The organism is Streptomyces sp. NPDC003011 (assembly GCF_053591515.1).
The window spans coordinates 1-54917 of the sequence record NZ_JBSFTY010000040.1 but is presented as its reverse complement, the minus strand read 5'-3'; the positions used below and the strand labels follow the sequence as shown (position 1 = coordinate 54917).

Below are 54917 nucleotides of genomic sequence, written 5' to 3'. Positions count from 1 at the left end.
AGCGAGGACAGCCAGGACCACCGCCACGATCGCCCGGGTCAGCCAGGCGGACTTCTGGACACCGCCGTAGTTCACCGCGGTCAGCGCCACCACGGCCGCGACGGCGACGGCGTGTGCCTGCCCGGGCCAGACGTACGCGCCCACGGTCAGCGCCATCGCCGCACACGAAGCGGTCTTCCCGACCACGAACGACCAGCCCGCGAGATAACCCCAGAACGCGCCGAGCCGCTCGCGCCCGTACACGTAGGTGCCGCCGGAGGCCGGGTACAGGGCGGCCAGTCGCGCCGACGACATGGCATTGCAGTAGGCGACCACGGCGGCGACCGCGAGCCCGAGCAGCAACCCGGAGCCGGCCGCGTGCGCCGCGGGACCCAGGGCTGCGAAGATCCCGGCACCGATCATCGATCCCAGTCCGATGACGACCGCGTCGCCCACTCCCAGAGTGCGCCGCAGTCCGGCATCGATACGTGTCATGCGCCGCACCCTACTGATCGCTGCAACCACCGGGGGCAGCCGTGTCGTCCAGTTCATCAACAGGGCACGAACACTCACGCGACAAGCAGGACGTAAGAACGTTCGCGCCCGACACACACGTACCACGCACACACGAACAGACGCACCACGCACCACGCACCACGCACGAGCCCAGCCTGTCTCGACCCGCATCACAGCACCGGGACAGCGCGGGCACAGCACGGAAGGGCAGGTTCACGGCATGAGCATCATCAGCTGGATCATCCTCGGCCTGTTGGCCGGAGCCATCGCCAAGTTCCTGCTGCCGGGCCGTGACCCGGGCGGCTTCGTCGGCACGACCCTCATCGGTGTCGCGGGCGCGTTCATCGGTGGCTGGATATCGGCCCGCTGGCTGGACCACCCGATCAGCAAGGACTTCTACGACGGCGCCACGTGGGCCGCGGCGATCGGCGGCTCACTCGCCCTTCTGGTCGCCTACCGCCTCCTGTTCGGCGACTCACGCGACTGAGCGCCCGACGAGCGAGCGCACCCCGAACCGCAGCCGGCAGGCGAGAAGGGTGGACCCCGGCCGGGAAACCGCCGGGTGTCCACCCTTCCTCGCACGGGAGCTGCGCCGCGTCCGCCGGACTACCGGTAGTTCACGAACTGCAGCGCGAAGTCGAAGTCCTTGCCCTTCAGGAGAGCGATGATGGCCTGCAGGTCGTCGCGGCTCTTCGAGCTGACCCGCAGCTCGTCACCCTGTACCTGGGCCTTCACGCCCTTCGGGCCCTCGTCCCGGATGATCTTCGCCACCTTCTTCGCGTTCTCCTGGGAGATGCCCTCCTCGATCGACGCGAAGATCTTGTACTCCTTGCCGGACAGCTGGGGCTCGCCCGCGTCCAGCGCCTTCAGCGAGATCCCGCGCTTGATCAGCTTGGACTGGAAGACGTCGAGGACAGCCTTGACCCGGTCCTCGGAATTCGCCTCCATCAGGATCTTGTCACCGGACCACGAGATCGCGGCACCCACGCCCTTGAAGTCGTAGCGCTGCGAGATCTCCTTGGCGGCCTGGTTGAGGGCGTTGTCGACCTCCTGCCGCTCGACCTTCGAGACGATGTCGAAACTGGAGTCGGCCATGTCCTGTGGCTCCTTGTATCGGGGTGCGTATCGGGGTGCGTACGGGTGCGTATCGGCGTACGTGGGGGCGGGCGCCGAGCCCGGCAGTCCCGGGCCGCATCCGGACAAGCCTAGCCACCCACCGGGGCCCGAGCGCAGATCAATCGGGTGGCGAAGCACCCCACCGCATCGGGTATTGTTTACGTCGTTGCCACGGAGCGCCGCGGAAAAGCGGTGCGAGGGGCAGCAACCCCGGCGGTGTGCCCGAGCGGCCAAAGGGAGCAGACTGTAAATCTGCCGGCTCAGCCTTCCCAGGTTCGAATCCTGGCGCCGCCACACTGGGGAAGACCCCCTCCCTCTGCGGAAACGCAGAGGGAGGGGGTCTCTTCGTTTGGGCGGCCGTCGTCGGGATCGTCTCGTGAGGAGACGGGTGTATGCCGTCGCCGAAGGTCTGGTCGACGGAGGTCTCCAGGGGATGAGATCCGTCGGCCCGGACCGGCCCCTTCGCTCAAGGGGCGGTCCGGGCCGCGGGTCAGGTGGCCCGGCAACTTCTCGGAAGCGTGGCCCAGTTCGACGGCCTGGTCGTCGATGGCCTGGTCGCCGGTGCCGGTGCCGGTGCCCGTGCCGGCCAGGGGCACCATGGCGGCCCGGGGCTGGTAGCCCGTCGCGGTGATCGCGCAAGCGCCGCTGTCCACGTCGGAGAAGGCGTACGTGCCGTCGAGGCCGGTCCTGGTCGTCGCGAACACGTTGCCCTCGGCGTCCACCACCTAGCTCGACCGCCACCCGTGTGACCCCGGTACCGCCGATCCCGACAGGCAGGGTCAGCGGCAGTAGGGCCGGATCGCGTGACCGCCCGGTGAAGGGACGGAGGTGAAGTGAGCCGCGCGGCGGGCGACACGGAGGGGACCGGAAGCCCGCGGCGGGCGACACGGAGGGGAGCGGAAGCCCGCGGCGGGCGGGGCACACTGGCCCCATGTCCACGCGCCGCAGACACTGCCCCGAATGCCGTCGCGAGATCGCCGTCGTCGCCGGACGCTTCGCCCGGCACGACCCGGCCGGCGCACGCGAGAGCGGCCGGCTCGTCTCGTGCCCCGGCTCCCGACGCCAGGCGGAACTCGGTGCCGCACAGCCCGCGTTGGACGGGTACGAGGTCCCCGGATTCCCGGGGCAGCTTCCCCTGTTCTAGGAGGGCGCCCAAGGTCCCGACAACGGACGACACGCTTCTCTCGACGGCACGCGTCTCTCGTGCCGCAGCCCCCTCGGCGACCCGGCCTTCCCCCGGACGGCACACACTCCTCAGGCGGCCGGCTGCGCGCGTAACCCGGCCTCTTCGGCGGCCCGGCCCCTTCGGAGCACGGCCGGACGCGCTGCGGCTCGACGGGGACGGCGAGGCGGTCGCGCCGACCGCACGACGAGGGGCGCGGGACAGAGGACGAGGGACAGAGGACGAGGGACAGAGGACGCGGGACGCGCGACGCGGAGGGGAACACTGGGGCTCAACCGTTCAGCACCGCGCTCAGTACGCGCGCACCTCGGCACGGCCGTGCGGCCGGACCCCGTCCAGCACGTCCGGCCGGTCCACATCCGGCGCCAGGCACCGCGGGACGAACGCGCCCCGTCCATCGGTGGAGAGGACCTCGTACAGCCGTCGTAACAGCGCCTCCCGCGCCGTCGGCACCCCCTCGGCGGCCAACGTCAGTTCCCGGCCACCGACTTGACCGCCACGGACACCGGCGTCGATCCGCCGACCAGTTCCAGGACCAGACCGGCCGTCGCCGACGTGTCCAGCAACTCCGCCAGTACGGCGGCCACGTCGTCGCGCGGGACGACGCCGCGTCCCGTGTGCGCCTCCAGCCGTACGAGACCGGTGCCGGCGTCGTTCGTCAGGGAACCGGGACGCAGGATCGTCCAGTCCAGGCCGTCCAGACCGCTCACGTACGCGTCGGCCTCGCCCTTGGCGCGCAGGTACACGTCGAAGATCTCATCACCCTGGTGCGCCGGATCCGCGCCCATGGACGACACGACCACATAGCGCCGTACGCCCGCCCGGACCGCCGCGTCCGCGAACAGCACCGCCGCGCCCCGGTCCACCGTGTCCTTGCGGGCCACCCCGCTGCCCGGACCCGCGCCCGCCGCGAAGACCACCGCGTCCGCGCCCCGCAGCCGCTCCGCGACCTCCTCGACCGAGGCCGACTCCAGGTCCAGCAGCACCGGTTCGGCACCGGCCTGCCGTAGATCGTCGCCCTGTTCGGCACGGCGGATGATCCCCGCGACCTCGTCTCCGCGCCCGGCGAGCAACCGCTCCAGCCGCAGCGCGATCTGACCATGACCACCAGCGATGACAATGCGCATGTTTCCGACCGTACGCCCGGACGACCGCATCCGCCGCACAACCCCGGCTACACCCCAGGGGTGCACACACAAGGCACACACGCAGGGCGGCACGTCACACCCATGGACAGCACACCTACCGACACCGCCCACCCCGATCCCACGCCGCCACCGACACCCCCGCCCCTACGACAACTTCCCCCGCCCCTGCCGCGGCAGACCCAGTTCTGTCGCCGCGGCGGAGTCGCAGTACTCCCGTACCGCGCTCGTCCGCGCCACCACGCGCCCCCGATGGATCACGATCCGGCTGTACGCCAGGGACAGCGCCCCTGCGAGCCGGTCACCGCGTACCGCGAGCAACTCGGCCGGGAAGCCCGCCTCCACCCGCACCTCCGTAAGGCCCAGCACCGCGCGCGCGGACGTGCTCACCGCGTCGTACGCGTCCTCGGGCCGCAGACCGTGGCGGGACGCCAGCAGGTAGGCGGCCTCTAGGGGATCGCCACGCCCCACCGGATTCGACACGTCCCTCAGGGCACCGCTCCCGGCAGCCACCTGCACCCCGGCCGCACGCAGCAGCCGTACCGGAGCCGTGCCCCGACGTTCGACGGCCCCGCAGCCGCCCTGCGGCAGGCTGACGACCGCCACACCGGCCGCCGCGAGCTGGTCGGCGGTGCGGGAGGCCACCTCGGCGGGCAACCGGTCCAGGCCGCCGCACGGCGTGAGCGTCACCCCGGGGCGCAGCCCGCCGGCCATCGCGGCGAGCCGGGCCAGCCGGGCCGGGTCGGTGGCGTCGGTGTGCAGGTCGACCGGGCAGCCGTGTTCGGAGGCCACCTCCAGGGCCGCCTCCGCATAACCCGTCGGGTCGGGATCCAGATCCGGACAGCCGCCCACCACGGAGGCGCCCATCTTCACCGCGTCCCGCAGCACCGCGAGCCCGTCGGCGCCGGCCACCCCGGTCAGCACCCTGGGCATCGCCACCGTCGTCACCTCGGTCAGCCCGCGCAGCGCGCGCCCCGCTCGGAGGACTGCGGTCAGGGCGCCGAGCCCCTGTACGTCACCCACACGCACGTGTGCCCGCACTGCGGTCGCCCCGTGCCCGAGCTGGAGCAGAGCCGCCTCCGTGGCCCGGCGCTGGACGTTCTGGACGTCGCATGAGGCCGGCCCCTCGCCGTCGGCCGACAGCGCGGTGTCGCCGTGGGCGTGCGGTTCGGCCGGGGCCGGCAGGAGCAGATAGCCGCCGAGGTCGACGCGCGCGGCCCGCGCGCGCGGGCCGTCCGCCCTAAGACTCCCGGCCGTGCCGACCGCCTCGATGCGCTCGCCGACCAGCCGTACGTCCACGGTCCGGCCGTCGGCGAGCCGCGCCCCGCAGAGCAGCAGAGCGGCCCCCTCGGCGGGGGAGGAATCAGACGAGGCCGACGAGGATCCCGAGGACGAGCGGGGCGGCTGCGGCTGACTGTCGGGCATCGCGCTCCAAGGGCTGGGGACTGGACGTACGACGGGGACTCGAGGCTCAGGACTCAGGACTCAGGGGCGGGAACTCGGGGCTGGGCACGCAGAGTTCTTCGCTACGGACTCGCGGACCGGGGGCTACGAGGTTCGGAGGTTTTTGGGGTTCGGGGGGGCCGGGGATTCGGGTTCAGGGGTGTGCAAGCCGGGCGGACTACGCGCGAGGACGCAAGGCGCAAGATCACGCAGAGTGAGTCGAGCCTAGGGTGACGACACGGTCACGCCGGGGAGGAGCGCAATAGTCGTACCGGTGTGGTCCGCCGTGGTGGAGAGGCTCCCGGGGCTCCTGGAGCGAGCGCGGAACAGGGCGGGACGGGGGCCGCGAAACGGATTTGGGCGAACGGCTGCCGAGCGTGTAATGTCTTCATCGCTCGCCCCAATAGCTCAGTCGGTAGAGCGTCTCCATGGTAAGGAGAAGGTCTACGGTTCGATTCCGTATTGGGGCTCTGGTGTGAGAGGTTCCCGCCGCGAGGCGGGAGCCGATCGCATCACAGCGGTGTAGCTCAGTCGGTAGAGCAAGCGGCTCATAATCGCTGTGTCACCGGTTCAAGTCCGGTCACCGCTACTGACAGTAGCCGATTGTGGGGTCGGTCCTTCGATCGGCTACTCTTCATGCGTTATAAGCATTATCCGTCCCATCCGTTCGTCAAGGAGCACTCACGTGGCTGCCACCGACGTCCGCCCGAAGATCACGCTGGCCTGCGTGGAGTGCAAGGAGCGGAACTACATCACCAAGAAGAACCGGCGTAACAACCCGGACCGACTGGAGATGAAGAAGCACTGCCCGCGTTGCAATGCGCACACCGCGCACCGCGAAACGCGATAGAACAGGCTCGTACACGAGGCCGTCCCCGCAGTCTGGGGGGCGGCCTCGCGTCGTTCCCGGCCCGGTCACCGGCCGGTCAACCGCAGCAGACATCAGGAGGTGCCGGGCCATGGCGCTCGACCAGTCCTTCGTGGGGCGGACGTACCCGCCCACCGAGCCCTACGAGGTGGGCCGGGAGAAGATCCGTGAGTTCGCCGAGGCCGTGGGGGACGCCAACCCGGCGTACACGGACCCCGAGGCCGCCAAGGCCCTCGGCCACCCCGATGTGATCGCCCCGCCGACCTTCGTGTTCTCCATCACCTTCCGGGCGGCGGGACAGGTCGTCCAGGACCCGCAGCTCGGCCTGGACTACAGCCGCGTGGTGCACGGTGACCAGAAGTTCGTCTACGTCCGCCCCGTGCGCGCCGGCGACCGGCTGACCGTCACCTCGACCATCGAGACCGTCAAGTCCATGGCGGGCAACGACATCCTGGACATCCGTGGCGAGGTGCACGACGAGACCGGCGAGCACGTCGTGACCGCCTGGACCAAGCTGGTCGCCCGCGCGGCCGAGGAGGCGTGAGCATTCGATGACGGCGAAGATCGCCTACGACGATGTCGAGGTCGGCACCGAGCTGCCCGCCCGGTCCTTCCCCGTGACCCGCGACACCCTGGTCCGGTACGCGGGCGCGTCCGGGGACTTCAACCCGATCCACTGGAACGAGAAGTTCGCCAAGGAGGTCGGGCTGCCGGACGTCATCGCGCACGGCATGTTCACCATGGCCGCGGCGATCCGCGTGGTCACCGACTGGACCGGCGACCCCGGCGCGGTCGTCGAGTACGGCGTCCGCTTCACCAGGCCCGTCGTCGTCCCGAACGACGGCCAGGGCGCCACGGTCGAGGTCAGTGCCAAGGTCGCGGCCAAGCTCGACGACCAGACGGTCCGCGTGGACCTCACGGCGACCAGCGCCGGACAGAAGGTGCTGGGGATGTCCCGGGCGGTCGTACGACTGGCCTGACGGCCGGCCGGGACGACGGTGGGCGAAGAGGCCGGTGTAAGGGGCGCTCGCCATTGCGGGGCGCCCCTTACCCGATCACCCGATCCATCCCACCCCCGCCCCCGTCTCGTAGTCTTGTGCGCGTGCAGGAACTCCACGACGCCCCCCTCGCTCCGCTCACCACCTTCCGGCTGGGCGGTCCCGCCGCCCGGCTGGTCACCGCGGTGACCGACGCCGAGGTGACCGCCGCCGTCCGCGAGGCCGACGACACCGGAACCCCGCTGCTGGTCATCGGCGGCGGATCGAACCTGGTCATCGGGGACAAGGGCTTCGACGGCACCGCGCTCGTCATCGCCACCAAGGGGTTCGCCCTCGTCGGCACCCACCTGGAGCTGGCCGCCGGCGAGGTGTGGACCGACGCCGTCGCCCGAACCGTCGAGCAAGGACTCGCCGGCGTCGAGTGCCTCGCCGGCATCCCCGGTTCGGCCGGTGCGACCCCGATCCAGAACGTCGGGGCGTACGGCCAGGAAGTCTCCTCGACGATCACCGAGGTGATCGCCTACGACCGCACGGCCCACGAGACGGTCACCCTCACCAACGAGGAGTGCGCCTTCTCCTACCGGCACAGCCGCTTCAAGGCCGACCCCCACCGTTACGTCGTCCTGCGCGTCCGCTTCGCCCTGGAGGACGCGGGCGGTCTCTCGGCCCCGGTCAAGTACGCCGAGACGGCCCGCGCCCTCGGCGTGGAACCCGGCGACCGCGTCCCGGTGGCCGCCGCCCGCGAAACCGTGCTCAAGCTGCGTTCCGGCAAGGGCATGGTCCTGGACCCCGAGGACCACGACACCTGGTCCGCGGGCTCCTTCTTCACCAACCCCATCCTCACCGACGACGAGTTCGCCGCCTTCCACGCGCGCGTACGCGAACGCCTCGGCGACGGTGTACAGCCGCCCGCGTACCCGGCGGGAGAGGGCCACACCAAGACCTCCGCCGCCTGGCTGATCGACAAGGCCGGCTTCCCCAAGGGCTACGGCACCGGCCCCGCCCGCATCTCCACCAAGCACACCCTCGCCCTCACCAACCGGGGCGGGGCCACCACGGAGGACCTGCTCGCCCTGGCCCGCGAGGTCGTCACCGGCGTCCACGACGCCTTCGGCATCACGCTGGTCAACGAGCCGGTGACCGTCGGCGTCAGCCTCTGACAGAGCCGGAACAGAGCCGGAACAGAGCGGGGGCAGATCCACCCCCGCGCCTCCGCCCCCCCAGAGACCTACGCCGTCAGCCAGTCGTCCACCCCCGCCAGCAGCTTGCTCTTCGTCTCCTCCGGTGCCGCCGACGCCCGGATCGACTGGCGGGCCAGTTCCGCCAGCTCCGGGTCCGTGAAGGCGTGGTACTCCCGCGCGATCTCGTACTGGGCCGCCAGCCGGGAGCCGAAGAGGAGCGGGTCGTCGGCGCCCAGAGCCATCGGCACCCCCGCTTCGAACAGCGTCCGCAGCGGCACGTCCTCCGGCTTCTCGTAGACGCCGAGGGCCACGTTCGACGCCGGGCAGACCTCGCACGTCACCCCCCGCTCGGCCAGCCGCCGCATCAGCCGCGGGTCCTCCGCCACCCGCACACCGTGCCCCAGCCGGTGCGCGTGCAGGTCGTCCAGGCAGTCCCGTACCGACGCCGGGCCACTCAGCTCCCCGCCGTGCGGGGCCGACAGCAGCCCTCCCTCCCGTGCGATGGCGAACGCGCGGTCGAAATCCCGCGCCATGCCCCGGCGTTCGTCGTTCGACAGGCCGAAACCGACAACCCCCCGGTCCGCGTACCGCACCGCGAGGCGGGCCAGCGTGCGCGCGTCCAGGGGGTGCTTCATCCGGTTCGCCGCCACCAGGACGCGGATGCCGAGGCCGGTCTCCCGGGACGTCGACTCCACCGCGTCGAGGATGATCTCCAGGGCCGGGATCAGACCGCCCAGGACAGGCGCGTACGACGTCGGGTCCACCTGGATCTCCAGCCAGCCCGCCCCGTCCCGCACGTCCTCCTCCGCGGCCTCCCGGACCAGGCGCCGGATGTCCTCCGGCTCCCGCAGACACGAGCGGGCGGCGTCGTACAGGCGCTGGAAGCGGAACCAGCCCCGCTCGTCCGTCGCCCGCAGCTTCGGCGGCTCCCCGCTGGTCAGTGCTTCGGTGAGCGCCTCGGGCAGGCGCACGCCGTACTTGTCGGCCAGTTCCAGCACGGTGCCGGGTCGCATCGACCCCGTGAAGTGCAGGTGCAGATGGGCTTTGGGCAGCTCAGAGACATCACGTACACGCTCCATTCCAGGATCCTGCCGTACGTCCCCTCCGCACCGGTAGCGCTTTCCCCGAACGTGGTCTTGCTCGCACAAACGACAGGGACCACCCAGGAGCGTTCCTGGGTGGTCCCCGGTGGCCGTCCGGTGACGGATGTCAGTCCGTGGCCTCCGCCAGCAGCTTCTGGATCCGGCTCACGCCCTCCACCAGGTCCTCGTCACCCAGCGCGTACGACAGCCGCAGATACCCCGGGGTGCCGAAGGCCTCGCCGGGAACGACCGCGACCTCGGCCTCCTCCAGGATCAGCGCGGCCAGCTCGACCGTGTCCCGCGGACGCTTGCCGCGGATCTCCTTGCCGAGCAGGTCCTTGACGGACGGGTACGCGTAGAAGGCGCCCTCGGGCTCCGGGCAGAGCACGCCGTCGATCTCGTTGAGCATCCGCACGATCGTCTTGCGGCGGCGGTCGAAGGCCTCCCGCATCGTCGCGACCGCGTCCAGGTTGCCCGAGACCGCGGCCAGGGCAGCGACCTGCGCGACGTTCGAGACGTTCGATGTGGCGTGCGACTGCAGGTTCGTCGCCGCCTTCACGACGTCCTTCGGGCCGATGATCCAGCCGACCCGCCAGCCCGTCATCGCGTACGTCTTCGCGACACCGTTGACCACGATGCACTTGTCCCGCAGCTCCGGCACGATCGCGGGCAGCGAGGTGAACGTCGCGTCGCCGTAGACGAGATGCTCGTAGATCTCGTCCGTCATCACCCACAGGCCGTGCTCGACGGCCCAGCGGCCGATCGCCTCGGCGTCCTCGGCGCTGTAGACCGCGCCCGTGGGGTTGGAGGGAGAGACGAAGAGGACGACCTTCGTGTTCTCGGTGCGCGCGGCCTCCAGCTGCTCCACCGAGACGCGGTAGCCGGTCGTCTCGTCGGCGACGACCTCGACCGGGACACCGCCGGCCAGACGGATCGACTCCGGGTACGTCGTCCAGTACGGCGCCGGGACGATGACCTCGTCGCCCGGGTCGAGGATCGCGGCGAAGGCCTCGTAGATGGCCTGCTTGCCGCCGTTGGTGACGAGGATCTGCGAGACGTCCGGCTCGTAGCCCGAGTCGCGCAGCGTCTTCGCGGCGATCGCGGCCTTCAGCTCGGGCAGGCCGCCGGCCGGCGTGTAGCGGTGGTACTTCGGGTTCTTGCAGGCCTCGACCGCGGCCTCGACGATGTAGTCCGGGGTCGGGAAGTCGGGCTCACCGGCGCCGAAGCCGATCACCGGACGCCCGGCGGCCTTGAGTGCCTTGGCCTTGGCGTCCACGGCGAGAGTGGCGGACTCGGAGATCGCGCCGACTCGGGCGGAGACCCGGCGCTCGGTGGGAGGGGTTGCAGGGCTCATGGGCCCATCGTTTCAGACCGGAAACTTCCCCGGCACGCGGGTTTCACGGACTGAACACCTGCTGAACAACCGTCCGGATCCGTCGCCCTCGCTGGGCGATCTTCCTGAGCGGAGCCCTTACGGGCCTTTTCTGTTCGACGACGGCTCCTGAACCACGTACACTCTCACCTCGTTGGCCTTCAGCGGGCTGCGCTCGACCGGTGCACACCGAGCACTCGGTCGCATGCGGTACGTTGGGGGACGGACAAAGGGTCGTAGCTCAATTGGTAGAGCACTGGTCTCCAAAACCAGCGGTTGGGGGTTCAAGTCCCTCCGGCCCTGCTACACACACCTTCGCCAGGATGTGTGCACGCATGTACGTACAGAAATGCACCGCCGTGCGGCTCAGACCGGGCGCGGCACGGCCACGACCCGGGAACAGGTGAGGACGAATGGCGGACGCCGTGGGCTCCATCGATACGCCTGATGCCCAGGACGAGGCGCCGGAGTCCCAGAAGAGGACTCGTAAGGGCGGCAAGCGAGCCAAGAAGGGCCCGCTGAAGCGTCTCGCGCTGTTCTACCGCCAGATCGTCGCGGAGCTCCGCAAGGTCGTCTGGCCGTCGCGCGGCCAGCTGACGACGTACACGACCGTGGTGATCATCTTCGTGATCGTGATGATCGGCCTGGTGACCGTGATTGACTATGGGCTCGACCACGCCGCCAAGTACGTATTCGGCTGAGCACAGAGCGAAGGGCGCCGCGGTTACCGGCGCCCGTTTTCGCATGTTCCACCCCTATGTATCCAGGAAGAAGCAGCCACCGTGTCTGACCAGAACCTGAACGACGCCATCGAGCCACACGGGCAGGACATCGAGTCCGTGGAAGAGGAGCTCGAGATCGTCGAGGGCGCGGACGAGGACCTGGACGAGGTCGAGGCTGCCGACGCCGAGGCGGGCGAGCCCGCGGAGGAAGCCGCGCTCCACGTCGAGGACGAGGAGACGGACGCCGTCGAGGCCGCCGAGGACGAGACCGACGTCGAGGACGAGACGGACGTCGAAGCTGAGGCTGATGTCGAGGCCGAGGCTGACGCCGACGTCGAGGCCGAGGAAGAAGAGCCGGCCGAGCCCGTCGACCCCGTCGCCGCCCTGCGCGAGGAGCTGCGCACCCTGCCCGGCGAGTGGTACGTCATCCACACCTACGCCGGCTACGAGAACCGCGTGAAGACCAACCTGGAGCAGCGCGCCGTCTCGCTGAACGTCGAGGACTTCATCTTCCAGGCCGAGGTGCCGCAGGAAGAGGTCGCGCAGATCAAGAACGGCGAGCGCAAGACCGTCCGTCAGAACAAGCTCCCCGGCTACGTGCTGGTGCGCATGGACCTGACGAACGAGTCCTGGGGCGTCGTCCGCAACACCCCCGGTGTCACCGGCTTCGTCGGCAACGCCTACGACCCGTACCCGCTGACCCTGGACGAGATCGTCAAGATGCTCGCCCCGGAGGCCGAGGAGAAGGCGGCCCGCGAGGCCGCCGAGGCCGAGGGCAGGCCCGCTCCGCAGCGCAAGGTCGAGGTCCAGGTGCTGGACTTCGAGGTGGGCGACTCGGTCACCGTCACCGACGGCCCGTTCGCGACGCTGCAGGCGACCATCAACGAGATCAACGCCGACTCGAAGAAGGTCAAGGGTCTCGTGGAGATCTTCGGCCGTGAGACGCCGGTCGAGCTGTCCTTCGACCAGATCCAGAAGAACTAGTCCTTCACCGGTTTCTTCCTGGACCCACCGCGTCCGAGCAGGTCAGAGGGGCTGTCAAAAGCCCGTCTGACCTGCTCGGTTTTTAGCCGCGCATCTATACCCGTTATCGTTGTGCGGTATGCCTTCATCTGGGACGCGACCCAGGTGGGGGTAGACCCGAACCGAAAGGACCCGGAGAGCAATGCCTCCCAAGAAGAAGAAGGTCACGGGGCTCATCAAGCTCCAGATCCAGGCCGGTGCCGCCAACCCGGCTCCGCCGGTCGGCCCGGCGCTGGGTCAGCACGGCGTCAACATCATGGAGTTCTGCAAGGCCTACAACGCCGCGACCGAGTCGCAGCGTGGCTGGGTCATCCCGGTGGAGATCACGGTCTACGAGGACCGCTCCTTCACCTTCATCACCAAGACGCCGCCGGCCGCCAAGATGATCCTCAAGGCCGCGGGCGTGGAGAAGGGCTCCGGCGAGCCGCACAAGACCAAGGTCGCCAAGATCACCCAGGCGCAGGTCCGCGAGATCGCCACCACCAAGCTGCCCGACCTCAACGCCAACGACCTGGACGCCGCCGCGAAGATCATCGCCGGTACCGCGCGTTCCATGGGCGTCACGGTCGAGGGCTGAACCCCACCCTCGTAGAACATGCGGCTTTGGCCGCGCGTGGCAGGGCCTGCTCGGCCCGTACCACGACTCCTTTCAGAACACACAGGAGCAGTTGTGAGCAAGCGCAGCAAGTCTCTCCGCGCTGCGGACGCCAAGATCGACCGGGAGAAGCTCTACGCCCCGCTCGAGGCCGTCCGTCTCGCCAAGGAGACCTCCACGTCCAAGTTCGACGGCACCGTCGAGGTCGCCTTCCGTCTGGGTGTCGACCCGCGCAAGGCCGACCAGATGGTGCGTGGCACCGTGAACCTTCCGCACGGCACCGGTAAGACCGCCCGGGTCCTGGTCTTCGCGACCGGTGACCGTGCCGAGGCCGCTCGTGCCGCGGGCGCCGACATCGTCGGCGCCGACGAGCTCATCGACGAGGTGTCGAAGGGCCGTCTGGACTTCGACGCCGTCGTCGCCACCCCGGACCTCATGGGCAAGGTCGGCCGCCTGGGCCGCGTGCTCGGTCCCCGTGGTCTCATGCCGAACCCCAAGACCGGCACCGTGACTCCGGACGTCACCAAGGCTGTCACCGAGATCAAGGGTGGCAAGATCGAGTTCCGCGTCGACAAGCACTCGAACCTGCACTTCATCATCGGCAAGGCGTCCTTCGACGACACCAAGCTGGTGGAGAACTACGGCGCGGCCCTGGAGGAGATCCTCCGTCTGAAGCCGTCCGCCGCCAAGGGTCGCTACATCAAGAAGGCCGCGATCAGCACCACGATCGGCCCCGGCATTCCGATCGACCCGAACCGCACGCGCAACCTCCTCGTCGAGGAGGACCCGGCCACCGTCTGAGTCTGACGGCTCGACCGGTCGACGACGGGCCCCGCACCTTCCGAGGTGCGGGGCCCGTTCCCGTGTGCGGGCGCCGGGCCCTGGGTTAGCGTGCGGACACGGCAACGGCACAGGGGGACGTATGAGGTGCAGGAACGGGCGTGGTGTCGCGCTCGCGGTCGCGATGACCGTCGCGCTGACGGGGGCGGTCGGCTGTACGTCCCCCGAGTCCCCGCACAAGCCCGGGAAGGACCGCCGGGCGAGCACCGAGTCCCGCGCGGCCCTGCTGTCCGCCGAGCGGTCCACCGACCGCGCCGCGTCGGCCCGGGTGCGCTCCACGACCGTCATGGGTGCCCAGCTGTCCCTCAAGGCCGACGGCGCGCTCAGTTGGGGCGACGGTCTGACCGGCACCCTGACCATCACGTACACCGGCGGCACGACGGCCGAGCAGATGCGCGCGCTCGGCATCACGTCGATGGAGGCCCGCTATCTGGCCGACGCCTACTACGCGCGGATGGGCGACACGTTCGCCGAGAAGGCCGGCGGCAAGCACTGGATCAAGTACGCCTACGACGACCTCAAGGACCTCGGCGGCGGCGCCGGCGCGACCTTCGCCGACCAGCTGCGCAACACCGCGCCGAACCAGTCGGTGAGGCTGCTGCTGGACGCCGAGGACGTGCGCGAGGTCGGCGAGGAGACGGTCCACGGACGGACGGCCACGCACTACTCCGGCACGGTGCTGGTGCACGACGTCACCGACGCGCAGCAGAGGAAGCAGCTCGAACAGGCCGGGGTCACCAGCGAGACCGTCGACATCTGGGTCGACGACCGGGACCTGCTGGTCAAGAAGGTCGAGAAGGGCCGGACGGTGAGCGGCGAACTGACCCAGACCGCGTACTACACCGACTACGGCGTCGCGGTCTCCGCCACCGAGCCCCCGGCCGACGACACCCAGGACTTCACGGACCTGCTGGAGCAGCAGCGGGGTGGCTCGGCCTCCTGAGTCCCCGGAAAACCAGGGATCCGCTTCCGCCTCCTGGGATACGCTCTCCGCCTGGCTGTGAACAGTCCATGTGTTCCTTGGGGGGAATCGATGGTGTCTTCCATACGTGCTTCCGTGCGCCGCAGAGCCACAGGTGCCGGCCTTGCCGCGCTGCTCCTCGCGGCCGGTGCGGTGGGCTGCGGGACGGAGCAGTCGCCGAGCATGACACCGGCGGCGGCCGTCGCCAAGGCGGCGAAGAACACGGAGGACATCACGTCCTTCCGGTACCGCATGACCGGCCGGACCCCCGAGGAGGGGCGGATCAAGGCCGAGGCGTCGATGCGTACCAAGCCGACCGTGGCCATGACCATGAAGATGACGGCGCTCGACCAGGGTGAGGACGGCACCGCCGAGATCCGGCTCGTCGGCAAGGCCATGTACATCGGCGGGGGAGCCGCGGCGGCCGAGGAGATGGACGGCAAGAGCTGGATCAAGTTCGACATGTCCGCGCTGGGGGACAGCCTCGGCGAGGGCGCGCCGGGCGCGGGCCAGGCCGACCAGAACCCGGCGACCGAGTCCACCTTCCTCACGGGCGCCAAGGACGTGAAGAAGGCCGGCACCGACACCGTCGACGGGGTCGAGACCACCCGCTACTCCGGCGTCGTCAGCATCGACGACCTCAAGGCCGCTCTGAAGGACGAGGACAAGGCCACCCGCGAGCGGCGCCAGAAGAGCGTCGAGCAGTACGAGAAGCTCGGCGTCGACGAGCTCACCATGGACATGTGGGTCGACGGCGACGACCACACCAAGCAGTTCCGCATGCGTGGCGACGCCGACAAGGGCCCGCTCGACATGACCATCACCTTCCTGGACCTCAACAAGCCGGTGACCGTGACGGCCCCGCCCGCCAAGGACACGATGGACCTCGCCGAGATGATGCGGGAAGCCCAGAGCTGAGCCCCGTGCCGACCGGATTTGCCTGCCGGCGACCCGGTCGCGTACTCTCCTGAAGAAGCCAAAGACCGCTGGTCGTTGCCGTGCGCTCGTGAGAGGGCCCGGTGGCCGAAGGATCCGCTGATATCCGCGGACGACCCGCGCAGGTGACTGTGGAAAGTTCCCGGAGTTCGCAGCTGACGCTGCGAGATGCCGGTTGAGCTACGCCCCGTGCACCTGTGCCGGGGCGTTTCGTTTGTCCCAGCCCCTTCCGCGCGGTCGTCAACACCCGGAAGGAGGCCGACGCTCATGGCAAGGCCCGACAAGGCTGCCGCGGTGGCCGAGCTCGCGGAGCAGTTCCGCAGCTCGAACGCCGCCGTGCTGACCGAGTACCGGGGTCTCACCGTGGCGCAGCTCAAGACGCTGCGTCGTTCGCTCGGTGAGAACGCCCAGTACGCCGTGGTGAAGAACACGCTGACCAAGATTGCGGCCAACGAGGCCGGGATCTCGACGCTCGACGACCTGTTCAACGGTCCGACGGCAGTTGCCTTCGTCACCGGTGACCCGGTGGAGTCGGCGAAGGGTCTTCGTGACTTCGCCAAGGACAACCCCAACCTCGTCATCAAGGGCGGTGTCCTTGACGGCAAGGCGCTGTCCGCCGACGAGATCAAGAAGCTCGCGGACCTCGAGTCCCGCGAGGTTCTGCTCTCCAAGCTGGCGGGTGCCTTCAAGGGCAAGCAGACTCAGGCTGCTCAGGTCTTCCAGGCGCTCCCCTCGAAGCTCGTCCGCACCGTGGACGCTCTTCGCGCCAAGCAGGACGAGCAGGGCGGTGCCGAGTAATTCGGCTCGCGCGTTGACCGACGCCGCCTGAGGCGACGGTCGTAGCGGGCCGAACGTACGCCCGCCAGACATGTACATCCGGCACCTGCCGAAAAAGTGGAAGGATCGCCCATCATGGCGAAGCTCAGCCAGGAAGACCTGCTCGCGCAGTTCGAGGAGATGACCCTCATCGAGCTCTCCGAGTTCGTGAAGGCGTTCGAGGAGAAGTTCGACGTCACCGCCGCCGCCGCGGTCGCCGTCGCCGGTCCGGCCGGCCCGGCCGCCCCGGCCGAGGCCGCTGAGGAGCAGGACGAGTTCGACGTCATCCTCACCGGTGCCGGCGAGAAGAAGATCCAGGTCATCAAGGTCGTGCGTGAGCTGACCTCGCTGGGTCTCAAGGAGGCCAAGGACCTCGTGGACGGCGCTCCGAAGCCGGTCCTCGAGAAGGTCGCCAAGGAGGCCGCCGAGAAGGCCGCCGAGTCCCTCAAGGGCGCCGGCGCCTCCGTCGAGGTCAAGTGACCCCACGGAGTCCGCAAGGACTCTTCTGCTAGCTGACACGGTCCTTTCAGACGGGCTGTAACGCTGACGCACCGAAGAGCGATCATCCATCCGGGTGGTCGCTCTTCGGCGTTCCGGGGAGCCGCGTGGCGACCGCCTTGCACCGGTGTTCGCGCGGAGTAGGGTGATCTTCGTCGTGTCTCCGGGAGCCCCGGTGCGGGCGGCACGTGACGAGCGGAGCATCCGGTTCGGGCAAGGGGGGCCTTGACGAACCGCACGCAGCGCGCAATTCTCAGGACGCGGCGTCACAAGGATCCGGATCCGAGGCATGGATCGGCGACGAAGAGGGCAGTATCAACGTGCGTTGAGGGCGTGGGCTTGCTGAAGGTGGTTGAGAACAACGAGGGTCTCAAAAACCCGCAGTGGACATCAGTGTGCCGATTGGCTACACTGACCCTTTGCGCTGCCTGTTAGCTGCCCCCTGCCCGTCACCAGGGGCATGCCCCCACTCGAACACTGACGAACAGACCATTCCTGACCTGGCCTTCTGGGCCACAGAAGGAAACGGCTGTCTCTGTGTCCGGGAGAGGGACCGGTACGCGCGTAGTGAGTCCGAGCCCTCGGAAGGACCCCCTCTTGGCCGCCTCGCGCACTGCCTCGACCGCGAATACGAACAACGGCGCCAGCACCGCCCCGCTGCGCATCTCTTTTGCAAAGATCAAGGAGCCCCTCGAGGTTCCGAACCTTCTCGCGCTGCAAACCGAGAGCTTTGACTGGCTGCTCGGCAACGACGCGTGGAAGGCTCGCGTCGAGGCGGCTCTGGAGTCCGGTCAGGACGTCCCCACCAAGTCCGGTCTGGAAGAGATCTTCGAGGAGATCTCTCCGATCGAGGACTTCTCCGGGTCGATGTCGCTGACGTTCCGCGACCACCGTTTCGAGCCGCCGAAGAACAGCATCGACGAGTGCAAGGAGCGCGACTTCACGTACGCGGCTCCGCTCTTCGTGACGGCCGAGTTCACCAACAATGAGACCGGCGAGATCAAGTCCCAGACGGTCTTCATGGGTGACTTCCCGCTCATGACCAACAAGGGCACCTTCGTCATCAACGGCACCGAGCGTGTCGTGGTGTCGCAGCTGGTCCGTTCGCCGGGCGTCTACTTCGACTCCTCGATCGACAAGACGTCCGACAAGGACATCTTCTCCGCCAAGATCATCCCCTCCCGGGGTGCCTGGCTGGAGATGGAGATCGACAAGCGCGACATGGTCGGTGTCCGCATCGACCGCAAGCGCAAGCAGTCCGTGACCGTTCTGCTCAAGGCTCTCGGTTGGACCACCGAGCAGATCCTTGAGGAGTTCGGCGAGTACGAGTCCATGCGCGCCACCCTGGAGAAGGACCACACCCAGGGCCAGGACGACGCGCTGCTCGACATCTACCGCAAGCTGCGTCCGGGCGAGCCCCCCACCCGGGAGGCCGCGCAGACGCTGCTGGAGAACCTCTACTTCAACTCGAAGCGCTACGACCTCGCCAAGGTCGGCCGCTACAAGGTGAACAAGAAGCTCGGCGGGGACGAGCCGCTGGACGCCGGTGTGCTCACCACCGACGACATCATCGCCACCATCAAGTACCTGGTGAAGCTGCACGCCGGTGAGACCGAGACGGTCGGCGAGTCCGGCCGCTCGATCATGGTCGAGACCGACGACATCGACCACTTCGGCAACCGCCGTATCCGCAACGTGGGCGAGCTGATCCAGAACCAGGTCCGTACGGGTCTCGCCCGTATGGAGCGGGTCGTGCGGGAGCGCATGACCACCCAGGACGTCGAGGCGATCACGCCGCAGACCCTGATCAACATCCGGCCGGTCGTCGCCTCCATCAAGGAGTTCTTCGGCACCAGCCAGCTGTCCCAGTTCATGGACCAGAACAACCCGCTGTCGGGCCTGACGCACAAGCGTCGTCTCAACGCGCTCGGCCCGGGTGGTCTCTCCCGTGAGCGGGCCGGCTTCGAGGTCCGTGACGTGCACCCCTCGCACTACGGCCGCATGTGTCCGATCGAGACGCCGGAAGGACCGAACATCGGTCTGATCGGCTCGCTCGCCTCCTACGGGCGGATCAACCCGTTCGGTTTCATCGAGACGCCCTACCGCAAGGTCGTCGAGGGCCAGGTCACCGACGAGGTCGACTACCTGACCGCCGACGAGGAGGACCGCTTCGTCATCGCGCAGGCCAACGCGCCGCTGAACGACGAGTTCCGGTTCGAGGAGGCCCGCGTCCTGGTCCGCCGTCGTGGCGGCGAGGTCGACTACGTCCCCGGTGACGACGTCGACTACATGGACGTCTCCCCGCGCCAGATGGTGTCGGTCGCGACCGCGATGATCCCGTTCCTCGAGCACGACGACGCCAACCGTGCCCTCATGGGCGCGAACATGATGCGGCAGGCCGTGCCGCTCATCAAGTCCGAGGCCCCGCTCGTCGGCACCGGCATGGAGTACCGCTCCGCCGTCGACGCCGGCGACGTGGTCAAGGCCGAGAAGGACGGTGTGGTCCAGGAGGTCTCCGCGGACTACATCACCACCGCCAACGACGACGGCACGTACATCACGTACCGCCTGGCCAAGTTCTCGCGCTCCAACCAGGGCACCTCGGTCAACCAGAAGGTCATCGTCAACGAGGGTGACCGGATCATCGAGGGCCAGGTCCTCGCGGACGGTCCGGCCACCGAGAACGGCGAGATGGCGCTGGGCAAGAACCTGCTCGTGGCGTTCATGCCGTGGGAGGGTCACAACTACGAGGACGCGATCATCCTGTCGCAGCGCCTCGTGCAGGACGACGTCCTCTCCTCGATCCACATCGAGGAGCACGAGGTCGACGCCCGTGACACCAAGCTCGGCCCCGAGGAGATCACCCGGGACATCCCGAACGTCTCCGAGGAGGTCCTCGCCGACCTCGACGAGCGCGGCATCATCCGGATCGGTGCCGAGGTCGTCGCCGGCGACATCCTCGTCGGCAAGGTCACGCCCAAGGGTGAGACCGAGCTGACCCCGGAGGAGCGCCTGCTCCGTGCGATCTTCGGTGAGAAGGCGCGCGAAGTGCGCGACACCTCGCTGAAGGTGCCGCACGGTGAGATCGGCAAGGTCATCGGCGTCCGCGTCTTCGACCGTGAAGAGGGCGACGAGCTGCCGCCGGGCGTGAACCAGCTGGTTCGTGTCTACGTGGCGCAGAAGCGCAAGATCACCGACGGTGACAAGCTCGCCGGCCGTCACGGCAACAAGGGCGTCATCTCCAAGATCCTGCCGATCGAGGACATGCCGTTCCTGGAGGACGGCACCCCGGTCGACATCATCCTCAACCCGCTGGGTGTGCCGTCCCGAATGAACCCGGGACAGGTCCTGGAGATCCACCTCGGCTGGCTCGCCAGCCGCGGCTGGGACGTCTCCGGCCTCGGGGAGGACTGGGCGAAGCGCCTGCAGCTGATCGGTGCCGACCAGGTCGACCCGGGCACGAACGTCGCGACCCCGGTCTTCGACGGTGCCCGCGAGGACGAGCTGGCGGGTCTGCTCCAGCACACCATCCCGAACCGCGACGGCGACCGCCTGGTGCAGCCGACCGGTAAGGCGAGGATGTTCGACGGCCGCTCCGGCGAGCCGTTCCCGGAGCCGATCTCGGTCGGCTACATGTACATCCTCAAGCTCCACCACCTGGTCGACGACAAGCTGCACGCGCGGTCGACCGGTCCGTACTCGATGATCACCCAGCAGCCGCTGGGTGGTAAGGCCCAGTTCGGTGGCCAGCGCTTCGGTGAGATGGAGGTGTGGGCGCTGGAGGCTTATGGCGCCGCGTACGCCCTCCAGGAGCTGCTGACCATCAAGTCCGACGACGTCACCGGCCGCGTGAAGGTCTACGAGGCCATCGTCAAGGGCGAGAACATCCCTGAGCCCGGCATCCCCGAGTCCTTCAAGGTGCTCATCAAGGAGATGCAGTCCCTGTGCCTCAACGTGGAGGTGCTGTCCTCGGACGGCATGTCCATCGAGATGCGCGACACCGACGAGGACGTCTTCCGCGCTGCGGAAGAGCTCGGCATCGACCTGTCCCGGCGCGAGCCGAGCAGCGTCGAAGAGGTCTGACGGGAGTCCGGCGGGGCCTCTCCAGCAGAGGCCCCGCCGACCCCGCGACCCCCGTTTCAGACCACAGACTTACAACCCTGAGAGGGATTGACGCATAGTGCTCGACGTCAACTTCTTCGACGAGCTCCGGATCGGTCTGGCCACCGCTGACGACATCCGTCAGTGGAGCCACGGCGAGGTCAAGAAGCCCGAGACGATCAACTACCGCACGCTCAAGCCCGAGAAGGACGGACTCTTCTGCGAGAAGATCTTCGGTCCGACCCGGGACTGGGAGTGCTACTGCGGCAAGTACAAGCGCGTCCGCTTCAAGGGCATCATCTGCGAGCGCTGTGGCGTCGAGGTCACGCGCGCCAAGGTGCGCCGTGAGCGGATGGGCCACATCGAACTGGCCGCCCCCGTCACGCACATCTGGTACTTCAAGGGCGTTCCGTCGCGGCTGGGCTACCTGCTCGACCTCGCCCCGAAGGACCTGGAGAAGGTCATCTACTTCGCGGCGTACATGATCACGTACGTCGACGACGAGCGCCGCACCCGCGACCTGCCCTCCCTGGAGGCGCACGTCTCCGTCGAGCGGCAGCAGATCGAGAACCGCCGGGACGCCGACCTGGAGGCCCGCGCCAAGAAGCTCGAGACCGACCTGGCCGAGCTGGAGGCCGAGGGCGCCAAGGCCGACGTACGCCGGAAGGTCCGTGAGGGCGCCGAGCGGGAGATGAAGCAGCTGCGTGACCGTGCGCAGCGCGAGATCGACCGTCTCGACGAGGTGTGGACCCGGTTCAAGAACCTCAAGGTCCAGGACCTCGAAGGGGACGAGCTGCTCTACCGCGAGCTGCGCGACCGCTTCGGCACCTACTTCGACGGGTCGATGGGTGCCGCGGCGCTGCAGAAGCGCCTGGAGTCCTTCGACCTCGACGAGGAGGCCGAGCGTCTCCGCGAGATCATCCGTACCGGCAAGGGCCAGAAGAAGACCCGTGCGCTGAAGCGGCTGAAGGTCGTGTCTGCCTTCCTGCAGACCTCCAACAGCCCCAAGGGCATGGTCCTCGACTGCGTCCCGGTCATCCCGCCGGACCTTCGCCCGATGGTGCAGCTGGACGGTGGCCGCTTCGCGACCTCCGACCTGAACGACCTGTACCGCCGTGTGATCAACCGCAACAACCGCCTGAAGCGGCTTCTCGACCTCGGCGCGCCCGAGATCATCGTGAACAACGAGAAGCGCATGCTCCAGGAGGCCGTCGACGCGCTCTTCGACAACGGCCGTCGCGGCCGCCCGGTCACGGGTCCCGGCAACCGTCCGCTGAAGTCGCTGTCCGACATGCTCAAGGGCAAGCAGGGCCGCTTCCGTCAGAACCTGCTCGGCAAGCGTGTGGACTACTCCGCGCGTTCCGTGATCGTCGTCGGTCCGCAGCTGAAGCTGCACCAGTGCGGTCTGCCGAAGGCGATGGCGCTGGAGCTCTTCAAGCCGTTCGTGATGAAGCGCCTGGTGGACCTGAACCACGCGCAGAACATCAAGAGCGCCAAGCGGATGGTCGAGCGCGGCCGCACGGTCGTGTACGACGTCCTGGAAGAGGTCATCGCGGAGCACCCGGTTCTGCTGAACCGCGCGCCCACGCTGCACCGCCTCGGCATCCAGGCCTTCGAGCCGCAGCTGGTCGAGGGCAAGGCCATCCAGATCCACCCGCTCGTCTGCACCGCGTTCAACGCGGACTTCGACGGTGACCAGATGGCCGTCCACCTGCCGCTCTCCGCGGAGGCGCAGGCCGAGGCCCGCATTCTGATGCTGTCCTCGAACAACATCCTCAAGCCGGCCGACGGCCGTCCGGTGACGATGCCGACCCAGGACATGGTCCTCGGTCTGTTCTTCCTCACCACCGACGGCGAGATGCGGAACGTGAAGGGCGAGGACCGCTCCTTCTCCTCCGTGGCCGAGGCGATCATGGCGTTCGACGCCGGCGAGCTCTCGCTCCAGTCGCGCGTGGACATCCGCTTCCCGGTGGGCACCATCCCGCCGCGCGGCTGGACCCCGCCGGCGCAGGAGGAGGGCGAGCCGGAGTGGCAGCAGGGTGACAGCTTCCGGCTGAAGACCACGCTGGGCCGCGCGCTCTTCAACGAGCTGCTGCCCGAGGACTACCCGTTCGTCGACTACGAGGTCGGCAAGAAGCAGCTCTCCGAGATCGTCAACGACCTCGCCGAGCGGTACCCGAAGGTCATCGTGGCGGCGACGCTCGACAACCTGAAGGCGTCCGGCTTCTACTGGGCGACCCGTTCCGGCGTCACCGTGGCCATCTCCGACGTCGTCGTTCCCGAGGCGAAGAAGGAGATCGTCAAGGGTTACGAGGCGCAGGACGAGAAGGTCCAGAAGCAGTACGAGCGCGGTCTGATCACCAAGGACGAGCGCACGCAGGAACTCATCGCGATCTGGACCAAGGCGACCAACGAGGTCGCCGAGGCCATGAACGAGAACTTCCCGAAGACCAACCCGATCTTCATGATGGTGAACTCGGGCGCACGAGGCAACATGATGCAGATGCGTCAGATCGCCGGTATGCGTGGTCTGGTGTCGAACGCGAAGAACGAGACGATCCCGCGTCCGATCAAGGCGTCGTTCCGTGAGGGCCTGTCCGTGCTGGAGTACTTCATCTCCACGCACGGTGCCCGTAAGGGTCTGGCGGACACCGCCCTGCGTACCGCCGACTCGGGTTACCTGACCCGTCGTCTGGTGGACGTCTCGCAGGACGTCATCATCCGCGAGGAGGACTGCGGCACCGAGCGCGGTCTGAAGCTGCGGATCGCCTCGCGCGGCGCCGACGGTGTGCTGCGCAAGACGGACGACGTCGAGACCAGCGTCTACGCCCGCATGCTCGCCGAGGACGTCGTCATCGACGGCAAGGTGATCGCGCCGGCCAACGTGGACCTGGGCGACGTGCTCATCGACCAGCTCGTGCACCACGGGGTCGAGGAGGTCAAGACGCGTTCGATCCTGACCTGCGAGTCCCACGTCGGTACCTGCGCGATGTGCTACGGCCGCTCGCTGGCCACCGGCAAGCTGGTCGACATCGGTGAGGCGGTCGGCATCATCGCCGCCCAGTCCATCGGTGAGCCCGGTACCCAGCTGACGATGCGTACCTTCCACACCGGTGGTGTGGCCGGTGACGACATCACCCAGGGTCTGCCGCGTGTCGTCGAGCTCTTCGAGGCCCGTACCCCGAAGGGTGTCGCCCCGATCTCCGAGGCCTCCGGCCGCGTGCGGATCGAGGAGACCGAGAAGACCAAGAAGATCGTCATCACGCCGGACGACGGCAGCGACGAGACGGCGTTCCCGATCTCGAAGCGCGCCCGGCTCCTGGTCAGCGAGGGCGAGCACGTCGAGGTGGGCCAGAAGCTCACCGTGGGTGCCACCAACCCGCACGACGTGCTGCGCATCCTGGGTCAGCGTGCCGTCCAGGTCCACCTGGTCGGCGAGGTCCAGAAGGTCTACAACTCGCAGGGTGTGTCGATCCACGACAAGCACATCGAGATCATCATCCGGCAGATGCTCCGCCGGGTGACGATCATCGAGTCCGGCGACGCCGAGCTGCTGCCCGGCGAGCTGGTCGAGCGCTCGAAGTTCGAGCAGGAGAACCGTCGTGTGGTCCAGGAGGGCGGTCACCCGGCCTCCGGTCGTCCGCAGCTCATGGGTATCACCAAGGCCTCGCTGGCCACGGAGTCCTGGCTGTCGGCGGCGTCCTTCCAGGAGACGACCAGGGTGCTGACGGACGCGGCGATCAACGCCAAGTCCGACTCCCTGATCGGCCTCAAGGAGAACGTCATCATCGGCAAGCTCATCCCGGCCGGTACGGGTCTGTCCCGCTACCGCAACATCCGGGTGGAGCCGACCGAGGAGGCCAAGGCCGCGATGTACTCGGCCGTCGGTTACGACGACATCGACTACTCGCCGTTCGGTACGGGCTCCGGTCAGGCCGTGCCGCTGGAGGACTACGACTACGGTCCGTACAACCAGTAGGGCGTAGGCGTGTGACGTGCGGGAGGGCGGTCATCTGCGGATGGCCGCCCTTCGGCGTCAGGCGTGGCGCGACCCGCTCGGGGACGGGGTGGTGCGGCCCGCCCGGGCGCGGCGTTCCGCGGCCCGCTCAGGCCCCGGGAGGGCGGGAATCGGCCACCGCGGCCGGTTCGCGTCCGTCACCGATGGCGGGTGGTGGCGCATCATGGAGGGACTCGGGGGTTCGGGAGGTGTTCCGTGACGAATCCTGCATGGCGGCCCTGGCAGCCGGGGCAGGGACTTCCGCAGCCCTGGCAGGGCGCCGGCGGTCCGGCGATGCTCGCCTCGCACGCCGACCGGGAGCGGGCCGTGGACGTGCTCAGAGCCGGGTTCGGTGAGGGGCGGCTGGAGAAGGCGGAGTTCGACCAGCGGGTCGCCCGGGTCTACGCGGCCCGTACGGTGGGTGAGCTGGCGCTGCTGGTCGCCGACCTGCCCACGGGGCCCGTACCGCAGCCTGCTGCCGTCGTAGGGGTGCCGCAGACGTTCCTGCCCGTGCCGCGGCCGCGGACGAACGGGAAGGCCGTGGCAGCCGCCGTGTGCGGGCTGCTGTGCGTGCCGACCTTCGGGCTCACCGGGCTGCCGGCGGTCGTCCTCGGGCATGTGGCGCGTTCGGAGATCCAGCGCACCGGGGAGGGCGGGGACGGGCTCGCCATCACCGGGCTGGTCCTCGGCTGGCTGTCCACCGCAGGGTGGGCGCTCATGATCACGCTGATGGTTCTGGTGGGGCTCATGACCGGGTGACGGGGTTTCCCGGACAGTGGTTCGGTGGGTGGACCGGGGGTCTTCGGGGCGGGGCCGGCGGTGCGGGGAGCGGACCCCGGTGTGGACCCGGCCGCGGAATTGAAGATCGTCGCGGTGCGGGGGCTTGACATGTTCTGCCTGGTGAGCCGGGTGCGGCCCATTTGTTTTGACCGCAGCGAATGAGCTAGGTACGCTCAGACCTTGTGCCTGGGGTGTGCCCTGGCTCTCGTGCGTGCCTTCACACCGCATAGCGAGCCGTCACTGGCCACCGTAATCTGCGCCCTTCCCGCCTCGCGGTGGGAGTCTGCCGGATTCGACACACCCGACCGCGTGGGTCGGCGACGTTCCAGGTTAGCTTCACCATTCGGCACACAGAAACCGGAGAAGTAGTGCCTACGATCCAGCAGCTGGTCCGGAAGGGCCGGCAGGACAAGGTCGAGAAGAACAAGACGCCCGCACTCGAGGGTTCTCCTCAGCGTCGCGGCGTCTGCACGCGCGTGTTCACGACCACCCCGAAGAAGCCGAACTCGGCCCTGCGTAAGGTCGCGCGTGTGCGTCTGACCAGCGGGATCGAGGTCACCGCTTACATTCCGGGTGAGGGACACAACCTGCAGGAGCACTCCATCGTGCTCGTGCGTGGTGGCCGTGTGAAGGACCTGCCGGGTGTTCGCTACAAGATCATCCGCGGCTCCCTTGACACCCAGGGTGTGAAGAACCGCAAGCAGGCCCGCAGCCGCTACGGCGCCAAGAAGGAGAAGTAAGAATGCCTCGTAAGGGCCCCGCCCCGAAGCGCCCGGTCATCATCGACCCGGTCTACGGTTCTCCTCTTGTCACGTCGCTCATCAACAAGGTGCTGCTGAACGGCAAGCGCTCCACCGCCGAGCGCATCGTCTACGGCGCCATGGAGGGCCTGCGCGAGAAGACCGGCAACGACCCGGTCATCACGCTGAAGCGCGCTCTGGAGAACATCAAGCCGACCCTCGAAGTCAAGTCCCGCCGTGTCGGTGGCGCCACCTACCAGGTGCCGGTCGAGGTCAAGCCCGGCCGCGCCAGCACCCTGGCGCTGCGCTGGCTGGTCGGTTACTCCCGCGCCCGTCGCGAGAAGACCATGACCGAGCGTCTGCTCAACGAGCTTCTCGACGCCTCCAACGGCCTCGGTGCCGCTGTGAAGAAGCGCGAGGACACCCACAAGATGGCCGAGTCCAACAAGGCCTTCGCGCACTACCGCTGGTAGTCGTAACCCACATCGAGACCGAGAGAAGACTGAAGCCTTATGGCTACCACTTCACTTGACCTGGCCAAGGTCCGCAACATCGGGATCATGGCCCACATCGACGCGGGCAAGACGACCACCACCGAGCGGATCCTCTTCTACACCGGCGTCAGCTACAAGATCGGTGAGGTCCACGACGGCGCTGCCACCATGGACTGGATGGAGCAGGAGCAGGAGCGTGGCATCACGATCACCTCTGCTGCCACCACCTGTCACTGGCCGCTCGAGGACAACGACTACACGATCAACATCATCGACACCCCGGGTCACGTCGACTTCACGGTCGAGGTGGAGCGCTCGCTGCGCGTCCTCGACGGTGCCGTCACGGTGTTCGACGGTGTCGCCGGTGTCGAGCCGCAGTCCGAGACGGTGTGGCGTCAGGCCGACCGTTACGGCGTGCCGCGCATCTGCTTCGTGAACAAGCTGGACCGTACCGGCGCCGAGTTCCACCGCTGCGTGGACATGATCAAGGACCGGCTCGGTGCCGTGCCGATCGTCATGCAGCTGCCCATCGGTGCCGAGATGGACTTCAAGGGCGTTGTGGACCTGGTCCGCATGAAGGCGCTCGTGTGGTCCGCCGAGGCGGCGAAGGGCGAGATGTACGACGTCGTCGACATCCCCGCCACGCATGCCGAGGCTGCCGAGGAGTACCGCGGCCGGCTGGTCGAGACCGTCGCGGAGAACGACGACGAGATCATGGAGCTGTTCCTGGAGGGCCAGGAGCCCACCGAGGAGCAGCTGTACGCCGCGATCCGTCGTATCACCATCGCGTCCGGCAAGTCCGACGGCATCACGGTCACCCCGGTGTTCTGCGGTACCGCGTTCAAGAACAAGGGCGTCCAGCCCCTGCTCGACGCGGTCGTGCGCTACCTGCCGACCCCGCTCGACGTCGAGGCCATCGAGGGCCACGACGTCAAGGACCCCGAGGTCGTCGTCAAGCGCAAGCCGTCCGACGAGGAGCCGCTGTCCGCCCTCGCCTTCAAGATCATGAGCGACCCGCACCTGGGCAAGCTCACCTTCGTCCGGATCTACTCCGGCCGTCTGGAGTCCGGCACCGCGGTGCTGAACTCGGTCAAGGGCAAGAAGGAGCGCATCGGCAAGATCTACCGCATGCACGCGAACAAGCGTGAGGAGATCGAATCGGTGGGCGCCGGCGACATCGTCGCCGTCATGGGCCTCAAGCAGACCACCACCGGTGAGACGCTGAGCGACGACAAGAACCCGGTCATCCTGGAGTCCATGGACTTCCCGGCGCCGGTCATCCAGGTCGCCATCGAGCCCAAGTCCAAGGGCGACCAGGAGAAGCTGGGTGTCGCCATCCAGCGCCTGGCCGAGGAGGACCCGTCCTTCCAGGTCCACTCGGACGAGGAGACCGGCCAGACCATCATCGGCGGTATGGGCGAGCTGCACCTCGAGGTGCTGGTCGACCGTATGCGCCGTGAGTTCAAGGTCGAGGCCAACGTCGGTAAGCCGCAGGTCGCGTACCGTGAGACGATCCGCAAGACCGTCGAGCGCGTGGACTACACCCACAAGAAGCAGACCGGTGGTACCGGTCAGTTCGCCAAGGTGCAGATCGCGATCGAGCCGATCGAGGGCGGCGACGCCTCCTACGAGTTCGTGAACAAGGTCACCGGTGGCCGTATCCCGAAGGAGTACATCCCTTCGGTGGACGCCGGTGCGCAGGAGGCCATGCAGTTCGGCATCCTCGCCGGCTACGAGATGACGGGCGTCCGCGTGACGCTGCTCGACGGTGCCTACCACGAGGTCGACTCCTCCGAGCTCGCCTTCAAGATCGCCGGTTCGCAGGCGTTCAAGGAGGCCGCGCGCAAGGCCAGCCCCGTGCTGCTCGAGCCGATGATGGCCGTCGAGGTCACCACGCCCGAGGACTACATGGGTGAGGTCATCGGCGACATCAACTCCCGCCGTGGCCAGATCCAGGCCATGGAGGAGCGGGCCGGTGCCCGTGTCGTGAAGGGCCTCGTGCCTCTTTCGGAGATGTTCGGCTACGTCGGAGACCTCCGCAGCAAGACGTCGGGTCGCGCAAGCTACTCGATGCAGTTCGACTCCTACGCCGAGGTTCCGCGGAACGTCGCCGAGGAGATCATCGCGAAGGCCAAGGGCGAGTAACGCACCGCGTTCACACGCCGTAGGCTTGACTCCGGAGCCTCGCGGGGCATTCCGCCGCAACAGCGGAGGGAACGCCCCGGGGATCCGGGCCATCCAGCAAAGATCACCTGGCGCCGATGAAGTAAGGCGTACCAGAACCACTCCCAGGAGGACCCCAGTGGCGAAGGCGAAGTTCGAGCGGACTAAGCCGCACGTCAACATCGGCACCATCGGTCACATCGACCACGGTAAGACGACCCTCACGGCCGCCATTACCAAGGTGCTGCACGACGCGTACCCGGACCTGAACGAGGCCTCGGCCTTCGACCAGATCGACAAGGCTCCTGAGGAGCGCCAGCGCGGTATCACCATCTCGATCGCGCACGTCGAGTACCAGACGGAGACGCGTCACTACGCCCACGTCGACTGCCCCGGTCACGCGGACTACATCAAGAACATGATCACGGGTGCGGCGCAGATGGACGGCGCCATCCTCGTTGTCGCCGCCACGGACGGCCCGATGCCGCAGACCAAGGAGCACGTGCTCCTGGCCCGCCAGGTCGGCGTTCCGTACATCGTCGTCGCCCTGAACAAGGCCGACATGGTGGACGACGAGGAGATCCTGGAGCTCGTCGAGCTCGAGGTCCGTGAGCTGCTCTCCGAGTACGAGTTCCCGGGCGACGACCTGCCGGTCGTCAAGGTCTCGGCGCTCAAGGCGCTCGAAGGCGACAAGGAGTGGGGCCAGTCGGTCCTGGACCTGATGGCCGCCGTCGACGAGGCGATCCCGACCCCCGAGCGTGACGTCGACAAGCCGTTCCTCATGCCCGTCGAGGACGTCTTCACGATCACCGGTCGCGGTACGGTCGTCACCGGCCGTATCGAGCGTGGTGTGCTGAAGGTCAACGAGACCGTTGACATCATCGGCATCAAGCAGGACAAGACCACCACCACGGTCACCGGCATCGAGATGTTCCGCAAGCTGCTCGACGAGGGCCAGGCCGGTGAGAACGTCGGTCTGCTGCTCCGCGGCATCAAGCGCGAGGACGTCGAGCGCGGCCAGGTCATCATCAAGCCGGGCTCGGTCACCCCGCACACCGAGTTCGAGGCGCAGGCCTACATCCTGTCCAAGGACGAGGGTGGCCGCCACACGCCGTTCTTCAACAACTACCGTCCGCAGTTCTACTTCCGTACGACGGACGTGACCGGCGTCGTGACCCTCCCCGAGGGCACCGAGATGGTCATGCCGGGTGACAACACCGAGATGAAGGTGGAGCTCATCCAGCCCGTCGCCATGGAAGAGGGCCTGAAGTTCGCCATCCGTGAGGGTGGCCGGACGGTCGGCGCCGGCCAGGTCACCAAGATCAACAAGTAAGCTTGTCGGTCTGACCTGGTAGCTCCAGCGTGAGCTGAGCTCCTGAAGGGGCCCGTACGACTTCGGTCGTACGGGCCTTTTCCGTTGGGCCCCGTCCGGGCGTGGCGGGGATGCTGAGGCGGGGGTTGGACACGTCGTTCGCTCGGGTGCGCAATGCGGGGGCGGGTTGACGCGCGGGTGTGCTGATCCGCGGGCGTGCTGACGCGCGGTGTGCTGATCCGCGGGCGGGTTGAGGCGTACGCGGGTCGACCCGTCGCGCTCGGGTCGCGCGACGGGCGGGTGGACCTGGTGGGTCCACCCGCCCGTCACTTCGGTGCGCTCAGCCGTTCAGCCGCTCAGCCGCTCAGCTCCGCAACTGTTCAGCAGTGGAAGAAGACGCTCTGCCAGCCGAAGGGTGCCCTGCTCTCCTGGCTGCCGCGGAAGGTGTAGTGCACCACTCCCTGGCAGTCGCGTTGGTTGTACATCGCGGCCGTCTGGCCGGTGTAGGTGAACCGGTAGGCCGCCTTGTGGCCCGGGTCGATGTTGTTGCAGCCGCAGGCGAAGACCTCCTTGGCGCTGCCGGTGTTCTGCGGCCCCGACCAGCTGAGGAAGCTGCTCGCGAAGGCCGTGCCGGTGCCGAGGACGAGGGCTCCGGCCAGCATGGTGGCGCTTACGGCGGTACGAAGGGCTTGTCGCGTACGCATGGGACTCCTGTTCGGTGACGTGCGTTTGTTCGTGAGGGATCGGGTGTCGGGCGAGGGGGTGGGTCGCCTGCGGGTGGAGGCCCGGGTGGGGGCGTGCCGGAGGCGGGCGCGTGGGCCGAGGTGGGGCCCGCCGGCGGAAGCAGTCGGCCGGTGCCCGGTGCACGGGACCTGATGCCAGGGGAGTCACGGGCTTCACGGGCGGCCCGCGCGGCGGCCGTGCCCCGGCGCCGTCCACGCCGGCCCCACACCGTCCGCCAGGTGCTCCCGGCGGTGCGTCACCTCCCCACCGCCCCCGGGCCCGCCTCCGCCGCCGACGGCACTCCGGCGCCCGCCCGTGGCGCGCCCGGGGCCGGCTCGGCCCACCATGTGGTTTCCTTGCGGGCCCCCGCCCAGCCGAAGCTGAAGTGCGCGTGGTCGGTGTGCGGGCTCGCACCGGTGTACGGGGTCCAGCCGGCGTCCGCGTCGTGCGCGTGCCAGATCCGCCGGTCCCAGATGATGTGCATGATCCCGAACCGGCGGGCCAGGGCGTGGCGGTTGCTGTGCCGGTCGGTGGCCAGCAGCCAGTCGGTCAGGCCGGCGGCGACCCGGCCCTGGGTGTGGGCGTCCACGCCCCAGTCCCAGGCCCGGCCCTCCTTGTGCTCACTGACCCCGGGCCTGCCGCACGCCCTGCCGATGCCGAGGCTGCGGGTGCTCGGGTAGGCGCCGAGCACCAGGTCGCGGAAGGCCAGGAGGCCCGGCTTGGCGGCGGGGTCGCAGCCCCGCTGTTCCTCGTACGGGGCGTAGGGGTCGATGTGGGGACCGAAGTCCGGTGCGGTGGGGGGCATGCGGTGGCTTCCTCGGCTCGCGTCGGGCCGCCGGCGACGGTGCCGCCGGCCTCTCGGGATCCACCGTCCCGGTCCGCGCTCTCACCCCGGTCACGCCTCGGTCACCACGCCGCCGGGCAGGCCGTCCGGCCGGCCGTCGGCCGCTCGGCGGATGGTCAGGTGACCGCCCGCCGACGGGCCTCGTGCGCGATACCGACCGCCAGCGTGATGCCGTCCGCGGCGGTCGCGCCCCGCTCCCACGCCTCGGTGTACGCCTCGGCCGCCAAGTGCTCCCGTACGAGACTCGCGGTACGGGCATGGAGTGTGGCGAAGGGCCGGAGCCCGGTGATGCCGGCCCCCGTGACCTGGCGGTGGCGGTGGGCCGCCCCCAGGACGACGGTGGCCCGGTCATGGTGCCCGAGGGCGCCGAGCGTCCAGGCGAGGGTCTCCAGACTCCACGCGGGACCCCAGTTGTCGTCGACGGCGCGCTGGCGCACGAGCGTGTCGCAGAGCGGCAGGAGCGCACGGGACGGCTCCCCGTGCAACAGCTCGGTGAGAGCGGTGCCCCACTGGGCCCAGGTCTGCGCCCACTCGGCGCCGGTCGCCTCCGCCTCGGCGGCGTAGGTGGCGCACGCGGCGCGGGCCTCGGTGCGGTCCCCGAGGAAAGCGGCGGCCATGGCCCAGAACATCGTGGCCATGTGCGCGTCACCGGTGTGACCCGCTTCGATGAACTCCTCCCGCGACCGGGCGAGTTGAGGGATGCAGGCAGGGTCGCCGGACACCAGGAGCGCGTACACGCCCTCGACGTAGAGGACGGGCACGGCCTTCGGGGACGCCGATGTCGCGTGACACTCGTCGAGGAAGAGGCGGGCCGCCGGGTGGTCTCCCTGGACCATCGCGACGAACGCCTTCATGGCCGCCACCATGACCGTCGGCTCGCCGGGAGCCGGGTCGAGCAGCGCGGACAGGCTCTCGATCCAGTGCCGGGCCTCGCCCAGAGTGCTGCCGAAGAACCAGCAGCGCGTCCGTGTCAGGTCCACGGCGATGGCGGCGCCGGTGAGGGCCCGGCCGGGGTGGGTGCGGCAGAAGTCGAGCGCGGAACGCAGGTTGGGCAGTTCCCGGCGCAGCCGCTCCAGCCAGCCGATCTCGTCGGGCCCGCACCACTCGGCGGCGGCGCGGGCGGCGAGGGCCTGGTAGTAGTCGCTGTGCCGGATCCGCGGTCCGCTCGCGTCGCCCTCCGCCCGCAGACGGTCCGTACCGTACTGGCGGATGGTCTCCAGCAGCCGGTACCGCGTGCTGCCGCCGGGCCGGCCGGCCGCCCCGGCCGGTTCGACCGCCACCACGGACTTGTGGACGAGACCGTCGATGAGGTCCAGCACGTCGTCCCGCGCGATGCCCTCGCCCGCGCACACGGCCTCGGCGGCCCCCAGGTCGAAGCCGCCGACGAAGACCGACAGCCGGGCCCACAGCAGCTGTTCCCCGGGCGTGCACAGGCTGTGGCTCCAGTCCATGACGCCGCGCAGCGTGTGCCGGTAGCGGCCGGCGGTGAGCGCGGCCGTCGGCCCCGGACCGGACCCGGCCGCGGCCACCGCCGCCGCCGGGCGGGGACCGGCCAGGAGACGGAAGCGGTCCTCCAGCCGCTCCAGGACCTCCGCCACGGTCAGTGCGCCCAGCCGCACGGCGGCCAGTTCGATGGCCAGCGGGATGCCGTCCAGGCGCCGGCACAGCTCGGCGGCCGACGTGTCGTGCCGCCCGCCCGTCGGCAGCGCGGCCGCACAGGCCGCCGCCCGGTCGTGCAGGAGCCGTACGGCTTCGCACGGGGTGCCGTCCGGCCCGGCCCGGAGAGTCAGGCAGGGCACCAGCAGGAGGTGTTCTCCCGGTACGCCGAGCCGCTCGCGGCTGGTGGCGAGCACCCGGAGCTCCGGCGCGGCCCGCAGCAGCCGCAGCACCAGCGCGGCGACGGGGTCCACCAGGTGCTCGCAGTTGTCGAGGACGAGCAGCAGGCGCCGGTGGCGCAGATGGGCGGCCACCGCGTCGGTCGCGGACCGCGTGGACTGGTCGCGCAGCCCCAGCGACTCGGCGACCGCCCGTTCCACCAGCGCCGGGTCGGTGACCGCCGCGAGGTCCACGAGCCACACCCCGTCGGGGAAGGCGGACAGCGACCTCCGGGCGGTGCGCAGCGCGAGCCGGGTCTTGCCGACCCCGCCCACGCCGGTCAGGGTGACCAGCCGGGACAGCCCCAACAGCCGCTGTGCCTCGGCCAGTTCGCGCTCCCGTCCGACGAAGGACGTCGTCTCGGCCGGCAGGTTCCCGCGCCCGCCTGCGCCGGCGCCTGCGCCTGCGTCGGCGCCTGCGTCTGCGCCCGGGCTCGGTCCCGGCCCCGGTGTCCGGGGCACGGGTGCGGCGAGGTCCGGTGCCGCCGTGAGCATGCGCTGGTGCAGGGACCTGAGTTCGCCGCCCGGATCGATGCCCAGCTCCTCGGCGAGCAGCTTGCTGATCTCGCGGAAGCACTCCAGCGCCTCGCCCTGCCGGCCGCACTGGTAGAGCGCCAGCATCCGCTGCGCCCACAAACGCTCCCGCAAGGGGTGCAGCCCGGTCAGCCGGCGCAGCTCCGGCAGCGCGTCCTCGGGCCGCCGGCACCGGATCACCGCGTCGGCCCAGGCCTCCTGTGCGGCCAGCCGTTGCTCGCACAGGGCGGCGGCGACGTCCGTGAACCGCTCCGGCGGCAGGTCGGCCAGCGGCTCGCCCCGCCACAACCCGAGGGCGTCCTCCAGCGACCCCGCCGCCCGCTCCGGCCGGTCCTCGGCGAGCGCGGCCCGGCCCGCCCGGGCGCGGCGAACCGGTGCGCGTCCAGACCGCCCGGACCGCCCACGGTCCTCGTGTCCAGCACATACCCGCGGCGATCGGTCCGCACGACGTCCGCGCCCAGAGCCCGGCGCAACCGAAGCACGTAGTTCTGTACGGCGTTGCGCGCACCCCGCGGCGGATTCTCCCCCCACAGCCGCCCCGCCAGGGTGTCGACGGATACCACGCGGCCGGCCTCGACGAGCAGCGCCGCCAGCACCGTGCGCGGCTGCGCGGCACCGAGGTCCACCCGCAGACCGTCCCGCGTGACGACAAGCGGTCCCAGAATCCCGAACTCGTACTGTGCGGCCATCGCACGATGCTAGGACGGTCGGTGACGGAGCCGCTACAGCGCGTGATGGCCGACGGGGGCGCGCGGGGCCGCGTGCGGGGGAGCCTGTCGGGCGGTCGGGCTCAACGGGGCCATGCCGGCTGGCGGGGCGACGGCCGCGGGCATCGGGGGCTGGTCAGGCAGGCCGCGGCACGCCGGCTTCAGCGCGCGCCTCAGTGCTCGCCTCAGTGCTCGCGTTCCCACGTCCGCAGGACCGCCAGCGCGTACCCCACCCGTACGTCCAGGCCCTGCGGCTCGAAGCGGTAGACGTCACTGATGCCGCGGTAGTCCAGGACCGTGCCGGTGCCCGGCGTGTGCCAGCGGGTTCGCGTCGGGTGCCTGAACGTGTAGTCGTCCGCGGTGCCGTCGAAGAAGGAGTAGAGCATCGCGCAGAGGGCGAAGAGGAACCAGACGGGGGCGGTCAGGACGTAGACGAGCCAGGAGTACCAGGTGCCGACCTTGCCGGTGACCGGGTGCGGCGCGTCGCCGAGCTGTGCGGACCACCGGACGCGGCGGGGCCAGGGCAGGAGGCGGGCGGGGCGGCGGGTGATGCGGGCCAGGGGCGCGCCGTCGGCCGTGTGGACGTCGTAGGCGTCCGGGGCGACCGGGCGGACGGAGCACATCGGTGTGCCGTCCGGACCGCCGTGGAGCCAGAAGGGCAGGGGTGCCTCACGGCTCCACCGCTGTGCGGATCGGGGTGAGAGGACCCGCGCGAGCGGAACGTCGTCGGAACGGCTGCCCGGCAGCCGGATCGTCGCTGCCATGTCGGTGTCGGGCGGCAGACCCGTCGACGGCGGGCCGGGCACCGGAACGGGGTTGTTCGCGGAGACCAGGAACGCGTATCGGGAGGGGAGGGGGTGCTGGTTCATTCCTGGTCATCCCAACGGGTTGACGTCCGCCACGCGGTCCATGAACGCGCCGGCCGACTCGCGTGCGCTGTCGATCCCTTCCTGGATCTTCTCGGATCCGTACCGGATGTCCTCGGTGGCGTGCCGCACGCCTTCCTTGTACAGGTTCTTCGCGCCCATGGCCGCCTCGTAGCCGCGGGCCGTCCAGGAGCGGGGGTCGATGTACCTGCCGACCGTCTCGCCGGCGTTGTCGACGATGGGCCGGACCGAGTCCGCGAGCGCGGGAATGCGTCCCAGCGGGGAGTTCTCGATCAGGTTCGGCATCAGCTTCTGGAAGGCCATGTCCGTCACTCCCGCACCGGCCCGGTACAGGTTGTAGTCACCGAACTCCTTGGCCACGGCCACCTTGAAGCGGTCCGCCAGGGTGTCCGCGGTGACGTGGATCGCGTGCGCCTTGGAACCGAGGGCACCGATGTTGCGCATCGCCCATTCCTCGGCGTCGTCGCCCAGCTTCGCGGTGCCACCGACCTGCTCGACGATGTCCCCCGCCCGCTTCCAGGAGTCCGCGGCCTTCACACCGAAGTCCAGGACGTTCATCGGGATCTTGACGCCTTTGAGGGCGCCCTTGCCGACCTTGCCCAGACGCAGGAGGTCACCGAAGGGGACGAAACCGACGATGTCCAGGCCGATGTCCAGCCAGCTGCCCTTCTTCGCCCCGGCCGCCCAGCCGACGGCGTGGAAGGCGAGGGCGCCGGCGTTGAGCACCATGCCGATGGCCTCGAAGACGACGGCACCGATGATGGTCTCGGAGAAGACGACCGCGAGGACGTCGCACACGGCACTGGCGTAGCCGAGCCAGTCCCCGATCTTGTAGATCGTGTCCGCGTGTTCCTTGACCCAGTTCCAGATGTCGTTCGCGAGGTTCCTGATCTCCTCGCCGAGACCCTTGACCGCGTCCAGGAACCGATCGAGCAGGCCGGGCTCGTCCGGCGCTGCGTCGGCGGCCCTGCGGATCGCACGGGCGGCCTCGCGCGCGGCCTCCGTGTGGTCGCTCAGCAGGGCTTGTGCCTTCTTGACGATGGCGTCCAGGGCGGCGTCCGCCTCGTTCACCCGCCTCGTCGCGTGGTCGAGACGCTGCTGCGCCTTCTGCAGGGCCGCGTCGGTGTCGAAGGTCTGGCCCGCGAGCCGGAGGTCCGGGTTGTCGCGCGCCTCCCGCACCGTCCGCCGGGCTGCCTCCGCCTCCTGCTCGTAGCGGCGCGCCAGCGCCTGGAAGTCCGTCAGGCGGGACTGCCAGGTGTGCAGGGCGTGGGCGGCGTCGACCAGCGAACCGTGCCCGTCCGCGAGGTACTTCGGCAGCGCGCCGGCCTTCTCGGCGAAGGCGGACGCCGCTTCGCCCACCCACGCCCCGTCCGCCTTCCCCAGCCGGCTCAGCGTGTCGTGTGCGTCGTCGAGCTGCTTGCCCACCCCGCTGAGCGCGGTGACCAGGTGGTGCACCGAAGCCGGCACGCCCGGCGCGGGGTCGAAGCCGAGAGCGTCGTACGTCTGTGTGCTCATGGAAAGGGGTCCTTGGCGCGATCAGTAGGAGACGAGGACGGAGCGGGCCGGAGCCGCGGGGTGGGCCGTGGGATCGGCGCTCTCCTCGTCGGTCTCGCCGAAGGTGACGGTGTCGGCGAGGTCCGCGAGCACCGCCTGGTAGTGGAAGAGGTCCTGGACGTCGGCCGTGCTCAGGCAGAGCAGCAGCAGCCGGTCCTCCGCGGGGAACGGCAGCCACACCTCGATACGGACGAAGAACCGTTCCTGTTCTCCCTCCGGCACCTGCCACACGGCACGGGATCCGGCGATACGGACGACCGCGGGCCCCGCGGGAAGGGTGATCAGCCGGCTCTCGCCCGACGCGCCGTCCGCCTCCGCCTTGGCCCACGTCTCCGCGAGGCCCGCGGCCGTGAGCCGTGGGTCGGGGTTGTCCAGGTCGCGCACGCTGATGGTCAGGGTGGCGCGGCTGACGCGCTCGGGTGGCTCGGAGCCGTCCGGGCTGCCGCCGAGGGGGAAGACGCCGAGCGCGCTGTAGACGGCACCGCCCGTGACGAGGTGGCGGGAGTTCGCCGCGTACATGGCGGCGGTCAGCCTCCGTACGGGTTCGAGGTCCTCGCGCTCGCCCCAGTAGTCGCGGGCGAACCGCCGTATCCGCTCGTCGAAGGCGTCCTCGTCGTCACCGATGCCCAGCGGGACGGGGTGGAACTCCGGCTGGATCCGGAAGCGGAACGCCGACGGCCCGGTGCCGGGGGCTGCCTCGGCCGCTCGCGTCGCGTCCGCCGTGCCGGCCGTCCCGGACGCTTTTGCCGTCTCGGCCGTTTCCGTGGGGGCGGCCTCGGCCCGGGCTCGCCCGGTGCCGGGTACGGACGTCACCGGTCGGCGGCCTTTCCGGACCTGACCGCCGCGACCGTCGCGACGACCTGCCCGTCCACGTGCTGGTAGAGCCGGCCCGACTCCGCGACCTTCTCGGTGACGCCCCCCGTGGCCTCGGCGATCAGCTCGATGCCGTAGCCCCACTTCTCCTGGAAGTCGTCGCAGGCCTCCTCCAGCTCGTCGGAGCCGGAACCCTTGGGGCCGATGTCCTTCAGCTGTCTCATCGCGGACCGCATGCCGTCCGCGCACTCGCTGAGATCGGTGATCAGCCGGGACAGCGCCTTGAACTCGACTTCGTAATATCCGGCCACCGCCGTCATGCCCCCTGAGGTCCCCTGGTCCCGCTCACACTGCGCTGACCACCAACTTTGGCATGCGGACAGGCAGCAGACCGAGGGAGGCTGGGCCCGGGGCGCGGTCGTGCACGGAAGCTCCGCGAGGTCTTCATGACCTGGACGTGGATCCCGCAGGGACCTCACAGGTCTGTTTGACCTTCGTCACTCCGCGGGTAGTCTCTACGACCCGATTGGCACCCGGCATGCCCCGTATGGCAGACTGTCGGAGTTGCTCGGTCGAGTGTTGATGCTGCGCGCCTCCCGTCGGGAGGACCGGAAGCGAGTCCCACAGTACTCGTCGCCCTAACTGCCACACGGCAGCGCTGGGGCGGACGTACGGGAATCTTTCGGGAAGTGTTGGTGCGGCACCGGCCAGGCGCCCGGTGGCCTTCTGGTCCCGGTCTGCGGTTCCGGAAGGGCCGTGTTCATTCCCTGGAGGGATGTTCGAACAAGGGACATCTGTGTCAGCGGAAGAGCGACACGCCCGACCGCGTGGGTCGGAGACAAGGGCTGGAACGCCGGGTTCCAGAGCGTTACGAGAGACAGGACTACTAGTAGCCATGGCGGGACAGAAGATCCGCATCCGGCTCAAGGCCTACGACCACGAGGTCATCGACAGCTCGGCGAAGAAGATCGTCGAGACGGTGACGCGTACTGGTGCGTCGGTCGCGGGCCCGGTGCCGCTGCCCACTGAGAAGAACGTGTACTGCGTCATCAAGTCGCCGCACAAGTACAAGGACTCGCGCGAGCACTTCGAGATGCGCACGCACAAGCGCCTGATCGACATCCTCGACCCGACTCCCAAGACCGTTGACTCCCTGATGCGACTCGACCTCCCGGCCGGTGTCGACATCGAGATCAAGCTCTGAGGCCGGTGATCTGAAGATGACCAAGCAGATCAAGGGCATCCTGGGCGAGAAGCTCGGCATGACGCAGGTGTGGGACGCGAACAACCGTGTCGTCCCGGTCACCGTCGTCAAGGCCGGCCCCAACGTCGTCACCCAGGTCCGTACGAACGACACCGACGGCTACGAGTCGGTCCAGATCGCCTTCGGCGAGATCGACCCGCGCAAGGTGAACAAGCCCCTCAAGGGTCACTTCGCCAAGGCCGACGTCACTCCCCGCCGCCACCTCGTCGAGATCCGTACCGCTGACGCCAGCGAGTACACCCTCGGCCAGGAGATCACCGCCGAGGTGTTCGAGGCCGGCATCAAGGTCGACGTGACCGGCAAGAGCAAGGGCAAGGGCTTCGCCGGTGTCATGAAGCGTCACAACTTCAAGGGCCTCGGCGCCGGACACGGCACCCAGCGCAAGCACCGCTCTCCCGGTTCCATCGGTGGCTGCGCCACCCCGGGCCGTGTCTTCAAGGGCATGCGCATGGCAGGCCGCATGGGCAATGAGCGGGTCACCACCCAGAACCTGACCGTCCACGCCGTTGACGCGGAGAAGGGACTGCTCCTCATCAAGGGAGCCATCCCCGGTCCGAACGGCGGCCTCGTCCTGGTCCGCACCGCGGCCAAGGGGGCCTGAGGTAACCGATGAGCACTGTTGACATCCTTTCGCCGGCGGGCGACAAGGCCGGTTCCGTCGAGCTCCCCGCGGAGATCTTCGACGTTGAGAAGATCAGCATCCCGCTGATCCACCAGGTCGTCGTCGCACAGCTGGCCGCTGCCCGCCAGGGCACGCACAAGACCAAGACGCGTGGCGAGGTCCGCGGTGGCGGCAAGAAGCCGTACCGCCAGAAGGGCACCGGTCGTGCCCGTCAGGGTTCGACCCGCGCGCCGCAGTTCGCCGGTGGTGGCGTCGTGCACGGTCCCGTGCCGCGTGACTACTCGCAGCGGACCCCGAAGAAGATGAAGGCCGCGGCGCTGCGCCACGCCCTCACCGACCGGGCCCGCCACAACCGCATCCACGTCGTCTCCGGCGTCGTCGAGGGTGAGAACCCGTCGACGAAGGCCGCCCGGACGCTGTTCGGCAAGATCTCGGAGCGCAAGAACCTGCTCCTGGTCGTCGACCGCGCCGACGAGGCCGCGTGGCTGTCCGCCCGCAACCTGCCCCAGGTCCACATCCTGGAGCCGGGCCAGCTGAACACGTACGACGTTCTCGTCTCGGACGACGTGGTCTTCACCCAGGCCGCTTTCGAGTCCTTCGTGTCTGGCCCCCAGGCCGCTGACACCGAAGGGAGCGAAGCCTGATGGCTACGCGTCACCCGAGCATCGCCTCGAAGGCCGCCAAGGCCAAGAAGGTCGCGCGCGTCGCCAAGGCGCGCCGCCACGAGGCCGAGGGCAAGAACACCGTCGTCACCCCGGTGAGCAAGTCGTTCACGGACCACCGTGACATCCTGCTCAAGCCGGTCGTGTCCGAGAAGAGCTACGCGCTTCTCGACGAGGGCAAGTACACGTTCATCGTCGCCCCGGGCGCCAACAAGACCCAGATCAAGCAGGCCGTCCAGGCGGTCTTCTCGGTCAAGGTCACCGGGGTCAACACGATCAACCGCCAGGGCAAGCGCAAGCGCACCAAGACCGGCTTCGGTCAGCGCGCCGGCTCCAAGCGCGCGATTGTGACCCTCGCTGAGGGCGACCGTATCGACATCTTCGGCGGTCCGACCGCCTGACGGCGGTCCGGATCGTCCGATATCGGACGAGGACTGAGAAATGGGAATCCGCAAGTACAAGCCGACTACGCCGGGCCGTCGTGGCTCCAGCGTCGCCGACTTCGTCGAGGTCACGCGGTCCACGCCGGAGAAGTCGCTGGTTCGCCCGCTGCACAGCAAGGGCGGCCGTAACAATTCCGGTCGTGTGACCGTTCGCCACCAGGGTGGCGGACACAAGCGCGCCTACCGCGTGATCGACTTCCGTCGTCACGACAAGGACGGCGTGCCGGCGAAGGTCGCGCACATCGAGTACGACCCCAACCGCACCGCGCGCATCGCGCTGCTGCACTACGCGGACGGCGAGAAGCGCTACATCCTCGCCCCGCGCAACCTGCAGCAGGGTGACCGCGTCGAGAACGGTCCCGGGGCCGACATCAAGCCGGGCAACAACCTGGCGCTGCGCAACATCCCGGTCGGTACCACAATCCACGCGATCGAGCTCCGTCCCGGTGGCGGTGCCAAGTTCGCCCGCTCCGCCGGTGCCTCCGTGCAGCTGCTCGCGAAGGAGGGCCAGATGGCCCACCTCCGCATGCCGTCCGGTGAGATCCGCCTGGTCGACGTGCGCTGCCGCGCCACCGTCGGCGAGGTCGGCAACGCCGAGCAGTCCAACATCAACTGGGGCAAGGCCGGCCGCAAGCGCTGGCTGGGCGTCCGCCCGACCGTCCGCGGTGTGGCGATGAACCCGGTTGACCACCCGCACGGTGGTGGTGAGGGCAAGACCTCCGGTGGTCGCCACCCGGTCTCGCCGTGGGGTCAGAAGGAGGGTCGTACTCGTTCGCCGAAGAAGGCTTCGAACAAGTACATCGTCCGCCGCCGCAAGACGAACAAGAAGCGCTAGGAGCGGGTTTAGATGCCGCGCAGTCTCAAGAAGGGGCCCTTCGTCGACGACCACCTGATCAAGAAGGTGGACGTACAGAACGAAGCGGGTTCCAAGAACGTCATCAAGACCTGGTCCCGTCGCTCGATGATCGTCCCGGCCATGCTGGGCCACACGATCGCGGTGCACAACGGCAAGACCCACATCCCGGTGTTTGTCACCGAGTCCATGGTCGGCCACAAGCTCGGCGAGTTCTCGCCGACGCGCACCTTCCGGGGTCACGTCAAGGACGACCGGAAGTCGAAGCGCCGCTAGGCGGGGTGGAATCGACTATGACTAACACCGAAGGGACAACCATGGAAGCCAGGGCCCAGGCGCGGTACATCCGCGTCACGCCCATGAAGGCCCGCCGAGTGGTGGACCTCATCCGTGGCATGGACGCCACGGAGGCTCAGGCGGTCCTGCGTTTCGCCCCGCAGGCCGCGAGCGTGCCGGTCGGCAAGGTGCTGGACAGCGCCATCGCCAACGCCGCGCACAACTACGACCACACCGATGTCGACAGCCTGGTCATCACCGAGGCGTACGTCGACGAGGGCCCGACTCTGAAGCGGTTCCGTCCGCGCGCCCAGGGCCGTGCCTACCGGATCCGCAAGCGGACCAGCCACATCACCGTGGTCGTCAGCAGCAAGGAAGGAACCCGGTAATGGGCCAGAAGGTTAACCCGCATGGGTTCCGGCTCGGCATCACCACGGACTTCAAGTCCCGTTGGTACGCCGACAAGCTGTACAAGGACTACGTCAAGGAAGACGTCGCCATCCGTCGGATGATGACGTCCGGCATGGAGCGCGCCGGTATCTCGAAGGTGGAGATCGAGCGCACCCGTGACCGCGTCCGTGTGGACATCCACACGGCCCGTCCGGGCATCGTCATCGGCCGCCGTGGCGCCGAGGCCGACCGCATCCGCGGTGACCTCGAGAAGCTCACGGGCAAGCAGGTCCAGCTGAACATCCTCGAGGTCAAGAGCCCCGAGACCGACGCTCAGCTGGTCGCCCAGGCCGTCGCCGAGCAGCTCTCCTCCCGCGTCTCCTTCCGTCGCGCCATGCGCAAGAGCATGCAGGGCACGATGAAGGCCGGCGCCAAGGGCATCAAGATCCAGTGCGGTGGCCGCCTCGGCGGCGCCGAGATGTCCCGCTCGGAGTTCTACCGCGAGGGCCGTGTGCCCCTGCACACGCTCCGCGCGAACGTGGACTACGGCTTCTTCGAGGCCAAGACGACCTTCGGCCGCATCGGCGTGAAGGTCTGGATCTACAAGGGCGATGTCAAGAACATCGCCGAGGTCCGCGCCGAGAACGCTGCTGCCCGCGCCGGCAACCGCCCGGCCCGTGGCGGCGGCGGCGCCGACCGCCCGGCCCGTGGTGGCCGTGGCGGCGGCGGCGAGCGGCGCGGTCGCAAGCCGCAGCAGGCTGCCGGTGCCGAGGCCCCCAAGGCCGAGGCTCCCGCCGCCGCCGCTCCGGCTGAGAGCACCGGAACGGAGGCCTGACCGACATGCTGATCCCCCGTAGGGTCAAGCACCGCAAGCAGCACCACCCGAAGCGTCGCGGTGAGGCCAAGGGCGGTACGACGGTCGCGTTCGGCGAGTACGGCATCCAGGCCCTCACGCCGGCGTACGTGACCAACCGCCAGATCGAGGCGGCCCGTATCGCGATGACCCGCCACATCAAGCGTGGCGGCAAGGTCTGGATCAACATCTACCCGGACCGTCCGCTGACCAAGAAGCCCGCCGAGACCCGCATGGGTTCCGGTAAGGGTTCCCCCGAGTGGTGGGTCGCGAACGTGCACCCGGGCCGGGTGATGTTCGAGCTGTCCTACCCGAACGAGAAGATTGCGCGTGAGGCCCTCACTCGTGCGGCGCACAAGCTGCCGATGAAGTGCCGGATCGTCAAGCGCGAGGCAGGTGAAGCGTGATGTCGGCCGGTACCAAGGCGTCAGAGCTGCGCGAGCTGGGTGACGAGGAGCTGCTCAACAAGCTCCGCGAAGCCAAGGAAGAGCTGTTCAACCTCCGCTTCCAGGCGGCGACCGGTCAGCTCGAGAACCACGGGCGGCTCAAGGCCGTCCGAAAGGACATCGCGCGGATCTACACCCTGATGCGTGAGCGCGAGCTGGGCATCGAGACGGTGGAGAGCGCCTGATGAGCGAGAGCAACGTGACTGAAGAGACCAAGACGGACCGCGGTTTCCGCAAGACCCGTGAGGGTCTCGTCGTCAGCGACAAGATGGACAAGACCGTCGTCGTCGCCGTCGAGGACCGTGTCAAGCACGCGTTGTACGGCAAGGTCATCCGCCGTACGAACAAGCTCAAGGCCCACGACGAGCAGAACGCCGCGGGCGTCGGCGACCGTGTCCTCCTCATGGAGACCCGGCCGCTGTCCGCGACGAAGCGCTGGCGCGTCGTCGAGATCCTCGAGAAGGCCAAGTAGGTAATCCGCGCAAGCGGATTCCAAAGAAACCTCCTGCGGGGCAAACCCGGCAGGACAGTTCCGCCAGGCTCCGCAGGGGCTCCCTCGTGACGAGGAAGCCCCTGCGGGGAACCGGCAGACAATCAGGAGATAGACGTGATCCAGCAGGAGTCGCGACTTCGGGTCGCCGACAACACTGGTGCGAAGGAAATCCTTTGCATCCGTGTGCTCGGTGGCTCCGGTCGCCGCTACGCGGGCATCGGTGACGTCATCGTCGCCACCGTCAAGGACGCGATCCCCGGTGGCAACGTGAAGAAGGGTGACGTCGTCAAGGCGGTCATCGTTCGCACCGTCAAGGAGCGCCGCCGTCCGGACGGCTCGTACATCCGCTTCGACGAGAACGCCGCTGTCATTCTGAAGAACGACGGCGACCCTCGCGGCACCCGTATCTTCGGCCCGGTGGGTCGTGAGCTGCGCGAGAAGAAGTTCATGAAGATCATCTCGCTCGCGCCGGAGGTGCTGTAAGCATGAAGATCAAGAAGGGCGACCTGGTCCAGGTCATCACCGGCAAGGACAAGGGCAAGCAGGGCAAGGTCATCGCGGCCTACCCCCGCGAGGACCGTGTCCTGGTCGAGGGTGTCAACCGGGTCAAGAAGCACACCAAGGCCGGTCCCACGGCTCGTGGTTCGCAGGCCGGCGGCATCGTCACCACCGAGGCCCCCATTCACGTGAGCAACGTTCAGCTCGTCGTGGAGAAGGACGGCAACAAGGTCGTGACCCGCGTCGGTTACCGCTTCGACGACGAGGGCAACAAGATCCGCGTTGCCAAGCGGACGGGTGAGGACATCTGATGGCTACCACCACCACTCCGCGTCTGAAGACGAAGTACCGCGAGGAGATCCAGGCCAAGCTGCAGGAGGAGTTCTCGTACGAGAACGTCATGCAGATCCCCGGCCTGGTGAAGATCGTGGTCAACATGGGTGTCGGCGACGCCGCCCGTGACTCGAAGCTCATGGACGGTGCCGTCCGTGACCTGACCACCATCACCGGTCAGAAGCCGGCCGTCACCAAGGCCCGCAAGTCCATCGCGCAGTTCAAGCTGCGTGAGGGCCAGCCGATCGGTGCTCACGTCACGCTCCGTGGCGACCGCATGTGGGAGTTCCTGGACCGCACCCTGTCGCTGGCGCTCCCGCGCATCCGCGACTTCCGCGGCCTGTCCCCCAAGCAGTTCGACGGCCGTGGCAACTACACCTTCGGTCTCACGGAGCAGGTCATGTTCCACGAGATCGACCAGGACAAGATCGACCGCGTCCGGGGTATGGACATCACCGTGGTCACCACGGCGACCAACGACGCTGAGGGCCGTGCGCTCCTTCGTCACCTCGGCTTCCCCTTCAAGGAGGCGTGAGCGAGATGGCGAAGAAGGCTCTGATTGCCAAGGCTGCTCGTAAGCCCAAGTTCGGAGTACGCGGCTACACGCGCTGCCAGCGCTGCGGCCGTCCGCACTCCGTGTACCGCAAGTTCGGCCTGTGCCGCGTGTGCCTCCGTGAGATGGCTCACCGTGGCGAGCTGCCGGGCGTGACCAAGAGCTCCTGGTAATCCTGCCCACCCGTCGCCCGACCACCGCCCCTCAAGGGCGGCCCTTCGGGCCGACTGGCTGGATTGGATTCCTGAGCTCTCGGTAAGTAAAGGGCGGTGTCAGGTGCCCACCCCTCCATGGCTTAGGCTAGGAGGGTTGGGCGCCTGGACGCCCATACGACTTACTACGCCGTAGGTCCACCGCGCCGCACCCGTCCCGTCTCGGATCGGGGAGAGGGATGGCGCACCAGGAAACCCCGGCGAGAGAGGCCGAAGGCCAATTCATGACCATGACTGATCCGATCGCAGACATGCTTACGCGTCTGCGGAACGCGAACTCGGCATACCACGACTCCGTGACGATGCCGGCATCGAAGATCAAGTCTCACATCGCGGAGATCCTCCAGCAGGAGGGCTTCATCACGGGCTGGAAGGTCGAGGACGCCGAGGTCGGCAAGAACCTCGTCCTGGAGCTGAAGTTCGGCCCCAACCGTGAGCGCTCCATCGCGGGCATCAAGCGCATCTCCAAGCCCGGTCTCCGGGTGTACGCGAAGTCCACCAACCTGCCGAAGGTGCTCGGCGGCCTCGGCGTGGCGATCATCTCCACGTCGCACGGGCTCCTCACCGACAAGCAGGCCGGCAAGAAGGGCGTAGGCGGAGAAGTCCTCGCCTACGTCTGGTAACGGAAGGGAACGGAGGAAACAGCTATGTCGCGTATTGGCAAGCTCCCCATCACGGTTCCCGCCGGCGTGGACGTCACCATCGACGGCCGTACGGTGTCGGTCAAGGGCCCCAAGGGTTCCCTGAGCCACACCGTTGCCGCGCCGATCGACATCGCCAAGGGTGAGGACGGCGTACTCAACGTCACCCGCCCCAACGACGAGCGTCAGAACAAGGCCCTGCACGGCCTGTCCCGCACGCTGGTGGCGAACATGATCACCGGCGTGACCGAGGGTTACGTGAAGAAGCTCGAGATCAGCGGTGTCGGTTACCGCGTACAGGCCAAGGGATCGAACCTCGAGTTCGCTCTGGGCTACAGCCACCCGATCACCGTCGAGGCGCCCGAGGGAATCACCTTCAAGGTGGAGACCCCGACCCGCTTCCAGGTCGAGGGCATCGACAAGCAGAAGGTCGGCGAGGTTGCGGCCAACATCCGCAAGCTGCGCAAGCCCGACCCGTACAAGGCCAAGGGCGTCAAGTACGAGGGCGAAGTCATCCGCCGCAAGGTCGGAAAGGCGGGTAAGTAAGCCATGGCATACGGACAGAAGATCCTCAAGGGCGACGCCTACAAGCGCGCCGCGATCAAGCGCCGCCACATCCGGATCCGCAAGTCGATCAACGGTACGGCGGAGCGTCCTCGTCTGGTCGTGACCCGCTCGAACCGCCACATCGTGGCCCAGGTGATCGACGACCTCAAGGGTCACACCCTTGCGTCGGCGTCCACCCTGGACACCTCGATCCGCGGTGCGGAGGGCGACAAGTCGACGCAGGCCAAGCAGGTCGGCGCCCTGGTCGCCGAGCGCGCCAAGGCCGCCGGCGTCGAGGCTGTCGTATTCGACCGTGGTGGCAACCAGTACGCCGGGCGCATCGCTGCCCTGGCGGACGCCGCCCGCGAAGCCGGACTGAAGTTCTGAGCCGGTTCCGTAGCTAGCGGAAACAGAGAGAGGTAATTCCAATGGCTGGACCCCAGCGCCGCGGTGGCGGTGCCGGTGGCGGCGAGCGGCGGGACCGGAAGGGTCGCGACGGTGGCGCTTCTGCTGCCGAGAAGACCGCGTACGTTGAGCGCGTTGTCGCGATCAACCGCGTCGCCAAGGTTGTGAAGGGTGGTCGTCGCTTCAGCTTCACCGCGCTGGTCGTGGTGGGCGACGGTGACGGCACCGTGGGTGTCGGTTACGGCAAGGCCAAGGAGGTGCCGGCCGCCATCGCCAAGGGTGTGGAGGAGGCCAAGAAGCACTTCTTCAAGGTCCCCCGTATCCAGGGCACCATCCCGCACCCGATCACGGGCGAGAAGGCCGCGGGCGTCGTCCTGCTCAAGCCTGCTTCCCCCGGTACCGGCGTCATCGCCGGTGGCCCGGTGCGTGCGGTGCTCGAGTGCGCCGGCGTGCACGACATCCTGTCGAAGTCGCTCGGCTCGTCCAACGCGATCAACATCGTGCACGCGACCGTGGCGGCCCTGAAGGGCCTGCAGCGTCCCGAGGAGATCGCGGCTCGCCGTGGTCTGCCCCTCGAGGACGTCGCTCCCGCGGCTCTGCTGCGTGCGCGTGCCGGGGCTGGTGCTGCGTAATGGCTCAGCTCAAGATCACGCAGACGAAGTCGTACATCGGCAGCAAGCAGAACCACCGTGACACCCTGCGTTCCCTTGGTCTCAAGGGAATCAACACGCAGGTGGTCAAGGAGGATCGTCCCGAGTTCCGCGGCATGGTGCACACCGTCCGCCACCTCGTGACGGTCGAGGAGGTCGACTGATCATGGCGGAGAACAACCCGCTCAAGATCCACAACCTCCGTCCCGCCCCGGGCGCCAAGACCGCCAAGACCCGTGTGGGTCGTGGTGAGGCGTCGAAGGGCAAGACGGCCGGTCGTGGTACCAAGGGCACGAAGGCCCGTTACCAGGTTCCGGAGCGCTTCGAGGGCGGGCAGATGCCCCTCCACATGCGCCTCCCGAAGCTGAAGGGCTTCAGGAACCCGTTCAAGACCGAGTACCAGGTCGTGAACCTCGACAAGCTGGGCGCGCTGTACCCGGAGGGTGGCGAGGTCACCGTCGAGGGGCTCGTCGCCAAGGGTGCCGTTCGCAAGAACAGCCTCGTCAAGGTCCTCGGCCAGGGCGAGATCTCCGTGGCGCTGCAGGTGACGGTCGACGCCGTCTCCGGCTCCGCCAAGGAGAAGATCACCGCCGCCGGCGGTACCGTCACCGAGCTCGTCTGAACACCACAGGCGTCTCGATGACTTGAGCGATCCCGACCGGGGATATCCCACAAATGGGGTATCCCCGGTTGGTCGTTCCAAGGGGGCAGTCTCGCCGGTAAGGTGGCCTGCACTGCCCACTTTCACAAGATGCTTCCCATGGGGCACCTTGGGCGGCAGTCGACCGTTACACATGTCGTCGTTCTTATTGGACCTTCAAGACCGTCACCCTTGACGCAGTTGCGCGGGGGTCGCAGGAGGCACCGTGCTCACCGCGTTCGCCCGGGCGTTCAAGACGCCCGACCTGCGCAAGAAGCTGCTCTTCACGCTCGGGATCATCGTGGTCTACCGGGTCGGTACCCACGTCCCGATCCCCGGCGTCGACTACACGTCCGTTCAGCAGTGCGTCGACGAGGCGTCCGGCAACCAGGGCCTGTTCGGTCTCGTCAACATGTTCAGCGGCGGCGCGCTGCTCCAAATCACGATCTTCGCGCTCGGCATCATGCCGTACATCACGGCCAGCATCATTCTCCAGCTGCTGACCGTGGTGATCCCTCGTCTGGAAGCCCTCAAGAAGGAGGGCCAGGCCGGTACGGCGAAGATCACTCAGTACACGCGCTACCTGACCGTCGCGCTCGCCATCCTGCAGGGCACCGGCCTGGTGGCCACCGCCCGCAGCGGCGCCCTGTTCTCCGGCTGCACCGTCGCCGGCAGCATCGTTCCGGACCGCGCGATCTTCACCACGATGGTCATGGTCATCACCATGACCGCTGGTACGGCCGTCGTCATGTGGCTCGGTGAGCTCATCACCGACCGCGGCATCGGCAACGGCATGTCGATCCTCATGTTCATCTCGATCGCCGCGACCTTCCCGTCCGCGCTGTGGGCCATCAAGACGCAGGGCACCCTGGCCGACGGCTGGATCGAGTTCGGCACGGTCATCCTCGTCGGCCTGGTCATGGTCGGCCTGGTGGTCTTCGTCGAGCAGGCGCAGCGCCGCATCCCGGTCCAGTACGCGAAGCGGATGATCGGCCGCCGTTCCTACGGCGGTACGTCGACCTACATCCCGCTCAAGGTGAACCAGGCGGGTGTGATCCCCGTCATCTTCGCCTCGTCGCTGCTCTACATCCCGGCACTGGTCGCGCAGTTCTCCAGCGGGACGTCGGGGTGGAAGACCTGGATCGAGTCCCACCTCGTCAAGGGGGACCACCCGTACTACATCACCCTGTACTTCTTGCTCATCGTTTTCTTCGCGTTCTTCTACGTGGCGATCACCTTCAACCCCGAAGAAGTCGCCGACAACATGAAGAAGTATGGTGGCTTCATCCCGGGCATCCGGGCTGGCCGACCGACCGCTGAGTACTTGTCGTACGTACTCAACCGGATCACCTGGCCGGGTTCGCTGTACCTGGGGCTGATCGCTCTCGTGCCGACGATGGCGTTGGCTGGTTTCGGGGCAAACCAGAACTTCCCGTTCGGCGGGACCAGCATCCTGATCATCGTGGGTGTGGGTCTCGAGACGGTGAAGCAGATCGAGAGTCAGCTTCAGCAGCGCAATTACGAAGGGTTCCTCCGCTGATGCGTATCGTCCTCGTCGGGCCGCCGGGTGCCGGTAAGGGAACGCAGGCCGCGTTCCTCGCCCAGAACCTGTCGATCCCGCACATCTCCACGGGCGACCTGTTCCGGGCCAACATCAGCAAGCAGACGGAACTCGGCAAACTGGCGAAGTCCTTCATGGACGCGGGCAACCTTGTCCCCGACGAGGTCACCATCGGCATGGCCAAGGACCGCATGGAGCAGCCCGACGCGGAGAACGGCTTCCTGCTGGACGGCTTCCCGCGCAACGTCTCGCAGGCCGAGGCGCTGGACGAGATGCTGCAGTCCGAGGGCATGAAGCTGGACGCGGTGCTGGACCTGGAGGTCCCGGAGGAAGAGGTCGTGAAGCGGATCGCCGGCCGGCGCATCTGCCGTCACGACTCGGCGCACGTCTTCCACGTGTCGTACAAGGCGCCCAAGCAGGCGGACGTCTGTGACGTCTGCGGCGGGGAGCTGTACCAGCGCGACGACGACTCCGAGGAGACCGTCCGCAAGCGGCTGGAGGTCTACCACACGCAGACCGAGCCGATCATCGACTACTACAAGGCGCAGGGCCTGGTGGTCACGATCTCCGCGCTCGGCAAGGTGGAGGACGTCACCGCGCGCGCCATGGAGGCGCTCGAGCGCGAGGGCGACGCCGCCTAGCGTCGGCTCTCCGCAGTCGTTCCCCGTACGTCGTCGCAGCCGCGGTTCCCCTCCGGGGGGCCGCGGCTGCTGCGTGGGTGCACGTATCGTTGAAGACACCCGTCCCTCTCCCCGGTCCGAGAAAGGCCCCCGCCGCCATGGTGCAGATCAAGACCCCCGAGCAGATCGCCAAGATGCGTGAGGCGGGGCTGGTCGTCGCCGCCATCCACGCGGCGACGCGTGAGGCCGCGGTGCCCGGGGCCACGACCAGGGACCTGGACCAGGTCGCCCGCAAGGTGCTCGCGGAGCACCACGCGAAGCCGAACTTCCTGGGCTACGGCGGGTTCCCGGCGACGATCTGCACCTCGGTGAACGAGGTCGTCGTGCACGGCATCCCCTCCGACGAGGTCGTCCTCAAGGACGGGGACGTCATCTCCGTCGACTGCGGCGCGATCATCGACGGCTGGCACGGTGACGCGGCCTACACGGCCTTCGTGGGCTCCGGCCACGCCCCGGAGCTGATCGAGCTCTCCCGGGTGACCGAGGAGTCGATGTGGGCCGGCATCGCGGCCATGAAGCAGGGCAACCGGCTCGTGGACGTCTCCCGGGCCATCGAGACGTACATCCGCCGCCAGCCCAAGCCCGGCGGTGGCCGCTACGGCATCATCGAGGACTACGGCGGCCACGGCATCGGGACCGAGATGCACATGGACCCGCACCTGCTGAACTACGTCGACCGTCGCCGCGGCAAGGGCCCCAAGCTGGTCCCCGGCTTCTGCCTCGCCATCGAGCCGATGGTCTCCCTGGGCACCCCGAAGACCGAGGTCCTCCCGGACGACTGGACGGTCATCACGACCGACGGCACCTGGTCCTCCCACTGGGAGCACTCGGTGGCGCTGACCGAAGAGGGCCCGCTGGTGCTGACGGCTCCCGACGGGGGCAGGGCGAAGCTGGCGGAGCACGGGGTCGTGGCGGCGCCGGATCCGCTCGCCTGAGCGGTTCCGTGGGGCCGGGTCCCTGTCCGGACGGCGGCTGCGGTTCCTGGGGGCTGGTCGCGCGGTTCCCCCGCGCCACCTCCCGGAGCCCCGCGCCACTTCCCGGCGCCCCGCGCCCCTTCCCGGCGCCCGGCGCCAGGTCGCGTCACAGGCCGACGCGTGCTTAGAGATCTTCCGCACAGGGCAGACTCCCTCGATTCGTCTTTCCGGGTGCGCTGTCGTAGACTGACTCGTCGGCTCTCGTGCACCCGCATGTCTGCATGCGCCCGTAAGGGAAGCACCGAGAGTCGATCAAGGTAGTCGATTCGAAGGGCGAAGCGTGGCCAAGAAGCAAGGTGCCATCGAGATCGAGGGCACTGTCGTCGAGTCTCTTCCGAACGCCATGTTCAAGGTCGAGCTCCAGAACGGCCACCAGGTCCTGGCACACATCAGCGGCAAGATGCGTATGCACTACATCCGCATCCTCCCTGACGACCGGGTCGTGGTGGAGCTGTCTCCGTACGACCTCACGCGTGGCCGGATCGTCTACCGGTACAAGTAGATCTTGCCCAGGCCTCGCGCGAGCGGGGCTGCCGGCAACTGACCCGGAGAACCTCACCCCATGAAGGTCAAGCCGAGCGTCAAGAAGATCTGCGACAAGTGCAGGGTGATCCGCCGTCACGGCCGGGTCATGGTCATCTGCGAGAACCCGCGCCACAAGCAGCGCCAGGGCTGACGCAGCACCACCCTCTGCGACTTCGCAGACTTCGCGCGACGCGAGCTGAATTGTTCATACGCAGGACCCAGGCATCACAAGTGATCGCCTGACACCCCCGGTTCGGAGGCCGGGGACCCAGTTCGTACCTGGTACGGCGGCTGGGACTCGGTTCTGCGGAAGACCTCCGAAGATCAACTGGAGCCATTGAATGGCACGCGTTTCCGGTGTTGACATCCCGCGCGAAAAGCGCGTGGAGGTCGCCCTGACCTATGTGTTCGGCATCGGCCGGACCCTTTCCCAGCTCACGCTGGCCGAGACCGGCATCGACCCGAACACCCGGGTTCGCGACCTCTCCGAAGAGCAGCTGGTCGCGATCCGCGAGTACGTCGACAACAACATCAAGACCGAGGGTGACCTCCGTCGCGAGATCCAGGCCGACATCCGCCGCAAGGTCGAGATCGGCAGCTACCAGGGTATCCGTCACCGTCGCGGTCTGCCTGTCCGCGGTCAGCGCACCAGCACCAACGCCCGCACCCGCAAGGGCCCGCGTCGCGCCATCGCCGGTAAGAAGAAGCCGGGCAAGAAGTAGTCCTCAGCGGACGCTTATCAGCGGTCTTCGCTGTAGGACCGACCACCTCCCGTAGGAGTTATAGATGCCCCCCAAGGGTCGTCAGGGCGCTGCCAAGAAGGTGCGCCGCAAGGAAAAGAAGAACGTCGCTCACGGCCACGCGCACATCAAGAGCACGTTCAACAACACGATCGTCTCGATCACCGACCCCTCGGGCAACGTGATCTCCTGGGCCTCCGCCGGCCACGTCGGCTTCAAGGGCTCGCGCAAGTCCACCCCCTTCGCCGCGCAGATGGCCGCCGAGTCGGCCGCCCGCCGCGCGCAGGAGCACGGCATGCGCAAGGTCGACGTCTTCGTCAAGGGCCCGGGTTCGGGTCGTGAGACGGCCATCCGTTCGCTTCAGGCGACCGGTCTCGAGGTCGGCTCCATCCAGGACGTCACGCCCACCCCGCACAACGGCTGCCGTCCGCCGAAGCGCCGCCGCGTCTGATCCGACGTACGGCTGCTGCATCTGAGGTTTCCGGGCGGTACGGCTCTCAGGGGCCGTATCGCCCGTACCCTTGCACATAGCACCATCGGGCTCTGCCCGGTGCATCAGGGCGTCAAATAGCGGGCGCCCCTGACAGAAGGAACGCACCATGCTGATCGCTCAGCGTCCGTCCCTGACCGAAGAGGTCGTCGACGAGTTCCGCTCCCGGTTCGTGATCGAGCCGCTGGAGCCGGGCTTCGGCTACACCCTCGGCAACTCCCTGCGTCGTACGCTCCTCTCCTCGATCCCGGGTGCGGCGGTCACGTCCATCCGTATCGACGGTGTCCTGCACGAGTTCACCACCGTGCCGGGCGTCAAGGAGGACGTCACCGACCTGATCCTCAACATCAAGCAGCTGGTCGTCTCCTCG

63 protein-coding genes, 4 tRNA genes and 2 pseudogenes (1 of these 69 running past the window's edge) are annotated in these 54917 nt (G+C 68.4%); 54 read left to right on the top strand and 15 right to left on the bottom strand.

Annotated features, from left to right (window positions below; all coding sequences use genetic code 11):
- Window positions 1–474, bottom strand: the 5' end (the start) of a protein-coding gene (locus ACWD0J_RS21540; protein WP_451497404.1) for an APC family permease. It extends 780 nt beyond the left edge of the window; 474 of the gene's 1254 nt are visible here — the first part of the coding sequence; it begins with the start codon at window positions 472–474; its stop codon lies beyond the left edge, outside the window.
- 241 nt (window positions 475–715) lie between these two features.
- Between ACWD0J_RS21540 and ACWD0J_RS21535 the strand changes: the two genes are divergently transcribed.
- The gene (locus ACWD0J_RS21535) at window positions 716–982 is read left to right on the top strand and encodes a GlsB/YeaQ/YmgE family stress response membrane protein (protein WP_451497403.1); all 267 of its coding nucleotides are present in this window, start codon (window positions 716–718) and stop codon (window positions 980–982) included.
- Window positions 983–1101: 119 nt separating this feature from the next.
- Here the strand turns inward: ACWD0J_RS21535 and ACWD0J_RS21530 are convergent, their stop codons facing one another.
- The gene (locus ACWD0J_RS21530) at window positions 1102–1590 is read right to left on the bottom strand and encodes a YajQ family cyclic di-GMP-binding protein (RefSeq protein ID WP_451497402.1); all 489 of its coding nucleotides are present in this window, start codon (window positions 1588–1590) and stop codon (window positions 1102–1104) included.
- A gap of 233 nt (window positions 1591–1823) precedes the next feature.
- Between ACWD0J_RS21530 and ACWD0J_RS21525 the strand changes: the two genes are divergently transcribed.
- Together ACWD0J_RS21525 and ACWD0J_RS21520 are read left to right on the top strand one after the other, a co-directional pair.
- A tRNA-Tyr gene (locus tag ACWD0J_RS21525) sits at window positions 1824–1905 on the top strand.
- Between the two features lie 637 nt (window positions 1906–2542).
- Window positions 2543–2755, top strand: coding sequence for a hypothetical protein (locus ACWD0J_RS21520; RefSeq protein WP_451497401.1), 213 nt, complete (start codon window positions 2543–2545; stop codon window positions 2753–2755).
- 330 nt (window positions 2756–3085) lie between these two features.
- Here ACWD0J_RS21520 and ACWD0J_RS21515 read toward each other — a convergent pair whose 3' ends face one another.
- From ACWD0J_RS21515 to ACWD0J_RS21505, 3 genes are all read right to left on the bottom strand, one after another.
- On the bottom strand, window positions 3086–3262 hold the full coding sequence (locus tag ACWD0J_RS21515; RefSeq protein ID WP_451497400.1) for a hypothetical protein: 177 nt from the start codon (window positions 3260–3262) through the stop codon (window positions 3086–3088).
- A gap of 2 nt (window positions 3263–3264) precedes the next feature.
- Window positions 3265–3921 carry an SDR family oxidoreductase gene (locus ACWD0J_RS21510; protein WP_451497399.1) on the bottom strand — a complete coding sequence of 219 codons (657 nt, stop codon included), beginning with the start codon at window positions 3919–3921 and terminating at the stop codon, window positions 3265–3267.
- Between the two features lie 165 nt (window positions 3922–4086).
- Complete coding sequence (locus tag ACWD0J_RS21505) at window positions 4087–5364, bottom strand: amidohydrolase family protein (protein ID WP_451497398.1); 1278 nt, start codon at window positions 5362–5364, stop codon at window positions 4087–4089.
- A gap of 415 nt (window positions 5365–5779) precedes the next feature.
- On the opposite strand from ACWD0J_RS21505, the gene ACWD0J_RS21500 reads away from it, so the two are divergent.
- From ACWD0J_RS21500 to ACWD0J_RS21475, 6 genes are all read left to right on the top strand, one after another.
- A tRNA-Thr gene (locus ACWD0J_RS21500) sits at window positions 5780–5852 on the top strand.
- Window positions 5853–5898: 46 nt separating this feature from the next.
- Window positions 5899–5971: transfer RNA gene (locus tag ACWD0J_RS21495), tRNA-Met, on the top strand.
- Between the two features lie 96 nt (window positions 5972–6067).
- Window positions 6068–6232, top strand: a complete 165-nt coding sequence (rpmG, locus tag ACWD0J_RS21490) for a 50S ribosomal protein L33 (RefSeq protein WP_003948671.1) — start codon at window positions 6068–6070, stop codon at window positions 6230–6232.
- 109 nt (window positions 6233–6341) lie between these two features.
- A complete protein-coding gene (locus ACWD0J_RS21485) occupies window positions 6342–6794 on the top strand; it encodes an FAS1-like dehydratase domain-containing protein (RefSeq protein ID WP_451497397.1) in 453 nt (150 codons plus the stop codon).
- A gap of 7 nt (window positions 6795–6801) precedes the next feature.
- A complete protein-coding gene (locus tag ACWD0J_RS21480; protein ID WP_451497396.1) occupies window positions 6802–7230 on the top strand; it encodes a MaoC family dehydratase in 429 nt (142 codons plus the stop codon).
- 122 nt (window positions 7231–7352) lie between these two features.
- A complete protein-coding gene (locus ACWD0J_RS21475; protein WP_451497395.1) occupies window positions 7353–8408 on the top strand; it encodes a UDP-N-acetylmuramate dehydrogenase in 1056 nt (351 codons plus the stop codon).
- Window positions 8409–8476: 68 nt separating this feature from the next.
- Here ACWD0J_RS21475 and ACWD0J_RS21470 read toward each other — a convergent pair whose 3' ends face one another.
- Together ACWD0J_RS21470 and ACWD0J_RS21465 are read right to left on the bottom strand one after the other, a co-directional pair.
- Complete coding sequence (locus tag ACWD0J_RS21470) at window positions 8477–9508, bottom strand: adenosine deaminase (protein ID WP_451497394.1); 1032 nt, start codon at window positions 9506–9508, stop codon at window positions 8477–8479.
- 130 nt (window positions 9509–9638) lie between these two features.
- Window positions 9639–10865: a pyridoxal phosphate-dependent aminotransferase gene (locus ACWD0J_RS21465; protein ID WP_451497393.1), complete on the bottom strand. Its 1227-nt coding sequence runs from the start codon at window positions 10863–10865 to the stop codon at window positions 9639–9641.
- 248 nt (window positions 10866–11113) lie between these two features.
- Between ACWD0J_RS21465 and ACWD0J_RS21460 the strand changes: the two genes are divergently transcribed.
- The 16 genes from ACWD0J_RS21460 (at window position 11114) to tuf (ending at window position 30882) form a co-directional block, all read left to right on the top strand.
- A tRNA-Trp gene (locus tag ACWD0J_RS21460) sits at window positions 11114–11186 on the top strand.
- 110 nt (window positions 11187–11296) lie between these two features.
- Window positions 11297–11584 carry a preprotein translocase subunit SecE gene (secE, locus tag ACWD0J_RS21455; protein WP_451497392.1) on the top strand — a complete coding sequence of 96 codons (288 nt, stop codon included), beginning with the start codon at window positions 11297–11299 and terminating at the stop codon, window positions 11582–11584.
- An 81-nt stretch (window positions 11585–11665) separates the two neighbouring features.
- A complete protein-coding gene (nusG, locus tag ACWD0J_RS21450; protein WP_451497391.1) occupies window positions 11666–12589 on the top strand; it encodes a transcription termination/antitermination protein NusG in 924 nt (307 codons plus the stop codon).
- A gap of 181 nt (window positions 12590–12770) precedes the next feature.
- On the top strand, window positions 12771–13205 hold the full coding sequence (rplK, locus tag ACWD0J_RS21445) for a 50S ribosomal protein L11 (RefSeq protein ID WP_356765840.1): 435 nt from the start codon (window positions 12771–12773) through the stop codon (window positions 13203–13205).
- Between the two features lie 93 nt (window positions 13206–13298).
- Window positions 13299–14024 (top strand): 50S ribosomal protein L1, encoded by a 726-nt coding sequence (gene rplA, locus ACWD0J_RS21440; protein ID WP_451497390.1) that lies wholly within the window; start codon window positions 13299–13301, stop codon window positions 14022–14024.
- A 121-nt stretch (window positions 14025–14145) separates the two neighbouring features.
- A complete protein-coding gene (locus ACWD0J_RS21435) occupies window positions 14146–15006 on the top strand; it encodes a hypothetical protein (RefSeq protein WP_451497389.1) in 861 nt (286 codons plus the stop codon).
- Between the two features lie 90 nt (window positions 15007–15096).
- Window positions 15097–15942 carry a DUF1396 domain-containing protein gene (locus ACWD0J_RS21430; protein WP_451497388.1) on the top strand — a complete coding sequence of 282 codons (846 nt, stop codon included), beginning with the start codon at window positions 15097–15099 and terminating at the stop codon, window positions 15940–15942.
- Window positions 15943–16227: 285 nt separating this feature from the next.
- Window positions 16228–16758, top strand: a complete 531-nt coding sequence (rplJ, locus tag ACWD0J_RS21425) for a 50S ribosomal protein L10 (protein WP_030039746.1) — start codon at window positions 16228–16230, stop codon at window positions 16756–16758.
- A gap of 114 nt (window positions 16759–16872) precedes the next feature.
- A complete protein-coding gene (gene rplL, locus ACWD0J_RS21420; protein ID WP_266435141.1) occupies window positions 16873–17256 on the top strand; it encodes a 50S ribosomal protein L7/L12 in 384 nt (127 codons plus the stop codon).
- Window positions 17257–17871: 615 nt separating this feature from the next.
- A complete protein-coding gene (gene rpoB, locus ACWD0J_RS21415; protein ID WP_451497387.1) occupies window positions 17872–21357 on the top strand; it encodes a DNA-directed RNA polymerase subunit beta in 3486 nt (1161 codons plus the stop codon).
- 97 nt (window positions 21358–21454) lie between these two features.
- A complete protein-coding gene (locus tag ACWD0J_RS21410) occupies window positions 21455–25354 on the top strand; it encodes a DNA-directed RNA polymerase subunit beta' (protein ID WP_451497386.1) in 3900 nt (1299 codons plus the stop codon).
- A 234-nt stretch (window positions 25355–25588) separates the two neighbouring features.
- Window positions 25589–26131 (top strand): DUF1707 and DUF4190 domain-containing protein, encoded by a 543-nt coding sequence (locus ACWD0J_RS21405; protein WP_451497385.1) that lies wholly within the window; start codon window positions 25589–25591, stop codon window positions 26129–26131.
- 389 nt (window positions 26132–26520) lie between these two features.
- Complete coding sequence (gene rpsL / locus ACWD0J_RS21400) at window positions 26521–26892, top strand: 30S ribosomal protein S12 (protein ID WP_003948652.1); 372 nt, start codon at window positions 26521–26523, stop codon at window positions 26890–26892.
- A 2-nt stretch (window positions 26893–26894) separates the two neighbouring features.
- Complete coding sequence (gene rpsG / locus ACWD0J_RS21395) at window positions 26895–27365, top strand: 30S ribosomal protein S7 (protein ID WP_030345396.1); 471 nt, start codon at window positions 26895–26897, stop codon at window positions 27363–27365.
- 39 nt (window positions 27366–27404) lie between these two features.
- Entirely contained in the window at window positions 27405–29531 is a 2127-nt protein-coding gene (gene fusA, locus ACWD0J_RS21390) for an elongation factor G (protein WP_451497384.1), read from the top strand.
- Between the two features lie 157 nt (window positions 29532–29688).
- The gene (gene tuf / locus ACWD0J_RS21385; protein WP_217237702.1) at window positions 29689–30882 is read left to right on the top strand and encodes an elongation factor Tu; all 1194 of its coding nucleotides are present in this window, start codon (window positions 29689–29691) and stop codon (window positions 30880–30882) included.
- A gap of 359 nt (window positions 30883–31241) precedes the next feature.
- Here tuf and ACWD0J_RS21380 read toward each other — a convergent pair whose 3' ends face one another.
- From ACWD0J_RS21380 to ACWD0J_RS21345, 8 genes and pseudogenes are all read right to left on the bottom strand, one after another.
- The gene (locus ACWD0J_RS21380; protein WP_451497383.1) at window positions 31242–31565 is read right to left on the bottom strand and encodes a MiAMP1 family antimicrobial peptide; all 324 of its coding nucleotides are present in this window, start codon (window positions 31563–31565) and stop codon (window positions 31242–31244) included.
- A 275-nt stretch (window positions 31566–31840) separates the two neighbouring features.
- Entirely contained in the window at window positions 31841–32389 is a 549-nt protein-coding gene (locus tag ACWD0J_RS21375) for a hypothetical protein (protein ID WP_451497382.1), read from the bottom strand.
- A gap of 155 nt (window positions 32390–32544) precedes the next feature.
- Window positions 32545–35367 carry an ATP-binding protein gene (locus ACWD0J_RS21370; RefSeq protein WP_451497381.1) on the bottom strand — a complete coding sequence of 941 codons (2823 nt, stop codon included), beginning with the start codon at window positions 35365–35367 and terminating at the stop codon, window positions 32545–32547.
- A pseudogene (locus tag ACWD0J_RS21365) lies at window positions 35268–35525 on the bottom strand (AfsR/SARP family transcriptional regulator); the annotation flags it as partial. The pseudogene ACWD0J_RS21365 and the gene ACWD0J_RS21370, both read right to left, overlap by 100 nt.
- Window positions 35526–35728: 203 nt before the next feature.
- A complete protein-coding gene (locus ACWD0J_RS21360) occupies window positions 35729–36412 on the bottom strand; it encodes a hypothetical protein (RefSeq protein ID WP_451497380.1) in 684 nt (227 codons plus the stop codon).
- A gap of 6 nt (window positions 36413–36418) precedes the next feature.
- Window positions 36419–37945, bottom strand: a complete 1527-nt coding sequence (locus tag ACWD0J_RS21355) for a putative T7SS-secreted protein (protein WP_451497379.1) — start codon at window positions 37943–37945, stop codon at window positions 36419–36421.
- A gap of 21 nt (window positions 37946–37966) precedes the next feature.
- Entirely contained in the window at window positions 37967–38797 is an 831-nt protein-coding gene (locus ACWD0J_RS21350; protein ID WP_451497378.1) for a hypothetical protein, read from the bottom strand.
- Window positions 38794–39117, bottom strand: coding sequence for a hypothetical protein (locus tag ACWD0J_RS21345; protein ID WP_451497377.1), 324 nt, complete (start codon window positions 39115–39117; stop codon window positions 38794–38796). Before ACWD0J_RS21345 ends, ACWD0J_RS21350 begins: the two co-directional genes overlap by 4 nt.
- 575 nt (window positions 39118–39692) lie before the next feature.
- Here ACWD0J_RS21345 and rpsJ point away from each other — a divergent pair.
- The 29 genes and pseudogenes from rpsJ to ACWD0J_RS21200 form a co-directional block, all read left to right on the top strand.
- Entirely contained in the window at window positions 39693–40001 is a 309-nt protein-coding gene (gene rpsJ, locus ACWD0J_RS21340) for a 30S ribosomal protein S10 (RefSeq protein ID WP_003948644.1), read from the top strand.
- Window positions 40002–40017: 16 nt separating this feature from the next.
- Window positions 40018–40662, top strand: a complete 645-nt coding sequence (gene rplC / locus ACWD0J_RS21335) for a 50S ribosomal protein L3 (protein WP_451497376.1) — start codon at window positions 40018–40020, stop codon at window positions 40660–40662.
- A gap of 8 nt (window positions 40663–40670) precedes the next feature.
- The gene (gene rplD, locus ACWD0J_RS21330) at window positions 40671–41327 is read left to right on the top strand and encodes a 50S ribosomal protein L4 (RefSeq protein ID WP_286064063.1); all 657 of its coding nucleotides are present in this window, start codon (window positions 40671–40673) and stop codon (window positions 41325–41327) included.
- The gene (gene rplW, locus ACWD0J_RS21325; protein WP_030039756.1) at window positions 41327–41746 is read left to right on the top strand and encodes a 50S ribosomal protein L23; all 420 of its coding nucleotides are present in this window, start codon (window positions 41327–41329) and stop codon (window positions 41744–41746) included. Before rplD ends, rplW begins: the two co-directional genes overlap by 1 nt.
- Window positions 41747–41786: 40 nt before the next feature.
- Window positions 41787–42623 (top strand): 50S ribosomal protein L2, encoded by an 837-nt coding sequence (gene rplB, locus ACWD0J_RS21320; RefSeq protein WP_030046376.1) that lies wholly within the window; start codon window positions 41787–41789, stop codon window positions 42621–42623.
- Between the two features lie 12 nt (window positions 42624–42635).
- Complete coding sequence (gene rpsS, locus ACWD0J_RS21315) at window positions 42636–42917, top strand: 30S ribosomal protein S19 (protein ID WP_030619138.1); 282 nt, start codon at window positions 42636–42638, stop codon at window positions 42915–42917.
- 41 nt (window positions 42918–42958) lie between these two features.
- The gene (rplV, locus tag ACWD0J_RS21310; protein ID WP_286064065.1) at window positions 42959–43306 is read left to right on the top strand and encodes a 50S ribosomal protein L22; all 348 of its coding nucleotides are present in this window, start codon (window positions 42959–42961) and stop codon (window positions 43304–43306) included.
- Window positions 43306–44142 carry a 30S ribosomal protein S3 gene (rpsC, locus tag ACWD0J_RS21305; protein ID WP_388362328.1) on the top strand — a complete coding sequence of 279 codons (837 nt, stop codon included), beginning with the start codon at window positions 43306–43308 and terminating at the stop codon, window positions 44140–44142. Before rplV ends, rpsC begins: the two co-directional genes overlap by 1 nt.
- A 5-nt stretch (window positions 44143–44147) precedes the next feature.
- Window positions 44148–44567 (top strand): 50S ribosomal protein L16, encoded by a 420-nt coding sequence (rplP, locus tag ACWD0J_RS21300; protein WP_124439900.1) that lies wholly within the window; start codon window positions 44148–44150, stop codon window positions 44565–44567.
- Window positions 44567–44791 carry a 50S ribosomal protein L29 gene (gene rpmC / locus ACWD0J_RS21295; RefSeq protein WP_005481220.1) on the top strand — a complete coding sequence of 75 codons (225 nt, stop codon included), beginning with the start codon at window positions 44567–44569 and terminating at the stop codon, window positions 44789–44791. The genes rplP and rpmC overlap by 1 nt, the downstream gene beginning before the upstream one ends.
- Window positions 44791–45078, top strand: coding sequence for a 30S ribosomal protein S17 (gene rpsQ, locus ACWD0J_RS21290; protein ID WP_010036717.1), 288 nt, complete (start codon window positions 44791–44793; stop codon window positions 45076–45078). Before rpmC ends, rpsQ begins: the two co-directional genes overlap by 1 nt.
- A 135-nt stretch (window positions 45079–45213) precedes the next feature.
- A complete protein-coding gene (rplN, locus tag ACWD0J_RS21285; protein ID WP_003998823.1) occupies window positions 45214–45582 on the top strand; it encodes a 50S ribosomal protein L14 in 369 nt (122 codons plus the stop codon).
- A 2-nt stretch (window positions 45583–45584) separates the two neighbouring features.
- Window positions 45585–45908, top strand: coding sequence for a 50S ribosomal protein L24 (gene rplX, locus ACWD0J_RS21280; protein ID WP_030671805.1), 324 nt, complete (start codon window positions 45585–45587; stop codon window positions 45906–45908).
- Complete coding sequence (gene rplE, locus ACWD0J_RS21275) at window positions 45908–46465, top strand: 50S ribosomal protein L5 (protein ID WP_121405503.1); 558 nt, start codon at window positions 45908–45910, stop codon at window positions 46463–46465. Before rplX ends, rplE begins: the two co-directional genes overlap by 1 nt.
- Window positions 46466–46470: 5 nt before the next feature.
- Window positions 46471–46656, top strand: coding sequence for a type Z 30S ribosomal protein S14 (locus ACWD0J_RS21270; protein WP_003948630.1), 186 nt, complete (start codon window positions 46471–46473; stop codon window positions 46654–46656).
- Between the two features lie 263 nt (window positions 46657–46919).
- The gene (gene rpsH, locus ACWD0J_RS21265) at window positions 46920–47318 is read left to right on the top strand and encodes a 30S ribosomal protein S8 (RefSeq protein WP_007384075.1); all 399 of its coding nucleotides are present in this window, start codon (window positions 46920–46922) and stop codon (window positions 47316–47318) included.
- Window positions 47319–47342: 24 nt separating this feature from the next.
- On the top strand, window positions 47343–47882 hold the full coding sequence (gene rplF / locus ACWD0J_RS21260; RefSeq protein WP_451497375.1) for a 50S ribosomal protein L6: 540 nt from the start codon (window positions 47343–47345) through the stop codon (window positions 47880–47882).
- 3 nt (window positions 47883–47885) lie between these two features.
- On the top strand, window positions 47886–48269 hold the full coding sequence (gene rplR, locus ACWD0J_RS21255; protein WP_266435021.1) for a 50S ribosomal protein L18: 384 nt from the start codon (window positions 47886–47888) through the stop codon (window positions 48267–48269).
- A gap of 41 nt (window positions 48270–48310) precedes the next feature.
- Entirely contained in the window at window positions 48311–48919 is a 609-nt protein-coding gene (rpsE, locus tag ACWD0J_RS21250; RefSeq protein WP_319255384.1) for a 30S ribosomal protein S5, read from the top strand.
- Window positions 48919–49101 carry a 50S ribosomal protein L30 gene (rpmD, locus tag ACWD0J_RS21245; protein ID WP_005481207.1) on the top strand — a complete coding sequence of 61 codons (183 nt, stop codon included), beginning with the start codon at window positions 48919–48921 and terminating at the stop codon, window positions 49099–49101. Before rpsE ends, rpmD begins: the two co-directional genes overlap by 1 nt.
- A gap of 2 nt (window positions 49102–49103) precedes the next feature.
- Window positions 49104–49559 (top strand): 50S ribosomal protein L15, encoded by a 456-nt coding sequence (gene rplO, locus ACWD0J_RS21240; protein ID WP_266501042.1) that lies wholly within the window; start codon window positions 49104–49106, stop codon window positions 49557–49559.
- A gap of 244 nt (window positions 49560–49803) precedes the next feature.
- Window positions 49804–51117, top strand: a complete 1314-nt coding sequence (gene secY / locus ACWD0J_RS21235; RefSeq protein WP_451497374.1) for a preprotein translocase subunit SecY — start codon at window positions 49804–49806, stop codon at window positions 51115–51117.
- Window positions 51117–51779 (top strand): adenylate kinase, encoded by a 663-nt coding sequence (locus ACWD0J_RS21230; RefSeq protein ID WP_451497373.1) that lies wholly within the window; start codon window positions 51117–51119, stop codon window positions 51777–51779. The genes secY and ACWD0J_RS21230 overlap by 1 nt, the downstream gene beginning before the upstream one ends.
- Window positions 51780–51916: 137 nt before the next feature.
- Complete coding sequence (gene map, locus ACWD0J_RS21225) at window positions 51917–52753, top strand: type I methionyl aminopeptidase (protein ID WP_451497372.1); 837 nt, start codon at window positions 51917–51919, stop codon at window positions 52751–52753.
- 319 nt (window positions 52754–53072) lie between these two features.
- Entirely contained in the window at window positions 53073–53294 is a 222-nt protein-coding gene (gene infA, locus ACWD0J_RS21220; RefSeq protein ID WP_003948620.1) for a translation initiation factor IF-1, read from the top strand.
- A 60-nt stretch (window positions 53295–53354) separates the two neighbouring features.
- The gene (rpmJ, locus tag ACWD0J_RS21215) at window positions 53355–53468 is read left to right on the top strand and encodes a 50S ribosomal protein L36 (RefSeq protein WP_003998809.1); all 114 of its coding nucleotides are present in this window, start codon (window positions 53355–53357) and stop codon (window positions 53466–53468) included.
- A gap of 190 nt (window positions 53469–53658) precedes the next feature.
- Window positions 53659–54039 carry a 30S ribosomal protein S13 gene (rpsM, locus tag ACWD0J_RS21210; protein WP_451497371.1) on the top strand — a complete coding sequence of 127 codons (381 nt, stop codon included), beginning with the start codon at window positions 53659–53661 and terminating at the stop codon, window positions 54037–54039.
- A 64-nt stretch (window positions 54040–54103) separates the two neighbouring features.
- On the top strand, window positions 54104–54508 hold the full coding sequence (rpsK, locus tag ACWD0J_RS21205; protein ID WP_003956432.1) for a 30S ribosomal protein S11: 405 nt from the start codon (window positions 54104–54106) through the stop codon (window positions 54506–54508).
- 148 nt (window positions 54509–54656) lie between these two features.
- Window positions 54657–54917 (top strand): annotated as a pseudogene (locus ACWD0J_RS21200) (DNA-directed RNA polymerase subunit alpha); the annotation flags it as partial.

Coding starts and splice junctions, on each gene's coding strand:
- ACWD0J_RS21270 (WP_003948630.1), top strand. CDS start 46,471: ATGGCGAAGAAGGCTCTGATTGCCAAGGCTGCTCGTAAGCCCAAGTTC.
- rplR (WP_266435021.1), top strand. CDS start 47,886: ATGGCATACGGACAGAAGATCCTCAAGGGCGACGCCTACAAGCGCGCC.
- ACWD0J_RS21380 (WP_451497383.1), bottom strand. CDS start 31,565: ATGCGTACGCGACAAGCCCTTCGTACCGCCGTAAGCGCCACCATGCTG.
- rpsC (WP_388362328.1), top strand. CDS start 43,306: ATGGGCCAGAAGGTTAACCCGCATGGGTTCCGGCTCGGCATCACCACG.
- rpsS (WP_030619138.1), top strand. CDS start 42,636: ATGCCGCGCAGTCTCAAGAAGGGGCCCTTCGTCGACGACCACCTGATC.
- rplC (WP_451497376.1), top strand. CDS start 40,018: ATGACCAAGCAGATCAAGGGCATCCTGGGCGAGAAGCTCGGCATGACG.
- rpsQ (WP_010036717.1), top strand. CDS start 44,791: ATGAGCGAGAGCAACGTGACTGAAGAGACCAAGACGGACCGCGGTTTC.
- ACWD0J_RS21355 (WP_451497379.1), bottom strand. CDS start 37,945: ATGAGCACACAGACGTACGACGCTCTCGGCTTCGACCCCGCGCCGGGC.
- rplO (WP_266501042.1), top strand. CDS start 49,104: ATGGCGGAGAACAACCCGCTCAAGATCCACAACCTCCGTCCCGCCCCG.
- rplL (WP_266435141.1), top strand. CDS start 16,873: ATGGCGAAGCTCAGCCAGGAAGACCTGCTCGCGCAGTTCGAGGAGATG.
- ACWD0J_RS21470 (WP_451497394.1), bottom strand. CDS start 9,508: ATGGAGCGTGTACGTGATGTCTCTGAGCTGCCCAAAGCCCATCTGCAC.
- rplX (WP_030671805.1), top strand. CDS start 45,585: ATGAAGATCAAGAAGGGCGACCTGGTCCAGGTCATCACCGGCAAGGAC.
- ACWD0J_RS21505 (WP_451497398.1), bottom strand. CDS start 5,364: ATGCCCGACAGTCAGCCGCAGCCGCCCCGCTCGTCCTCGGGATCCTCG.
- ACWD0J_RS21375 (WP_451497382.1), bottom strand. CDS start 32,389: ATGCCCCCCACCGCACCGGACTTCGGTCCCCACATCGACCCCTACGCC.
- ACWD0J_RS21530 (WP_451497402.1), bottom strand. CDS start 1,590: ATGGCCGACTCCAGTTTCGACATCGTCTCGAAGGTCGAGCGGCAGGAG.
- rpsE (WP_319255384.1), top strand. CDS start 48,311: ATGGCTGGACCCCAGCGCCGCGGTGGCGGTGCCGGTGGCGGCGAGCGG.
- rplP (WP_124439900.1), top strand. CDS start 44,148: ATGCTGATCCCCCGTAGGGTCAAGCACCGCAAGCAGCACCACCCGAAG.
- ACWD0J_RS21510 (WP_451497399.1), bottom strand. CDS start 3,921: ATGCGCATTGTCATCGCTGGTGGTCATGGTCAGATCGCGCTGCGGCTG.
- rplE (WP_121405503.1), top strand. CDS start 45,908: ATGGCTACCACCACCACTCCGCGTCTGAAGACGAAGTACCGCGAGGAG.
- ACWD0J_RS21520 (WP_451497401.1), top strand. CDS start 2,543: ATGTCCACGCGCCGCAGACACTGCCCCGAATGCCGTCGCGAGATCGCC.
- rplJ (WP_030039746.1), top strand. CDS start 16,228: ATGGCAAGGCCCGACAAGGCTGCCGCGGTGGCCGAGCTCGCGGAGCAG.
- rplD (WP_286064063.1), top strand. CDS start 40,671: ATGAGCACTGTTGACATCCTTTCGCCGGCGGGCGACAAGGCCGGTTCC.
- rpsG (WP_030345396.1), top strand. CDS start 26,895: ATGCCTCGTAAGGGCCCCGCCCCGAAGCGCCCGGTCATCATCGACCCG.
- rplB (WP_030046376.1), top strand. CDS start 41,787: ATGGGAATCCGCAAGTACAAGCCGACTACGCCGGGCCGTCGTGGCTCC.
- rpmD (WP_005481207.1), top strand. CDS start 48,919: ATGGCTCAGCTCAAGATCACGCAGACGAAGTCGTACATCGGCAGCAAG.
- rplW (WP_030039756.1), top strand. CDS start 41,327: ATGGCTACGCGTCACCCGAGCATCGCCTCGAAGGCCGCCAAGGCCAAG.
- rpmC (WP_005481220.1), top strand. CDS start 44,567: ATGTCGGCCGGTACCAAGGCGTCAGAGCTGCGCGAGCTGGGTGACGAG.
- map (WP_451497372.1), top strand. CDS start 51,917: ATGGTGCAGATCAAGACCCCCGAGCAGATCGCCAAGATGCGTGAGGCG.
- ACWD0J_RS21435 (WP_451497389.1), top strand. CDS start 14,146: ATGAGGTGCAGGAACGGGCGTGGTGTCGCGCTCGCGGTCGCGATGACC.
- rpmJ (WP_003998809.1), top strand. CDS start 53,355: ATGAAGGTCAAGCCGAGCGTCAAGAAGATCTGCGACAAGTGCAGGGTG.
- ACWD0J_RS21430 (WP_451497388.1), top strand. CDS start 15,097: ATGGTGTCTTCCATACGTGCTTCCGTGCGCCGCAGAGCCACAGGTGCC.
- rplK (WP_356765840.1), top strand. CDS start 12,771: ATGCCTCCCAAGAAGAAGAAGGTCACGGGGCTCATCAAGCTCCAGATC.
- rpsJ (WP_003948644.1), top strand. CDS start 39,693: ATGGCGGGACAGAAGATCCGCATCCGGCTCAAGGCCTACGACCACGAG.
- secE (WP_451497392.1), top strand. CDS start 11,297: ATGGCGGACGCCGTGGGCTCCATCGATACGCCTGATGCCCAGGACGAG.
- ACWD0J_RS21485 (WP_451497397.1), top strand. CDS start 6,342: ATGGCGCTCGACCAGTCCTTCGTGGGGCGGACGTACCCGCCCACCGAG.
- ACWD0J_RS21345 (WP_451497377.1), bottom strand. CDS start 39,117: ATGACGGCGGTGGCCGGATATTACGAAGTCGAGTTCAAGGCGCTGTCC.
- ACWD0J_RS21480 (WP_451497396.1), top strand. CDS start 6,802: ATGACGGCGAAGATCGCCTACGACGATGTCGAGGTCGGCACCGAGCTG.
- fusA (WP_451497384.1), top strand. CDS start 27,405: ATGGCTACCACTTCACTTGACCTGGCCAAGGTCCGCAACATCGGGATC.
- rpsK (WP_003956432.1), top strand. CDS start 54,104: ATGCCCCCCAAGGGTCGTCAGGGCGCTGCCAAGAAGGTGCGCCGCAAG.
- rpsH (WP_007384075.1), top strand. CDS start 46,920: ATGACCATGACTGATCCGATCGCAGACATGCTTACGCGTCTGCGGAAC.
- ACWD0J_RS21230 (WP_451497373.1), top strand. CDS start 51,117: ATGCGTATCGTCCTCGTCGGGCCGCCGGGTGCCGGTAAGGGAACGCAG.
- rplF (WP_451497375.1), top strand. CDS start 47,343: ATGTCGCGTATTGGCAAGCTCCCCATCACGGTTCCCGCCGGCGTGGAC.
- rplV (WP_286064065.1), top strand. CDS start 42,959: ATGGAAGCCAGGGCCCAGGCGCGGTACATCCGCGTCACGCCCATGAAG.
- ACWD0J_RS21360 (WP_451497380.1), bottom strand. CDS start 36,412: ATGAACCAGCACCCCCTCCCCTCCCGATACGCGTTCCTGGTCTCCGCG.
- ACWD0J_RS21535 (WP_451497403.1), top strand. CDS start 716: ATGAGCATCATCAGCTGGATCATCCTCGGCCTGTTGGCCGGAGCCATC.
- rpsM (WP_451497371.1), top strand. CDS start 53,659: ATGGCACGCGTTTCCGGTGTTGACATCCCGCGCGAAAAGCGCGTGGAG.
- ACWD0J_RS21465 (WP_451497393.1), bottom strand. CDS start 10,865: ATGAGCCCTGCAACCCCTCCCACCGAGCGCCGGGTCTCCGCCCGAGTC.